Origin of the sequence: Variovorax sp. 160MFSha2.1, from assembly GCF_048305075.1 — a bacterium.
GTDB classification, from domain to species: Bacteria; Pseudomonadota; Gammaproteobacteria; order Burkholderiales; family Burkholderiaceae_C; genus Variovorax; species Variovorax guangxiensis.
The window spans coordinates 6,717,337-6,773,818 of sequence record NZ_CP157624.1; the positions used below are offsets into that span (position 1 = coordinate 6,717,337).

Annotated in this window: 47 protein-coding genes and 1 riboswitch (2 of these 48 running past the window's edge); of the genes, 20 read left to right on the plus strand and 27 right to left on the minus strand. The window is 68.4% G+C overall.

Going from position 1 to position 56,482, the window contains the following annotated elements; genetic code table 11:
- The 3 genes from ABL838_RS31125 to ABL838_RS31135 form a co-directional block, all read left to right on the plus strand.
- On the plus strand, positions 1-275 hold the 3' portion of the coding sequence (locus ABL838_RS31125; RefSeq protein WP_369660301.1) for a putative quinol monooxygenase. The gene continues 34 nt to the left of window position 1, outside the view; 275 of the gene's 309 nt are visible here — the last part of the coding sequence; its start codon lies beyond the left edge, outside the window; it ends in the stop codon at positions 273-275.
- A 207-nt stretch (positions 276-482) separates the two neighbouring features.
- Positions 483-1,043: a hypothetical protein gene (locus ABL838_RS31130; protein ID WP_418123465.1), complete on the plus strand. Its 561-nt coding sequence runs from the start codon at positions 483-485 to the stop codon at positions 1,041-1,043.
- Between the two features lie 25 nt (positions 1,044-1,068).
- Positions 1,069-1,665: a hypothetical protein gene (locus ABL838_RS31135; protein WP_418123466.1), complete on the plus strand. Its 597-nt coding sequence runs from the start codon at positions 1,069-1,071 to the stop codon at positions 1,663-1,665.
- 66 nt (positions 1,666-1,731) lie between these two features.
- Here the strand turns inward: ABL838_RS31135 and gap are convergent, their stop codons facing one another.
- Positions 1,732-2,733, minus strand: coding sequence for a type I glyceraldehyde-3-phosphate dehydrogenase (gene gap, locus ABL838_RS31140; protein ID WP_418123467.1), 1,002 nt, complete (start codon positions 2,731-2,733; stop codon positions 1,732-1,734).
- A 51-nt stretch (positions 2,734-2,784) separates the two neighbouring features.
- Positions 2,785-4,887, minus strand: a complete 2,103-nt coding sequence (locus ABL838_RS31145; RefSeq protein ID WP_418123469.1) for a transketolase family protein — start codon at positions 4,885-4,887, stop codon at positions 2,785-2,787.
- 144 nt (positions 4,888-5,031) lie between these two features.
- On the opposite strand from ABL838_RS31145, the gene speD reads away from it, so the two are divergent.
- Genes speD through ABL838_RS31160 form a run of 3 tightly spaced genes read left to right on the plus strand, consistent with a single transcriptional unit; the run spans position 5,032 to position 7,543 of the window.
- Complete coding sequence (speD, locus tag ABL838_RS31150) at positions 5,032-5,412, plus strand: adenosylmethionine decarboxylase (protein WP_019653741.1); 381 nt, start codon at positions 5,032-5,034, stop codon at positions 5,410-5,412.
- A 20-nt stretch (positions 5,413-5,432) separates the two neighbouring features.
- Complete coding sequence (locus tag ABL838_RS31155) at positions 5,433-6,146, plus strand: nucleotidyltransferase family protein (protein WP_418120540.1); 714 nt, start codon at positions 5,433-5,435, stop codon at positions 6,144-6,146.
- Positions 6,143-7,543 carry an aminopeptidase P N-terminal domain-containing protein gene (locus ABL838_RS31160; protein WP_418118539.1) on the plus strand — a complete coding sequence of 467 codons (1,401 nt, stop codon included), beginning with the start codon at positions 6,143-6,145 and terminating at the stop codon, positions 7,541-7,543. The genes ABL838_RS31155 and ABL838_RS31160 overlap by 4 nt, the downstream gene beginning before the upstream one ends.
- On the opposite strand, the gene ABL838_RS31165 is transcribed toward ABL838_RS31160, so the two are convergent.
- On the minus strand, positions 7,485-8,459 hold the full coding sequence (locus ABL838_RS31165) for a LysR family transcriptional regulator (RefSeq protein ID WP_418123471.1): 975 nt from the start codon (positions 8,457-8,459) through the stop codon (positions 7,485-7,487). The genes ABL838_RS31160 and ABL838_RS31165 overlap by 59 nt on opposite strands.
- Before the next feature lie 150 nt (positions 8,460-8,609).
- On the opposite strand from ABL838_RS31165, the gene ABL838_RS31170 reads away from it, so the two are divergent.
- Positions 8,610-9,677 carry an aldo/keto reductase gene (locus ABL838_RS31170; RefSeq protein ID WP_418123472.1) on the plus strand — a complete coding sequence of 356 codons (1,068 nt, stop codon included), beginning with the start codon at positions 8,610-8,612 and terminating at the stop codon, positions 9,675-9,677.
- 68 nt (positions 9,678-9,745) lie between these two features.
- Here the strand turns inward: ABL838_RS31170 and ABL838_RS31175 are convergent, their stop codons facing one another.
- The 11 genes from ABL838_RS31175 to ABL838_RS31225 all read right to left on the minus strand — a co-directional run bounded on the left by ABL838_RS31175 (position 9,746) and on the right by ABL838_RS31225 (position 28,571).
- On the minus strand, positions 9,746-10,120 hold the full coding sequence (locus ABL838_RS31175; protein WP_418123473.1) for a DUF3325 domain-containing protein: 375 nt from the start codon (positions 10,118-10,120) through the stop codon (positions 9,746-9,748).
- A gap of 5 nt (positions 10,121-10,125) precedes the next feature.
- Positions 10,126-11,805 carry a PepSY-associated TM helix domain-containing protein gene (locus ABL838_RS31180; protein ID WP_418123474.1) on the minus strand — a complete coding sequence of 560 codons (1,680 nt, stop codon included), beginning with the start codon at positions 11,803-11,805 and terminating at the stop codon, positions 10,126-10,128.
- Positions 11,802-12,107 carry a DUF3649 domain-containing protein gene (locus tag ABL838_RS31185; protein WP_418123475.1) on the minus strand — a complete coding sequence of 102 codons (306 nt, stop codon included), beginning with the start codon at positions 12,105-12,107 and terminating at the stop codon, positions 11,802-11,804. Before ABL838_RS31185 ends, ABL838_RS31180 begins: the two co-directional genes overlap by 4 nt.
- 155 nt (positions 12,108-12,262) lie before the next feature.
- Positions 12,263-13,615, minus strand: a complete 1,353-nt coding sequence (locus tag ABL838_RS31190) for an esterase-like activity of phytase family protein (protein ID WP_418123477.1) — start codon at positions 13,613-13,615, stop codon at positions 12,263-12,265.
- 79 nt (positions 13,616-13,694) lie between these two features.
- Complete coding sequence (pbpC, locus tag ABL838_RS31195; RefSeq protein ID WP_418123479.1) at positions 13,695-16,070, minus strand: penicillin-binding protein 1C; 2,376 nt, start codon at positions 16,068-16,070, stop codon at positions 13,695-13,697.
- A gap of 72 nt (positions 16,071-16,142) precedes the next feature.
- Complete coding sequence (locus ABL838_RS31200) at positions 16,143-22,163, minus strand: alpha-2-macroglobulin family protein (protein WP_418123480.1); 6,021 nt, start codon at positions 22,161-22,163, stop codon at positions 16,143-16,145.
- 292 nt (positions 22,164-22,455) lie between these two features.
- The gene (locus ABL838_RS31205) at positions 22,456-24,102 is read right to left on the minus strand and encodes an FAD-dependent oxidoreductase (protein WP_418123481.1); all 1,647 of its coding nucleotides are present in this window, start codon (positions 24,100-24,102) and stop codon (positions 22,456-22,458) included.
- 7 nt (positions 24,103-24,109) lie between these two features.
- Positions 24,110-25,666 (minus strand): polyamine aminopropyltransferase, encoded by a 1,557-nt coding sequence (locus ABL838_RS31210; RefSeq protein ID WP_418123483.1) that lies wholly within the window; start codon positions 25,664-25,666, stop codon positions 24,110-24,112.
- Positions 25,663-25,881, minus strand: a complete 219-nt coding sequence (locus ABL838_RS31215; RefSeq protein ID WP_019653703.1) for a DUF350 domain-containing protein — start codon at positions 25,879-25,881, stop codon at positions 25,663-25,665. The genes ABL838_RS31210 and ABL838_RS31215 overlap by 4 nt, the downstream gene beginning before the upstream one ends.
- Positions 25,882-25,932: 51 nt before the next feature.
- Positions 25,933-27,414: a DUF4178 domain-containing protein gene (locus ABL838_RS31220; RefSeq protein WP_418123485.1), complete on the minus strand. Its 1,482-nt coding sequence runs from the start codon at positions 27,412-27,414 to the stop codon at positions 25,933-25,935.
- A 104-nt stretch (positions 27,415-27,518) separates the two neighbouring features.
- Positions 27,519-28,571 carry an SPFH domain-containing protein gene (locus ABL838_RS31225; RefSeq protein ID WP_418123487.1) on the minus strand — a complete coding sequence of 351 codons (1,053 nt, stop codon included), beginning with the start codon at positions 28,569-28,571 and terminating at the stop codon, positions 27,519-27,521.
- Between the two features lie 176 nt (positions 28,572-28,747).
- Here ABL838_RS31225 and ABL838_RS31230 point away from each other — a divergent pair, with 176 nt between their 5' ends.
- The 4 genes from ABL838_RS31230 to ABL838_RS31245 all read left to right on the plus strand — a co-directional run bounded on the left by ABL838_RS31230 (position 28,748) and on the right by ABL838_RS31245 (position 32,384).
- Positions 28,748-31,096: an NADP-dependent malic enzyme gene (locus ABL838_RS31230; protein ID WP_126020906.1), complete on the plus strand. Its 2,349-nt coding sequence runs from the start codon at positions 28,748-28,750 to the stop codon at positions 31,094-31,096.
- Positions 31,097-31,276: 180 nt separating this feature from the next.
- On the plus strand, positions 31,277-31,690 hold the full coding sequence (locus ABL838_RS31235) for a ribonuclease domain-containing protein (protein ID WP_126020904.1): 414 nt from the start codon (positions 31,277-31,279) through the stop codon (positions 31,688-31,690).
- A 50-nt stretch (positions 31,691-31,740) separates the two neighbouring features.
- Positions 31,741-32,166, plus strand: coding sequence for a barstar family protein (locus tag ABL838_RS31240; protein WP_086011111.1), 426 nt, complete (start codon positions 31,741-31,743; stop codon positions 32,164-32,166).
- Positions 32,167-32,243: 77 nt separating this feature from the next.
- Positions 32,244-32,384 (plus strand): hypothetical protein, encoded by a 141-nt coding sequence (locus ABL838_RS31245; RefSeq protein WP_165909564.1) that lies wholly within the window; start codon positions 32,244-32,246, stop codon positions 32,382-32,384.
- Positions 32,385-32,466: 82 nt separating this feature from the next.
- Here ABL838_RS31245 and rsmA read toward each other — a convergent pair whose 3' ends face one another.
- The 3 genes from rsmA to ABL838_RS31260 are packed head-to-tail and all read right to left on the minus strand — an operon-like array spanning position 32,467 to position 37,278.
- Positions 32,467-33,237 (minus strand): 16S rRNA (adenine(1518)-N(6)/adenine(1519)-N(6))-dimethyltransferase RsmA, encoded by a 771-nt coding sequence (gene rsmA, locus ABL838_RS31250; RefSeq protein WP_418123489.1) that lies wholly within the window; start codon positions 33,235-33,237, stop codon positions 32,467-32,469.
- 4 nt (positions 33,238-33,241) lie between these two features.
- Positions 33,242-34,648, minus strand: a complete 1,407-nt coding sequence (locus ABL838_RS31255) for a peptidylprolyl isomerase (protein ID WP_418123491.1) — start codon at positions 34,646-34,648, stop codon at positions 33,242-33,244.
- Positions 34,649-34,683: 35 nt separating this feature from the next.
- Entirely contained in the window at positions 34,684-37,278 is a 2,595-nt protein-coding gene (locus tag ABL838_RS31260) for an LPS-assembly protein LptD (protein ID WP_418123493.1), read from the minus strand.
- A 234-nt stretch (positions 37,279-37,512) separates the two neighbouring features.
- Here ABL838_RS31260 and ABL838_RS31265 point away from each other — a divergent pair, with 234 nt between their 5' ends.
- From ABL838_RS31265 to ABL838_RS31290, 6 genes are all read left to right on the plus strand, one after another.
- On the plus strand, positions 37,513-38,613 hold the full coding sequence (locus tag ABL838_RS31265) for an aminoglycoside phosphotransferase family protein (RefSeq protein ID WP_418123495.1): 1,101 nt from the start codon (positions 37,513-37,515) through the stop codon (positions 38,611-38,613).
- A gap of 69 nt (positions 38,614-38,682) precedes the next feature.
- Entirely contained in the window at positions 38,683-39,411 is a 729-nt protein-coding gene (locus ABL838_RS31270) for a 16S rRNA (uracil(1498)-N(3))-methyltransferase (RefSeq protein WP_418123496.1), read from the plus strand.
- 120 nt (positions 39,412-39,531) lie between these two features.
- Positions 39,532-40,890: a M20/M25/M40 family metallo-hydrolase gene (locus ABL838_RS31275; RefSeq protein ID WP_418123497.1), complete on the plus strand. Its 1,359-nt coding sequence runs from the start codon at positions 39,532-39,534 to the stop codon at positions 40,888-40,890.
- A 101-nt stretch (positions 40,891-40,991) separates the two neighbouring features.
- Positions 40,992-41,453, plus strand: a complete 462-nt coding sequence (locus ABL838_RS31280; protein WP_206169463.1) for a YidB family protein — start codon at positions 40,992-40,994, stop codon at positions 41,451-41,453.
- A gap of 102 nt (positions 41,454-41,555) precedes the next feature.
- Positions 41,556-44,501 carry a DUF4132 domain-containing protein gene (locus tag ABL838_RS31285; protein ID WP_418123499.1) on the plus strand — a complete coding sequence of 982 codons (2,946 nt, stop codon included), beginning with the start codon at positions 41,556-41,558 and terminating at the stop codon, positions 44,499-44,501.
- Positions 44,498-45,679: an MFS transporter gene (locus ABL838_RS31290; protein ID WP_126020887.1), complete on the plus strand. Its 1,182-nt coding sequence runs from the start codon at positions 44,498-44,500 to the stop codon at positions 45,677-45,679. The genes ABL838_RS31285 and ABL838_RS31290 overlap by 4 nt, the downstream gene beginning before the upstream one ends.
- Here the strand turns inward: ABL838_RS31290 and ABL838_RS31295 are convergent.
- Positions 45,651-46,508 carry a lysophospholipase gene (locus ABL838_RS31295; protein WP_418123501.1) on the minus strand — a complete coding sequence of 286 codons (858 nt, stop codon included), beginning with the start codon at positions 46,506-46,508 and terminating at the stop codon, positions 45,651-45,653. The genes ABL838_RS31290 and ABL838_RS31295 overlap by 29 nt on opposite strands.
- On the minus strand, positions 46,505-48,016 hold the full coding sequence (locus ABL838_RS31300) for a M20 family metallopeptidase (RefSeq protein WP_418123502.1): 1,512 nt from the start codon (positions 48,014-48,016) through the stop codon (positions 46,505-46,507). The genes ABL838_RS31295 and ABL838_RS31300 overlap by 4 nt, the downstream gene beginning before the upstream one ends.
- A gap of 95 nt (positions 48,017-48,111) precedes the next feature.
- Here ABL838_RS31300 and ABL838_RS31305 point away from each other — a divergent pair, with 95 nt between their 5' ends.
- Positions 48,112-48,882: a DUF72 domain-containing protein gene (locus ABL838_RS31305; RefSeq protein WP_418123504.1), complete on the plus strand. Its 771-nt coding sequence runs from the start codon at positions 48,112-48,114 to the stop codon at positions 48,880-48,882.
- 103 nt (positions 48,883-48,985) lie between these two features.
- Here the strand turns inward: ABL838_RS31305 and ABL838_RS31310 are convergent, their stop codons facing one another.
- A complete protein-coding gene (locus ABL838_RS31310) occupies positions 48,986-49,510 on the minus strand; it encodes a bactofilin family protein (protein ID WP_126020878.1) in 525 nt (174 codons plus the stop codon).
- A gap of 115 nt (positions 49,511-49,625) precedes the next feature.
- Between ABL838_RS31310 and ABL838_RS31315 the strand changes: the two genes are divergently transcribed.
- Positions 49,626-50,558, plus strand: coding sequence for an ion transporter (locus ABL838_RS31315; RefSeq protein WP_418123506.1), 933 nt, complete (start codon positions 49,626-49,628; stop codon positions 50,556-50,558).
- On the opposite strand, the gene ABL838_RS31320 is transcribed toward ABL838_RS31315, so the two are convergent.
- The 4 genes from ABL838_RS31320 to ABL838_RS31335 all read right to left on the minus strand — a co-directional run bounded on the left by ABL838_RS31320 (position 50,503) and on the right by ABL838_RS31335 (position 53,661).
- Complete coding sequence (locus ABL838_RS31320) at positions 50,503-51,090, minus strand: IMPACT family protein (protein ID WP_418123508.1); 588 nt, start codon at positions 51,088-51,090, stop codon at positions 50,503-50,505. The genes ABL838_RS31315 and ABL838_RS31320 overlap by 56 nt on opposite strands.
- Before the next feature lie 7 nt (positions 51,091-51,097).
- Entirely contained in the window at positions 51,098-51,688 is a 591-nt protein-coding gene (gene metW / locus ABL838_RS31325) for a methionine biosynthesis protein MetW (RefSeq protein WP_418123509.1), read from the minus strand.
- The gene (metX, locus tag ABL838_RS31330) at positions 51,685-52,860 is read right to left on the minus strand and encodes a homoserine O-succinyltransferase MetX (protein WP_418123510.1); all 1,176 of its coding nucleotides are present in this window, start codon (positions 52,858-52,860) and stop codon (positions 51,685-51,687) included. The genes metW and metX overlap by 4 nt, the downstream gene beginning before the upstream one ends.
- Positions 52,861-53,097: 237 nt before the next feature.
- Positions 53,098-53,661 (minus strand): TMEM165/GDT1 family protein, encoded by a 564-nt coding sequence (locus ABL838_RS31335; protein ID WP_418123511.1) that lies wholly within the window; start codon positions 53,659-53,661, stop codon positions 53,098-53,100.
- Between the two features lie 17 nt (positions 53,662-53,678).
- Positions 53,679-53,856, minus strand: a riboswitch (yybP-ykoY riboswitch).
- Between the two features lie 272 nt (positions 53,857-54,128).
- On the opposite strand from ABL838_RS31335, the gene ABL838_RS31340 reads away from it, so the two are divergent.
- Positions 54,129-54,647 carry an RNA recognition motif domain-containing protein gene (locus tag ABL838_RS31340; protein WP_418123513.1) on the plus strand — a complete coding sequence of 173 codons (519 nt, stop codon included), beginning with the start codon at positions 54,129-54,131 and terminating at the stop codon, positions 54,645-54,647.
- A gap of 91 nt (positions 54,648-54,738) precedes the next feature.
- Here the strand turns inward: ABL838_RS31340 and ABL838_RS31345 are convergent, their stop codons facing one another.
- The 3 genes in view from ABL838_RS31345 to ABL838_RS31355 are tightly spaced (at most 16 nt apart) and all read right to left on the minus strand, a layout consistent with a single transcriptional unit that may run on beyond the window.
- Positions 54,739-55,521, minus strand: a complete 783-nt coding sequence (locus ABL838_RS31345; protein WP_184639141.1) for an SDR family oxidoreductase — start codon at positions 55,519-55,521, stop codon at positions 54,739-54,741.
- Positions 55,522-55,537: 16 nt separating this feature from the next.
- Positions 55,538-56,197, minus strand: coding sequence for an LPS export ABC transporter periplasmic protein LptC (lptC, locus tag ABL838_RS31350; protein ID WP_184639139.1), 660 nt, complete (start codon positions 56,195-56,197; stop codon positions 55,538-55,540).
- Positions 56,194-56,482, minus strand: the 3' portion of a protein-coding gene (locus ABL838_RS31355; protein ID WP_126020863.1) for a KdsC family phosphatase. 260 nt of this gene lie beyond the right edge of the window; only the last 289 of its 549 coding nucleotides appear in the window; its start codon lies beyond the right edge, outside the window — the gene reads right to left on this strand; it ends in the stop codon at positions 56,194-56,196. The genes lptC and ABL838_RS31355 overlap by 4 nt, the downstream gene beginning before the upstream one ends.

Genomic DNA, 56,482 nt, shown 5'->3' on the forward strand with positions numbered 1-56,482 from the left:
CGGGCCAGCGCGCCAGGCTGCTCGAAGCCTTCGCCGAGAACCGCGCGGCCGTGCTGGCCGAGGCAGGCTGCATCGAGTACGGCGCCACGGTCGATGCGCAGGGCATCCCCACGTCGAAGGCCAGCTTCGGCCCCGACACCTTCGTCGTGATCGAGAAGTGGGAAACGCTGGCGCACCTGCAGGCGCACGCGGTCGCGCCGCACATGAAGGCGCACAGCGAGAAGACGAAGGAGCTCACCGCGGGCAAGCTGATCCACGTGCTCGAGCCGGTCTGAGGCCCGTCTTAGTCCGTTCGTCCTTTCCGCTCCCGTCGCGCACCTTCCGGTTTCGCGGCATCACGCATTCGCGCGCCGCGCGATGCGTGCTACCGTCGCGCCGGGAGCACGCGCCACCGATGCACCATGCATGCATCGCGGGCCTCGTGAAGATGCAGAGAGGGGATCGAAGGGATGGCGATCTTTAGTTCGCAGCAGGGTTGGCGTTTGCGCAGCCTGCTCTTGCCCGGCGCGCTGGCAGCCGCCGTTCTGGCCACCGGCTGCGCGCCCTTGCTGGCGCCGCCCTACGCCGCCGACTACGAGACCCTCGACAAGCTGGAAGCCACGCGCCCCGGCCCGGTGGCCCTCGCGAAGGCGCAGCCCACCGGTGCCGAGGACAAGGTCAACACCGTGCGCCTGCGCAGCGCCAGGCTGCTGTCGCCCAGCGGCAGCTTCGCGCAGTACCTGCAGGACGCGATGATGCGCGACCTCAGCGAGATCTCCGTCTACGACCCGAAGGCGCCCACGCGCATCGCGGCACGCGTGCTGGTCAACGAGATCGACCTCGGCGTGATCAACGGCACGGGCCGCATGGACGTGGAGATCACCGTCACGCGCGACACCACGCAGCGCCTGCGCAAGACCTACCGCGCCGAGACCGCCTTCGATTCGAGCTACGCGAGCATCGTCGCCGTGCCCGCCGGGCAGGCCGCGTATCCGCGCCTCGTGCGTGCGCTGCTGCGGCAGGTGTACGCCGACCCGCAGTTCGTGGCGGCCATCGGCCGTTGATCCCCAGAGGTCAGGAGGCGCTTCGATGCAGTTCCCCTTTTCTTCTTCTCTGCCGGTGACCATGGCGCTGTCGGCACTGCTGCTGCTCGCCGGCTGCGTGCACCCGATCACCATGATCACCGAGACCGCGCCGGCTCGCTCCCAGGCGCACCTCATCCCGAAGAAGGTCGCCTACGTGATGACCGATGCGGATCGAGACCTGGAAGTGGTCACCCCGGGCGGCAGCGGCGACCGCGTGAGCTACTACCCGTACCGCGACCTGGAGAAGTCGATACGCGACGCGTTGCGCGCCGTCTACCGCGACGTCGTCGTTCTGCGCACCGCCGGCGACGCGAAGGCCAACGAGGCGGCGGGCGTGTCGCTGGTGTTCTCGCCGCGCATCAGGACCGATTCGAGCTCGTCCTCATGGATCAGCTGGCCGCCGACCTCGTTCACGGCCGAGGTCTCGTGCGTGGTGACCGATGCGGCAGGCGCCGAGGTCACGCGCGTGCGCGCCGTGGGCAACGGCACGGCCGAGTTCGGGGAGTTCAAGGGCGACTTCGGGTTGGCGGCGCGAAGGGCCGCGACGCGGTTGACCTCGCAGCTGAGCAGCGAGGTCCGCAGGAACGAGAAGCTGCGATAACGGCGAGCAGGAGCTCAAATAAAAAAACGCGCCCGAGGGCGCGTTTTTCGTCGAGGCCGTGAAGTCTTACTTAGAGACGACCTTCACCATTTCGAGGCACTTGTTCGAGTAGCCCCATTCGTTGTCGTACCAGCTCACGAGCTTCACGAAGGTGCCGTCGAGCGCGATGCCGGCTTCGGCGTCGAAGATCGAGGTGCGCGGGTCGCCCCGGAAGTCGGTGGCCACCACCTTGTCTTCGGTGTAGCCCAGCACGCCCTTGAGCGCGCCTTCGCTCTGTGCCTTCATCTCGGCGCAGATTTCCTTGTACGTGGCTTCCTTTACCAGCTCGACCGTCAGGTCGACCACCGACACGTCGGAGGTCGGCACGCGGAAGCTCATGCCGGTGAGCTTCTTGTTGAGCTCGGGAATCACCACGCCCACGGCCTTGGCCGCGCCCGTCGACGACGGGATGATGTTTTCCAGGATGCCGCGGCCGCCGCGCCAGTCCTTGTTGCTCGGGCCGTCCACGGTCTTCTGCGTGGCGGTGGCGGCGTGCACGGTGGTCATCAGGCCGCGCTTGATGCCCCACTTGTCGTTCAGCACCTTGGCCAGCGGGGCCAGGCAGTTGGTGGTGCAGCTGGCGTTGCTGATGATGGCTTCGCCGGCGTACTTCTTGTCGTTCACGCCGTAGACGAACATGGGGGTGTCGTCCTTCGACGGTGCCGACAGGATCACCTTCCTGGCGCCCGCATCGATGTGCTTCTGCGCGGTTTCCTTGGTGAGGAAGAGGCCGGTCGACTCGAGCACGATGTCGGCGCCGACTTCGTTCCACTTCAGTTGCGCGGGGTCGCGCTCCTGCGTCAGGCGGATCTTCTTGCCGTTCACGATCAGCGTATTGCCCTCGACCGTCACTTCACCCTTGAAGCGGCCATGCACCGAGTCGTACTGGAGCATGTAGGCCAGGTAGTCGGGCTCGAGCAGGTCGTTGATGGCGACGATTTCGATGTCGTTCTTGAAGTTCTGCACGGCTGCGCGCAGCACGTTGCGACCGATGCGGCCGAAGCCGTTGATACCGAGTTTGATAGCCATCTGACTTGCTCCTAAGGTTGAAAAACTGTTGTCGTGATCCGGCGAAAGGACTCAGTCGCGCAGCGCCGCTTCCACCGTGGCGGCCACGTTCTCCGCCGTGAATCCGAAGTGCTTGAACAGCACCGGCGCCGGCGCCGATTCGCCGTACGTGTCGATGCCGACGACGGCCGCGCAGCCGTACTTCCACCAGCCGCCGGTGCAGCCCATTTCCACGGCGATGCGCGGCAGCTTCTTGGGCAGCACGGCCTTCTTGTAGGCCAGGTCCTGGCGGTCGAAGGTGGTGGTCGAGGGCATCGACACCACGCGCACGGCGATCTTCTTCTCGGCCAGCAGCTTCTGGGCGGCCAGCGCGAGCGGCACTTCGGAGCCGGTGGCGATGATGACGGCCGCCGTCTTCTTGTTCTTGAGGCCGACGTTCTCCGGCTCGGAGAGCACGTAGGCGCCGCGGCTGATGTCGCCGAGCTCGCTCTTGGGGGAGTAGGCGATGTTCTGGCGGCTCAGCAGCAGCGCGGTCGGGCGCGACTGGTTCTGCAGCGCCACGGCCCAGGCCACGGCCGTCTCGGCGGTGTCCGAAGGGCGCCAGACGTCGAGGTTCGGGATCAGGCGCAGCGAGGCGGCGTGCTCGATCGACTGGTGCGTGGGGCCGTCTTCGCCCAGGCCGATGGAGTCGTGCGTGAACACGTGGATCACGCGGCGCTTCATCAGCGCGGCCATGCGGATGGCGTTGCGGCTGTAGTCGCTGAAGGTGAGGAAAGTGCCGCCGTAGGGGATGTAGCCGCCGTGCAGCGCCACGCCGTTCATGATGGCGGCCATGCCGAACTCGCGCACGCCGTAGTTGATGTGGCGGCCGATGGTGCCGTGCGGCGCTTCGGCCGGGGCTTCGGGCTTGGCTTCGTCTTCAGCGCCCAGCTTGGCAGGAACGGCCGGCACGTTCATGACCACCGAGCCGGTCTTCGGATCGAAGCGCAGGGCGGCCGTGCTCTTGGTGTTGGTGAGGTTCGAGCCAGTCAGGTCGGCGCTGCCGCCGAGCATCTCGGGCAGCGCGGCGGTGAAGGCTTCGAGCGCGAGCTGGCTGGCCTTGCGGCTGGCGACGGTCTCGGCCTTGGTGTGGGCGGCAACCACGGTGTCGAACGCGACCTGGTGGAAGTCCTTGGGCAGCTCGCCCTTCATGCGGCGGGTGAACTCCGCGGCCAGCTCGGGGTAGGCGGCGGCGTAGGCGGCGAACCTGTCGTTCCACTCGGCTTCTGTCTTGGCGCCGGCTTCCTTGTGGTCCCAGTCGGCGTACACCTCGGCCGGGATCTCGAAGGCGGGGTAGGGCCAGCCGATGGCTTCGCGGGTGAGCACGATTTCTTCCGCGCCCAGCGCCTCGCCGTGCGCCTTGGCGGTGCCGGCACGGTTCGGGCTGCCCTTGCCGATGACGGTCTTGCAGACGATCAGCGTGGGCTTCGACTCTTCCTTCCTGGCCTTGGCGATGGCCTTGGACACCGCAGCGGCGTCGTTGCCGTCGATCGGGCCGATGACGTTCCAGCCGTAGGCCTTGAAGCGCTCTTCGGTGTTGTCGATGAACCAGGGCTTGACCTGGCCGTCGATGCTAATGCCGTTGTCGTCGTACAGCGCGATCAGCTTGTTCAGGTGCCAGGCGCCGGCCAGCGCGCAGGCTTCGTGGCTGATGCCTTCCATCATGCAGCCGTCGCCCAGGAAGACGTAGGTGTGATGGTCGACCACCGTGTGGTCCTTGCGGTTGAACTCGGCCGACAGCAGCTTCTCCGCCAGCGCGAAGCCCACCGCGTTGGTGATGCCCTGGCCCAGCGGGCCGGTGGTGGTCTCGACGCCCGGGGTCACGTCCACCTCGGGGTGGCCGGCGGTCTTGCTGTGCAGCTGGCGGAAGTTCTTGAGTTCGCCGATGGGCAGGTCGTAGCCGGTCAGGTGCAGCACCGAGTACAGCAGCATCGAGGCGTGGCCGTTCGACAGCACGAAGCGGTCGCGGTCGAACCAGTGCGGGTTGGCGGGGTTGTAGCGCAGGTGATCGCCCCAGAGTGCGACGGCCATGTCGGCCATGCCCATCGGTGCGCCCGGATGTCCGGAATTTGCTTGTTGGACGGCATCCATGGCCAGTGCGCGGATTGCGTTGGCCATCAGGGCGTGGTTTGCCATGTGCGGTGGACTTTCGGAGGGAAAAGAGGGGTTGGGGTGGGGAGAACCCGCGATTTTACCGGGCGAGCCCCGGACGCTCCCGATACGGCCTGAACACCCTTCCGATGTTCTTGTGCGTCAGGCGGACTGCTAGAGTTGCCACCCATGCACGGGCTGCACCTCACCGCCGACCTCCACGACTGCCAATGCGGCCCCCAGTGGCTCACCGACCGCGACGCGCTGGGGGCCGTCTGCCTCAAGGCGGTGGCGGCCGCCGGGCTGCAGGCGGTGGGCAAGCTGATCCACGGCTTCCCGGCCACGCCGCAAGGGCCGGGCGGCGTCACGGCCACGGTGCTGCTGGCCGAATCGCACCTGTGCATCCACACCTGGCCCGAGCAGCGCGGCGTGACGCTGGATGTGTACGTCTGCAACTTCAGCGGCGACCACTCGGCCAAGGCGCATGCGCTGATGGAGTGCCTGGTGTCGCTGTTCCAGCCCCGGCACAGCGAGCGCAACGAACTGCAGCGCGGACGGGTCGCGGCGTGAGCGGCAACGCGGTGCGCGCCATGATCCTGGCCGCCGGGCGCGGCGAGCGCATGCGGCCGCTGACCGACAGCACTCCCAAGCCCCTGCTGGAGGTACACGGCAAGCCCCTGATGCAATGGCCGATGGAAGCGCTGGCCGCCGGCGGATTCACGGAACTGGTCGTCAACACCGACTGGCTGGGCGCGCAGATTTCAGATCGCTTCGGTTTGAATCCCAAGCTGGCCGGGCCTTCTGCGCTATCGATTTCATACTCCGACGAGGGCCGCGACTTCGGCGGCGCGCTGGAGACGGCCGGCGGCATCGTGCGCGCGCTGCCCCTGCTGGGCGACGTGTTCTGGGTCGCGGCCGGCGACGTGTTCGCGCCCGGATTCGCCTTCACGCAGGCCTCGGTCGACCGTTTCATGGCCGGCGGCAGGCTCGCGCATCTCTGGCTGGTGCCGAACCCCGCGCACAACCCGAAGGGCGATTTCGGCCTCTCGCCGGAGGGCCTCGCGCTCAACACCGCCGCCGAGAAGTACACCTTCTCGACCATCGGCCTGTACCGGGCCGCGCTCTTCGCACCGCCCTACTGCGACATCCCGGGCGGCAACCCGGCCGGCCGCAAGGCCCCATTGGCGCCGATCCTGCGCGCCGCGATGGACAATGAACTCGTGAGCGCAGAGCTCTACACCGGCCCCTGGACCGATGTGGGAACCCCCGAACGGCTCGCCCAACTGAACACGCCAACAAGATGACCGCAGCAGACATCGCCACCACGATCTACGCCGAGCGCCGCGCGCGCCTCGCCTCGCAACTCGGCAAGGACGGCATCGCCATCATCCCGACCGCGCCCGAGCGGCCGCGCAACCGCGACACCGACTTCCTCTACCGCCACGACAGCTACTTCTATTACCTGACCGGCTTCACCGAGCCCAATGCCTGGCTGGTGCTGGCGGGCGACGGCCGCGCCACGCTGTTCTGCGCGCCCAAGGACATCGAGCGCGAGATCTGGGACGGCTACCGCCTGGGGCCCGACGCGGCGCCCGCGGCGCTGGGCGTCGACGAGGCGTTCCCGGTCACCGAACTCGACGCGAAGCTGCCCAAGCTGCTGGAGAACCGCGCCACCGTGTGGTTTCCCTTCGCCATCCACAAGGGCCTGGAAAGCCGCGTCGACGGTTGGCTGCAGTCGGTGCGCGCGCGAGTGCGTTATGGCGCGCTGTGCCCCGACGAGCAGCGCGACCTGTGCGGCCCGCTCGACGAGATGCGCCTGGTCAAGGACGCGCACGAGCAGGACATCATGCGCCGCGCCGCGCAGATCAGCGCCCGCGCGCACGTGCGCGCGATGCAGCTGTCGGCCCGCATGCTGCGCGAAGGCAAGGATGCGCGCGAGTACCACCTCGACGCCGAGCTGCTGCATGAATTCCGCCTCGGCGGCTCGCAATATCCGGCGTACTACTCCATCGTCGCGGCAGGCGCCAATGCCTGCGTGCTGCACTACCGTGCCGACGCCGCGCCCGTGCGCAAGGGCGAACTGGTGCTGATCGACGCCGGCTGCGAGCTCGACGGCTACGCCAGCGACATCACCCGCACCTTCCCCGCCGACGGCAAGTTCAGCGGCCCGCAGCGCGCGCTGTACGACCTCGTGCTCGCCAGCCAGGACGCGGCGGCTGCCGCCACCAGGGCCGGCAACCGCTTCAACGACCCGCACGACGCGGCGGTGCGGGTGCTCGCGCAGGGCATGCTCGACTTCGGCCTGCTCGATGCCAACAAGGTCGGCAGCGTCGACGACGTGATCGACAAGCGCGCCTACTTCCAGTTCTACATGCACCGCACCGGCCACTGGCTCGGCATGGACGTGCACGACTGCGGCAGCTACGTCGAGCCCACCCAGGTGGGCGAGGTGAGCGAGCGCAAGGACCCGCTGTCGAACGAAGTCATCAAGAACCGCCCCAGCCGCATCCTGCACCCCGGCATGGTGCTCACGCTGGAGCCCGGCATCTACGTGCGTCCCGCCGAGGGCGTGCCCGAGCAGTTCCACAACATCGGCATTCGCATCGAGGACGACGCGATCGTCACCGCCACCGGCTGCGAACTCATTTCGCGCGGCGTGCCGGTGAAGGCGGACGAGATCGAGGCGCTGATGCGGGCCTGACCGCCCGCTGCGACACCGGCGGCGGCGCGTGCCGCGCCTGCAGGAAGTCGATGAACACCCGCAGCTTGCGCGGCATCTGTGCGCGGCTCGGGTAGTAGAGATAGAAGCCCGGAAAGGTCGGCCACCAGGGCTCCAGCAGCGGCACGAGGCGGCCGCTGGCGAAGTCTTCGCGCACCGCGCCTTCGAACGATGTGGCAATGCCCGCGCCCGAACGCGCGGCCGCGAGCAGCAGGTCTGCGTCGTTGCTGACGAGCGGGCCTGCGAGCTCCACGTCGAGCACGCGCCCATCCTGCGCGTACTCCCAGCGATAGAGGCCGCCCGTGGTGAGGCGGTAGTTCAGGCAGCGGTGCTCGCGCAGGTCCTCGGGCGTGCGCGGCGGCTTGCGCCCCTTCAGGTAGCTCGGCGCCGCGTACGTCACCATGCGCAGCGGCCCGCCCACCGGCACGGCCACCACATCCTGCGCGAGGCTTTCGCCCAGGCGGATGCCGGCGTCGAAGCCGCCTTCCACCAGGTCGACCATGCGGTTGTTGCAGACGAACTCGAGCGTGATGTCCGGGTAGGCATCGGCGAACGCGCCGAAGTGCGGAAAGAAGAGGAGCTCGGCCGCCACGCGCGAGACGTTCAGGCGCAGCAGGCCGGCGGGCTTGTCGCGCGCCTCGTCGATGCCCTCGACCGCCTGCGCGAGCGCGGCCAGGCCCTGTTGCGCACCCGCGAGGAACTGCTGGCCCAGCTCCGTCACGCCGACGCGGCGCGTGGTGCGGTCCAGCAGGCGCACGCCGAGCTTCTGCTCCAGCGTGCGCACGGTCTGCGAAAGGGCCGATGGCGACAGGCCCAGCTCCTGCGCGGCGCGCGTGAAGCTGGCGTGATGCGCCACGCGGGCGAAGGCGGCGATAGCGGGCAGCAGTTCGGGCGACATGGCGGCCATTATGAAGACTGGCTTCATAAAGCATTCGCTCCAACAGGCTTTTTCCAAAGCAATCGCGCAAATACCTTCCAGGTCATGGCGATGCGGCCCTCGCGTCGCCGCCTTCAACCTCGAAACGCACGCACGAAAGGAATCTGAATCATGAAGCTGGACGACTACATCACCCTCGGCCGTTCGGGCCTGCGCGTCAGCCCCATGTCGCTGGGCACCATGACCTTCGGCCAGGAATGGGGCTGGGGCGCCGACGCGGGCGAATCGCGCCGCATGTTCGACCTCTACGTGGAGCGCGGCGGCAACTTCATCGACACCGCCAACTTCTATACCAACGGCAGCTCGGAAAAGCTGCTGGGCCAGTTCATCGCCGACCGACGCGAGTCGGTGGTGGTGGCCACCAAGTACTCGCTGAACATGCAGCCGGGCAACCCCAACGCGGGCGGCAACCACCGCCGCAACATGGTGCGCTCGGTGGAGGCCAGCCTGAAGCGGCTGGGCACCGACTACATCGACCTGCTGTACCTGCACATCTGGGACGGGCTCACGCCCTTCGAGGAAGTGATGCGCGCCTTCGACGACCTCGTGCGCTCGGGCAAGGCGCTGTACGCGGGCATCTCCGACACGCCGGCCTGGCAGATCGCGCGCATGCAGACGCTGGCCGAACTGCGCGGCTGGGCGCCGCTGGTCGCGCTGCAAATCGAGTACAGCCTGATCGAGCGCACGGTTGAGCGCGAGCTGCTGCCGATGGCGCAGGAACTCGGCCTGGGCGTGCTGGCATGGTCGCCGCTGGGCAGCGGCGTGCTCTCGGGCAAGTACACGCGCGCCGACCTCGATCATCGCAACGCCCCGGCCTCGGGCGTGAAGGGTTCGCGCAAGGACGTGGCCGTGGGCAACGCCGCGCTCAGCGCCCGCTCGCTGGAGATCGCCGAAGCGGTGGGGCAGGTCGCACGGGAGCAGGGCCGGCCGAGCGCGCAGATCGCGCTGGCGTGGCTGCTGCAGCGCCGCGCGCCGACGGTGATGCCGATCATCGGCGCGCGCACCTTCGCGCAGTTCGAGGACAACCTCGGCGCGCTCGAGGTTCAGCTCGACGCCGATGCGCTGCAGCGCCTGGAAGCGGCCAGCGCCGTGTCGATGGGCTTCCCGCACGACTTCATGGCGCTCCCGATGACGCAGGGTGTGCTCTCGGGCGGCAGCTCTGTGCGGCGGCCGGCATGAAGCCGCGCGGCTCTATGCTTCGGCGGTGAAAGGCGCGATGAGCGGGCAGGCGCTGCGCACCGCCTCCGTTACGGCGTGAGCGGCGCGGACGACGGCGGCAAGAGGCTCGCCAGCAGGCTGCACAGCGCGACGGCCGTGGCCGTGAACGCGATCCAGTGAAAGCGGCGCGGCGCATAGCTGAGCAGCCCCACGGTCGACCACGCAGCCGCCGTGAGCGCACCCAGCCAGAGCACCCAGCCGATCGCGCTGCCCGCCGCGCGCAAGCTGGCGCCCAGCGACACGCACAGCAGCAGCGCTCCGCCGAACTGCAGCCAGCGTCGCCACGGGCCCGGCGTGCTGCCTCGCCCATAGACGTCCTCGCTGTGGCGGTCCATCGCGAGGCTCAGCGCGCAGAAGCCCGCGAGCGATGCGGCGAACACGAGGGAGAGGAGGGACGAATCCATCACCGTCACGAACCCTGGCCCGACGGGGCGAGCGTCGACGACTGCTGCGGCTGTTGTGGCGATGGCGGCAGTTTCTTCTCCGCCTGTTGCCTTGCAGCCATCGACTTGCGCCGCTTGCGCTCGACGATCCACACCGCGCCCGCGAGCCCCAGGCCCAGCGCGATCGCGACCAGGTCGAAGCCCGCCACCGCGCTCGGTCCGGCGCGCAGGCTGACGGTCAGCGGTGCAGGGCCGGTAAAGGCGTTGAGCACCGGCAGCAGCGCGAAGAGCAGCGCGCCCACCGCGAGCTGTGCCTGCCACATGCGCAGCGTGGGCCGCAGCAGGCCGAGCACTGCGGCCGCGCCCCAGACGATGAAGAACCAGCGGATCTCCGCCTCGCCACGCTCGGCCATACCCACCGGCAACAGGCGGTTGGCCCAGAAGAAGGAAGCCATCGCGACGGGCAGGCCGGCGATGGCGCCGAGGTTCAGGCCGTCGACCAGCCGCAGCCCGATGCTCACGCGCCCACCCTGCTTGAGCGTCTTCGCGAACTTCTGGCGCTCCTTCACGGCCCACAGCAGAAGTCCCGTCGCCACCATCAGGCAGCCCGCGAGCCCCGAGAGGAAGAAAAGCGCGCGCAGCAGCGGATCACCGAAGCGCGCGATGTGCAGGCCATAGAGCACGCCGCGCGTTTCGGCCGCGGGCCTGGGCACGTCGCCGTAGGCGCCGATCAGCGCGCCGGTGGTGCCGTTGAAAAGCATCGATGGCTTGTCGTAGGAGAGCTGCGGCCCCTCGGCGCGGGTGAGCGCGACGACCGCGTTGGCGTCGTTGGGCTGGTGCACGGTGACGCGACCGACGGGAGCGCCGTTCCAGTGCGCGGAGGCCTGCGCCATCATCGGCGCGATGGGCGCGAGCGGGACCCTGTTGCCCGAGGCCTTGACCTGGTCGCGGCCGCCGCCGGGAAAGACCTCGGAGAAGAAGGCCTGCTCGCCGCCGCGATCCTTGTAGGCCGCCTGCGGCGCCCAGGGCATGTACATGAACATCAGCGTGACCAGGCCCGTGTACGTGATCATCAGGTGGTAGGGCAGCGCGAGCACCGCCGTCACGTTGTGCGCGTCGAGCCAGGAGCGCTGGCCCTTCTTCGGGCGGAAGGTGAAGAAGTCCTTGAAGATGCGCTTGTGCGTGACGATGCCGCTGAAGATCGCCACCAGCATGAACATCGCGCAGAAGCCGACGATCCATCGCGCCCACAGCGCGGGCATGTAGTGCAGGTCGAAATGCAGGCGGTAGAAGAACTCGCCGCCGCGCGTGGCGCGAGCGGCGGTGAGTGCCTCGCCGGTGGCGGGGTCGAGCGAGACACGGTCGAAGCGGCGGCGCGGCTTGTCGCCGGGGGCAGCAGTCGAGGCGGGCGTGGCGAGAAACAGCACGTCGGTCGACGGCTGGCGCTCGGTCGGCAGGTTGATGAACCAGCGCGGGCTGCCGGCGCCGTGCTTCTGGAGATAGGCCACCGCGCCCTCGGCCGCCTGTACCGGCGGAACCTCCGTGCGTGCGGCTGCCGCGTGCAGCTCCGGCTTCATCCAGAAGGTGATCTCGTCCTTGAAATACGAGGCAGTGCCGGCCGCGAACACCATGAACAGCACCCAGCCGACCAGCAGGCCCGACCAAGTGTGAAGCCATGCCATCGACTGGCGGAAGCCCTCCTTCACGCGGCGCCTCCGGTGGCATGCATGAGCCACGCGAGCAGGCCCAGCACGGCCGCGGCAGCGGTAAGGCCCGACCACGCACGCGATGCCGTACGCGCCGCGAAGACCCACATCACCGCGAACGCGAAGACGGCGAAGGAAGCGAGCAGGCCGGTCATCGTGGCCTCGCTGCGGGCCATGCCGAAGATGGCGGGCAGGCACAGCGCGAGCACGACGGAAGACAGCGCGGCGACGCCGTAGCCGCCTGCGATAGCGGCTACGGCGCGCGAACCCACGCTCAGGCGGTAACGAACGCCAGCGGTCACGACACGCGCCGGACGGCGTGCGAGGTCGTTCGGAGATTCATGGAAAAGGGGAGGAGAGATCCTGGAAGATGAGAATGATACTCATCTGGAAAGAACTTTTCTCTACCGCCCCGCCTGCGATCCGGGACATTGCCGCCCGGACGCGTCCGCGCCGCCTACTTCGCCTGCAGCAGCGCTCCCGCCTCCAGCAGCACCAACTCGTTGTCGTCCACCTTGTTCGGCTCGCGGCTGCTCGAGAACGGCAGGTTGTTGTCGTTGCCGACCACGATGTGGGTGGCGTCGACCACGTCGACGTTCTCGATGGTGAAGAAGGGGAACTTCAGCACGCCGTCGTTCAGGGGCTTGCGTGCGAGCTTGTCCGGGTCGGCGATGTTCAGCAGGTCGATGTAGCCGATCTTGCGCACCGGGCCGCCCGCGTTCGCGTCGCTCAGCTCGACCTTGTAGACGCGCTTGAACCTGGCGATGTCGTGGAAGCAGTCGGTGCGCTTCTGGCCTTCGGGGCAGGCCTTGTCGCTGGTGCCTTCGCCGTTGTCGCGCTCGATGATGAGGCCCGTGCTGCCGTCGATCATGTTGAAGTCGCCGATGGCGTTGCCGTTGGCCTCGAGCACGTATTTCCAATGCCGGCCCGTCCACTTCTCGGTGGCGACGTCGAATTCCAAGACGCGCAAGGCCTCCTTGCCTTCGACCTTCTCGTAGTCCTTGGCCTCGGCGTTCCACACCGGGCCTTCGAGCAGCGCATACAGCTTGCTGCCGTCCTTCGACGAGGCCATGCCCTCGAAGCCCTTGGAGCGCTTGATCTGGAAGTCGACCGCGCCGCCCGGGGCGCCCGGCGTGGTCACGGCCGGATGGTCGGGCGAGCGCACGGCCTTGCCGTCGACCAGCGTGTCGTACACGGCGAGCACCTTGCCCTTGAGGTCGGCCTTGATGAGGAAGGGGCCGAACTCCTCGCCGATCCACAGTGCGCCGCCGGCGAACTGGAAGCTCTCGGGGTCGAAGTCCGAGCCCGTCAGGTAGCGCTGCTTCGTGCCTTCATGGACGATGCGGAAGGGCACCTTCCTGTCGGGGTCGTGCAGGAAGACGGTCTCGATGCGGTTGAACTTGCCGCTCCTGAAGTCCACCTTGTAGTGGTTCAGGTAGAGCATGAAGTCGGGCGAGTTGGCCTTGGCGCCGGCGCCGTTGTCGGTGAGGATCCAGAAGCTGCCGTCGTCCATCTTCTTGATGCCGGAGTGGCCCTGCAGCGGCTGGCCCTTGAAGGGCAGCGACACGCCGGTGCCGCGGCCGCCCGAGAGGCCTTCGACCGTGCCCACGGCCTCGACGCGCTTGCCCGTGGTGAACTTGCCGCTGACCTGCAGGTCGGCCGGTGCATCCTTGGGCGCCGCGACGAAGCTCTGCACTGGCAGCACCGCGTGGCCGGCGAGCGTGGCGGGAAAGGCGGTCTGCGCCTGGACTGCGGTGCATGCGAGGGCGGCAGCAAGGGCGACGAAGGACAGGGGAGCGAAACGCGTCATGAGCGGGAAAGGTTCCAAGTCGAAAACGCGTGACCATGCCGGCAAGGAGTGACGCGGCCATGACATGCCCCGCGCGACTTCAGGGCGCGATGTCGACCGTCACCTCGCGAGACTCGGCGCGCCCCTGGTCGTCGACCGCGCGCAGCAGGTAGCGCCGGCCGGATGACGCGAGATCGGGCATCCACGTGATGCCTTCGCCCGGCGCGGCGCGGCCGATGAGCGCGTCGTCCGCGAACCAGTAGATCGCCTGCGTGCCGGCCCCGGCCTCGGCGCGCAGCACCAGCGGCTCGGGCTTCTTCGCGCGCAGTGTGTGGCGCACGCCGCGCAGCGGCGAGGTGATGAGCGGCGCGCTGTCCGACGAGGCATCGCCTTCGCCGCCCTGCGACTTCTCGCAGCCGTCGGACGGCGCGCTCGCGCGCGGCAGCCCCGCCTGGCGGAACAGCCGGCGCATGTCGCTGCCCCATTGCTCCACCACCTGCTGCCGCGCATTCGGCTGCGGGCCGCAGACGACCTTGCCCGTGGTCTCGTCGACCCACACCGCGCGATGCAGGTTGCTGACCTGGATCGGCGACTTGCCCGCGATGAACCAGGTCATGGTGCGCACCGGGCACAGCGCATCGGGCAGACCGCCCGTCGCCGCGCAAACCTCCACCTGGCGCAGGTCGGGCGGCCGGCGCGATGCCATCTCGCCCGGGTCCAGCCGCTCGGCGCGCAGCGCGTCGACCATGCGAAGGAAAAGCGGCGCCGCGGCATCCACGCCCACCAGCGCCGGATTGCTGCTGCCGTCGAAATTGCCGACCCACACCACCAGCACGTGGCGGCCGAACACGCCGGCCGTCCATGCATCGCGAAAGCCCCAGGAGGTGCCCGTCTTCCATGCGATGGCCGGGCGCGCGGGCAGCGTGGTGTCGGGGCGCGGCGTGTGGCGCAGCATGTCGAGAGTGATGAACGAAGCCTCTTCGCTCAGCAGGCGCAGCGGCTGCACGGGCTTCTCGCCGGGCTGGGGCTGCGTGTAGCGGATGGGCTGCGAGATGCCGCCGTTGGCGAGCGTCGCGTACATGCCGGCCAGCTCCTCGGGCGTGACCTCGCCGCCGCCGAGCACCAGCGCGAGGCCGTAGTGCTGTTCGCTCTGCAGCTTCTGCACGCCCGCCAGCCGCATGAAGTCGTAGAGGCCGGGCTTCGAGAGCTTCGCGGCCACGGCCACCGCGGGCACGTTGCGGCTGCGGATCAGCGCCTCCTGCGCCGGCAGCGGTCCGGCGAAACGGTGGTCGAAGTTCTCGGGCGTGTAGGGGCCGAACGAGGTGGGCGCGTCCTTCAGCATCGTCTTCTGGTGCAGCAGCCCCTGGTCGAGCGCCAGCGCGTAGATGAAGGGCTTGAGCGTGGAGCCCGGCGAGCGCTTGGCCAGCACGCCGTTGACCTGGCCCGAGATGGCGTCGTTGCGGAAGTCGGCCGAGCCGATCATCGCGCGCACCTGCATCGTCGACGCGTCGAGCAGCAGCGCGCTCGCGTTGTTCATGCCCACGTCGGCGTGCGCGCGCAGGTACTGCGCCATCACGCGCTCGAGCGTGGCCTGCATGCGCAGGTCGATGGTGGTGCGCACCTCCTGCACGCCACGCTCCTGGGCGAGCAGCATGTCGGTGGCGTGAGGCGCGAGAAAAGGCAGGCTGCCGCGCGACTGGGCCGACAGCGCGAGCTGCGCGTCGGGCGCATGCTGCTTCGCCGTGGGATCGCGCTCCGCCCACAATGCAGAGAGGCGCTCGCGCGCAGCCTGCAGCTCCGCATTGCGCCCGCGCTCGGCGATGCGCTTGACGGGGTTCTGCGGAATCACCGCGAGCGTCAGCGCCTCGGGCAGGCTCAGCCTGGCGGCATCCTTGCGGAAGTAGATGAGGCTCGCGGCCTGCACGCCCTCGATGTTGCCGCCGTAGGGCGCGGTGTTGAGATACGCCTCCAGGATGTCGTGCTTGCTGAAGCGGGCCTCCAGCCACAGCGCCGCGAAGATCTGCGCGATCTTGCCGGTGGCCGAGCGGCTGTCGATGCCGTAGACGCGGCGCGCGAGCTGCATGGTGAGCGTGGAGCCGCCCTGCCTGCGCTCGCCGCTGGCGATGCGCCATGCGCTGCGCACCAGCGCGGCAGGATTGACGCCGGGGTGCGCGTAGAAGCGGCGGTCTTCGTACAGCAGCACGGCATCGACCAGCGTGGGCGAGATGCGCTCCAGCGGCACCCAGAGGCGGTACTGCTCGTCGTCGGCGAGCGTGAGGCGCATCAGCTCGCCGCCTTGCGCATAGACGGCGCGCGAGCTGCCGACGGTTTCGCTCAGCGGGGCGTGGGGCCACAGGCGCAGCAGCGCGAGCAGGAAGACTACGGCTGCGAAAGCGATGACTGCTCTCTTCCTCCCTCTCCCCCTGGGAGAGGGCTGGGGTGAGGGCATCGGCGACGGATCGAGCGCGGAGGTCATAGGAAGCGCCGCACCCTCACCCTAGCCCTCTCCCGCAAGCGGGAGAGGGGACAAGGCAGGGGCGCGTCACGATCAATTCGCCACCACCTGGAAGCGCGCACCCGCCGAGCGCGAGAACACGCGACGGTCGTACATCGCCTCGCCGTACGCCGCCGGCACCACGTAGTCGCCCACGTTGGTGGCGCGGGCCTTGTAGGTCACCTCGAGCAGGTCCTTGCCGACGCCGCCGTAGAACACGACGCGGTCTTCGCGGATATCGGCGTACTGCACCTTCCACGATCCGCCGCCGCCCAGGCGCTTCTTCCAGATCGGTGCGTCGGCGTTGGCATCGTCGTCGTCGCCCACTGCTTGCAGCACAGGCTCCAGGCCGCCGGGCAGCACGTCGACCAGCGCGACGTCGTTGATCTGCGCGCGCTCCAGGCTGCGCACGCGCACCCGCACCGTGACCTCCTCGCCGAGCTTGGCCTTTGTGACGGAATTGCCCTTGGCATCGAGCACCTCGTGGAAGATCTCCAGGCCCTTGTTCACCGGCGTGGCGGGCAGGTTGCGCTCGAAGCCCTGCTCGGCCCAGCTGTAGTAGAGGTTGAAGTCGCTGTCGTTCGACAGCTTCAGCTTCGCGGTGCCGGCCGGCACCGAGGCACGTGTGATCGGATTCACCGCACCCAGCACGAGCGCCGCGGCCTGGCCCTGGGCATTGACGGTGCTTGCCGAGAGCTTGCCTTCCACGTTCTGCCCCACGGCCTCGAAGTAGGAGTCGACCGCCAGCAGCATCGACGCCGACGACAGGCTGTTGTACCAACCCTCCCGCACCATCTGGGCCATGCCCTCCCACACCGCGGGCTTCAGCGTCTTCAGGCGCGAGGGGAAGTGGCGGCCCACCAGATGCAGCGTCATGCTGTCGTGCACCAGCGGGTCGTAATAGGCGCCCCAGGCGTTGCGGCGCTGCTTCTTCTCGGTGCGCGCGAGCAGATCGGACCACACCGGGTCGAGCAGCTCGTTGGCCACCTGCTCCTGCTTCACGAGCTGGTAGCTCGCGGCGAGGTACACGGCGCCGAGGTCGTCGCCCCAGCCCACGGCCTGCCGCGTCAGCTGGTTGCGGCGGGCCTCGCGCAGGTTGGCGAGCGCGGCCGGCGCGACGATGCCCTGGCGCGTCAGCAGGTAGGCGGCCTGCGTGCGCTGGCGCCAGCCGTCGAGCGTGTTGTCGCCGCTGCCGAGCCAGCCCTGCAGGTAGGTATTGGCCTTCTGCAACAGGTCCTGCGGCACGGGCAGCTTGTGGTCCTTCGCTTCAACGAGCAGCTGCACCGCGTAGAGCGTGGCGAAGGGGTCGGTGCCGGCACCGGGCCACAGCGAGAAACCGCCGTCGGCCGTCTGCCGCGCACGCAGCTGCACCAGGTAGCGCTCGAAGGTCTTGCGCGCCTCGGGCAATGGACCCTGCTCAGCGGTACGGCCGCGCGACATCTCCTTCACCAGTTCCGGGCGGCCCGACAGCAGCACGGCCGGGAAGGTCTGGCTGGTGATCTGCTCGGTGCACCCGTGCGGGTACGCCTCCAGGTACTGCATGAGGCCGGTCGCAAAGGCCCAGGGCGCGGCCGACACGGCCACGTCGCTCTGGCGGAAGTTCGGATACAGGTCGGCCTGGCTCGAGATCTCTCCGGCGCGCTGGAAGCTGCCGGCCTGCACCAGCGTGACGAAGGGCGACGCGGGCCGCACGCTCACCTCGGTGGAAAGCCGCGCGCTGTAGTTCTTGTGCGTCGATGTGAACACCAGCGCGGAAGAGCCCAGCACCGCCTGCTCGCCCGGCTTGGCGCGCACGTTGAACTTGGTGCTGGCTTCGCCGCGCTCGTTGACCTTGAGCGTCTGCGTGGCGTCGCCCACCACTTCGAGCCCGCCCGAAGCGGTGAGCGTGAGCGCGATGGGCGCCTCCTTGCCCGAGCCGACGATGTTGTTCGCCAGCCCCACGCCCACCTCGACGGTGTCGCCGGGCGCCATCGCGAGCGGCGCGTTCGGCAGGATCACCATGTCGCCGCGCACCACGGTGCGGGTACTCTTGGCACCGGTGGTCTCGTCGTTCACCGCCACGGCCATCACGCGCAGGCTGCCGTTGAAGCTCTCGGGCACGGTGTAGCTGAACTCACGGCTGCCGTTCACGTCGACCAGGCCCGACCAGTAGGCCACCGGCTTGTCGCGCTTGCGCTTGAACGGGTTCAGGTGCTTGCCCAGTTCGCCTTCGCCATCGCCGCCGGGTGCGGCGCCCTGCATGAGCTTCTTGAACTCCGGCAGGATCAGGTCGAGCGTCTGCAGCGTGCCCACTTCGAGCGCACGCTTCTGGAAGAAGTGCTTCAGCGGGTCGGGCGTCTTGTAGCGCGCCACCTGCAGGATGCCTTCGTCCACCGCGAACACCACGGCGCGCGTGGGCTTGTCGCTGGTGAGCTTCATCTTCACCGTCTGCCCCGGCTTCACCAGCTCGCTGCTGGTGAGCTGCAGGTTGGCGGTGCGCTTCGTCAGCGCGGTGGCGAAGGGCACCACGCCGTACGACAGGGGGCTCATGTAGACCTCGTCCGAGGCCGGGTCGCGCACGAAGTGCACGTTGATGTAGCCGGTGCCCTCGAAGTCCTTGGGCACGGTGATCTTCTGCACCGAGGCGGTCTTGTCGGTCTTGAACCACGCATGGGCGTAGACCTTGTCGCGCTCGATGGTGATAAGGCCCGCGCCCACGTATGGCGCGCGAATGCTCACCGAGATCTCCTGGCCCGGCTCGTAGTCCTTGCGGTCGAGCGTGAGCTGCAGCTCGGCGTTGCGGTCGAGCGAGCGCGACACGTTGGCGTTGCCGGCCACGCTGTATTCCACGCGGTTGAGCTCCAGCCCCTGCGCGTTGCGCACCACGTAGGCAAAGTTGCCGGGCGCGGCGGTGTCCAGCACCACGTTGTTGCCCGCGGCCGTAATGGCGAAGGGCTTCTCGTCGAGCACGATCTCCTTGCGGCGCGACTCGTAGCGGTACAGGCCGTTGTCCTGCTTGATGAGCACCGACAGCACCTTGCGCTCCACGCGCTCGATCTTCAGGTCGGTCACGGCCGTCTTCTTGGCGCGCGGGTCGATGGCGATCACGGTGGCGTTGCGCGTGGCGCCCTTGCTCACGTAGCTGGTGTCGCCGTCGACCTTCACGCCGACGAGGTAGGGCAGGTCGCTCACCAGCGTCTGCGCCTCGGCCGACACGCTGCGTCCACCCTCTGGCTCGAAGGCCTTGGCGAGCACGTGCACCTGGTAGGTGGCGGCGTCGAAGCGCGAGAGGCGCAGGTCGAACTCGGCCTTGCCGTCTGCGCTGGTCTGCACGCTGCCCAGGTCGTCCACCTGCTTCTCGGTGGCGCGCTGCGGGTCGAAGAAGGCGTAGTCGGTGAAGGCGCGGAACACCGGGTAGCCGGGGCTCAGCGTGAGCGTGCCTTCCACCTTGCGGTCGGGCGCGGGCGTGCCGAAGAGGTTCTGCACGTCGATCTGCGCCTTCAGGTCCTTGGGGCTCACCCAGCCTTCGGCGACTTCGCTGCTGAGCTTCGCCGTGACCTTGGTTCGGTCGGGCAGGAACTCCTGCACCTTCACCGTCGTGCTGCCGATCAGCAGGCTCTCCACCTCGGGCGCGCCCGGCGACGACTGCCGCGGCAGGTAGAGGTTGACGGCGTAGTTGCCGGTGGGCGAGGTGTCCTGCGTGGTGTGGGCGATCTCGGCCGCGCCGCCGGGGCCGAGCCTGAGCTTCTCGCGCCGCACGCTGAGGCCGCGTGCGTCGATGATCTCGGCCTCCAGCGGCAGGTCGCGCAGCGAGGTGGCCCAGTTGCCGGCCTTCACCATCATCGCGATGTGCATGGTGTCGCCGGGGCGGTAGATGCCGCGGTCGCTGAAGAGGTAGGCCGTCATCTGGTTCGGCACGCCGGCCGCGCGCAGGCCGCCGACGTCGAAGCGCGAGATGTCCAGCGTGCGGTCGCTGCGGTTGAAGGGCAGGAAGCTCAGGTCGCCGTCCTTGCGCACCACCAGCACCACGGGCGCCTTCTCGCGCTGGTAGCCGGCCAGGTTGGGCAGCTTGGCCGCGCCGGTGGCGTCGGTGGACTGCGACGCGACGATCATCCCGTTGCGGCCCCACACCTCCACCAGCGCGCCCGCCACCGGCTGGCCGCTGGCGATGCTCTGCACGAACACGTCGCGCGTGCCGTCGAGCGACTTCTTGGCGACGATGCCCAGGTCGGTGACCAGCACCAGGCGCTGGTCGATCTGCTGCTCGGGGCTGCCGCCTTCGCCGTTGTCGCCGCTACCTTCCTCTTTGGAAGACTGCTCTTCCTGCTGCTGTGCTTCCTCGGGTCGAGCCTCGCCCTCGGGCTTCTTCTTCGCCTTCGGGTCGTAGCCTTGCACCTTGAGCAGGAACACGCCGCGGCGATCGGTCGCGTCGCTGCGCAGGTACTCGGCGAAGTCGACGGTCTCGTAGTGCGCCTTGCCGGCGGGAATGCTCAGCGGAATCTCCTTCTGGAAGCGGTCGACGAGGTTGTCCGACTGCAGGCCGCCGTAGAACTGCGGATGCGCGAAGTCGCCGCTGGTCTGCGTCACCAGGTGCTGCAGCTGCTGCGGCAGCAGGCGGCCGATTTCCAGGCGAATGCCGGGCAGGTCGCGCACCAGGATCGGCAGCTTGCGTTCGCCAGAGAGCGCGAGCAGCGAGCCCTGGCTCATGATGCTGAGCTCGGGCGCGAAGGTCTTGAGCAGGCGCACGTCCTGGAACGCGGCGCCCAGCTGGTAGCCGCCGGGCGTTTTCAGGCCCTTGGCCACGCGCACCAGCAGGTAGCGGCCGCCCTCGGCCTGCGGCATGCGGAAGCTGACCATCTCGGTCACCTCGCGCTCGCTGGCGATGGGCTGCAGGTTGAGCTTCTTCGCGCGTCGCAGCACGGCGTCGGTGATCTTGGCCGGGTCCGCGGACCAGTCGAACTTGTCGTCGGGGTCGCCCTTGGCTTCCTCCGTGGCGGGCAGCAGCCAGGCCTGCACTACGCGTGCCATCTCGCGCTCGTGCACCGGCATGGACGCGCTGACCTGCATCACGTGCTCGGGCTCGCCGTTCTCGCCAGTGACGATGGTGGGCTCGATGCCGGAGATGGAAAGGCTGTAGAGGCCGGGGATGTCGACTGCGCGAGACAGGTCGTTGCGCAGTGCCGGCCCGCCCTTCTGGGCGACCGCGCCGGCCGTGAGGCTGAGGATCGCGGGCCGGTTCTTCTCCGGAATGGGCAGCGGCTCCGACTGCAGCGTGGCGATGAGGCGCAGCTTGTCGTAGCTGACGGTGAACTTCTCGCTCGCGCACTTGCCCACGCTGAAGAAGGAGCTGCTGCAGGGCTGGTCGTAGGTCAGCACCAGGCGCTTCTCGAACTCCGCCGTGTTGACGGGGTGAGAGAAGCGCACCTGGAAGAGCGCTCGGCGCACGTTGGCCTGGACCGGGTCCTGGTAGAACTCGGCGCCGATGAATTGCGCGGTGAACTCGGGAGAGGTGAACTCGTACTTGCGCTGCGCCAGTTCGATGTGCGGCGCGAGGGCGCTGTCGGCGATCTGCACCTTGTACGGCTGGCCGATGGGCCAGTCCTGCGCGGGCAGGAATTCGAGGCGGTTCTGCTTTGTCCACGTCCAGCGCCCGGCAATGGCGGGCTCGATGCTGACGCCGATGGCTTCCTGGCCGATGCGCGCGATGGGCGCGACCGAGGCCGAGAAGTTGATGACGAAGGGATTCGCCCCCCTGTCGAGCTCGATCTGCGTGCGCTGCGGCGGCTCGGACTTCGCGGTGGCGACCACGGGTTCGACGCGGTCAGGCGTGAGGCCGTGCCACCACTTCATGACATGAGGATGGGCAACCCAGCCGGCCAGTGCAAGCAGCACGAGCAGCACCAGCCATGCAAGCCGCTGCTGCAGCCACTGCAGCCCGAGAAGAAGGAAGGCGCCCAGGATGCGCAGCCAGCCCGGTGGTCGCCAGGAACCGATGAGTCCGCGGGCCAGCGGACGCAGGAAGCCGAGCGCGCGGCCCAGCCCGGTGAAGAACACGTCGCTGATCGACGCGAGTTTTCTGTTGGCGACTTGAAGCATGGAGGCTCCCACTGTGTTTTTGTTGGCGCCCGCGAGTCTGCGAGCCATCTGTGAAGCAATCGCGCTGTGTGTGAAGTCTTGGTGAAAACCGCACAGGCCCGCGCCGGGCCTTCTTTCATCGGTTCATTTCAACGGCTCATAGCTGGGGCTTGTTCACATCAGATAGAGCACTACCACCATTGCCGCGAAAGCCGGGGAGCCCCGCGGCTCCCCCCCAGCGCTGGAGCGCGCGTAGAGCGGTGGCAGGCGCGGTGTCTCGATGCGCCTGCGCCACGACCGCGGCCGTGCATCTTCATGCTGCCGCCGCCGCTTCCGTTCCCGCGACATGCCCCCGCGTGAACGCCTCTTCGAAGATCGAATAGCCCGACCAGTCCGCGTGCGCGAACGACAGCCGGCCCGCCACCACGCTGCCGCGATGCCCGGCGTCGGGCGCGCTGCGCTGCGGGCCTATCTGCGCCAGCAGGCCGGGCCTGGGGATCGACATGGCGTGCCCGTAGCGGGTGATCTCGACGCGCGAAACCAGCGAAGGCAGGTCGGGGTGCGGCACCGACAGTTCGGCGAGCAGGTCGTCGCGCCACCCGGTCCAGGGGCGCTCCAGCAGCAGTTTGCGGCCGTCGTCGGCGTCGTAGCCGCTCGGGCCCAGCGGGCGGTACCAGCTCAGCACGGTGCCGCGCGGCGTGGGGTCCAGCGCCTGGTGGCGCGCGTCCACGTAGCCCAGGCCCCTGGTGCCGTAGATCACGTTGTCCCAGCTCGGCGCGGCGCCGGGCCGGTCGGCCAGCGGGCCGCGCAGGTGGATGTTGGCCACCAGCCAGGGGGCGTAGTGCACGTGCGCGGCAGCGTTCTTCAACACCTCGGGCGGGTTCTCGACCACGCGTGCGGCGATGAACACGGGCAGCGCGACGATGCAGTGTTCGGCCTGCCAGCGCACCATGGATTTCGATGCGGCATCCCACGCATCGACCTCGACGCCGTCGCGCACTTGCGCGATGCGCGTGACGACGCTGCCGGTGCGCAGCCGCTCGCCGAGCGGCCTGGCGAGCTGCTTCGTGAGCCAGCCGTTGCCCTCGGGCCAGGTCAGGATGCCGTCGCGCTCGGGGCTCGAATCGTTGACGCTGCCCGTCGGATCGCCGGGCGCGTGGAAGCCGTGCCGGCTCGCGAAGTAATGGATGCCGGCCCAGGCCGACACCTGCCCGATGCCGGCGCCGTAGTCGTCGCGGCAGCAGTAGTCGAGGTACCAGCGCAGCTGCGCATCGCTGAAGCCTTCGCTGTCGAGCCAGCTCTGGAAGCTGATGGCATCGAGCGCCAGCAGCTCGGGCGTGATGCCGACCTTGAGCGTCGGAATCGCGAAGTGCGCGGCATGCTGCAGCGCGTCGATGCGTTGGGCGAACTTGCGGTACTGCGCGAGGGTCGCGTCGTTCACGCCGTGCATGGGCAGCAGGCCGTCCTGCCACTCGCCGTGAAGGAACAGGCGCTCCTGCGGGCTGTGGCAGAGCGTGACCTCGTCGTACTCCCAGCGGCCCGCCACGCGGCGGCGCAGGCCGAGCTCCTCCAGCAGATCCTGCACCTCGCGCGCGTCGTCTCCGGGCACGGGCAGGTAATGCGCACCCAGCGGGCAGGCGATGCCGTTGACGATGCCGCCGCGCGCGTTGCCGCCGGCGGTGTCTTCCAGCTCGAGCAGCGCGAAGTCGTCGACGCCCGCAAGCCGCAGCGCGCGGGCCGCCGCAAGGCCCGCCACGCCGCCGCCGGCGATGACCACGCGCGTGCGCTTCACCGCGGCAGGCGCGGCGCTCTTCAGGGAGCCATCCCGCATCGCATGGCCGCGCGTGACGTCGATGCCGGTGAAGCCGCCTTCGATGGGCGGTGGCGGGGCCTCGCAGCCTGGGAGCGCCAGAGCACCCGCCGCGCCCGCCGCCACGCCGAGGAATTCGCGCCTTTGCATGACGGGGCTAGTGAGCCATGACCTTGCCCCACTCTTGCTCGTAAGTGGTGACCAGGATCTGGTTCGACAGCCGGTTCACTTCCGCCGGCACACGCGCCATGTCGAGCGGAAAGTCGAACATCAGCGGCAGGGTGGTCGGCGAGAGAAAGCGCAGACCTGGCGGCAGCGCATCGGGCAGGCGGTAGGGCCTGCGGCTGGCGATGATGTAGCCCCATTCGCCGAAGCTGGGCACATGCGCGTGGTACGGCGTGGCGCGCAGGCCCACCGATTCGATGGTGGTCGCCACGGTCCAGTAGCTCTTGCGCGCCACCAGCGGCGAGGTGGTCTGGATCACCGCGTAACCGCTGGCCGACAGGCGCTTCTCGAGCAGCGCGTAGAAGCTGTTGGTGTAGAGCTTGCCGATGGCGAAGTTCGTGGGATCGGGAAAGTCGACCACGATCACGTCGAACATGTCGCCCGGCTGCTGCAGCCACTGGAAGGCATCGGTGTTGACGATCTTCACCTTCGGCGAAGACAGCGAATGCCCGTTGAGCGCGGCCAGCGTCTCGTGCTCGGTGAAGAGCTTGGTCATGTTCGGATCGAGCTCCACCAGCGTGACCGACTCGACCGAGGGGTACTTGAGGATCTCGCGCACCGCCATGCCGTCGCCGCCGCCGAGCACCGCCACCTTCTTCGGCGCGCCCTGGGCGGCCATCACCGGATGCACCAGCGCCTCGTGGTAGCGGTATTCGTCGCGCTCGGCGAACTGCAGGTTGCCGTTGAGAAAGAGCCGGTGCCCCAGCAGCCCGCGCGTGACCACGATGCGCTGGTAGGGCGAGGTGGCGCTGAAGACGATGCGGTCCTGGTAGAACTTGTCCTCAGCCAGCGTGGTGATGTGGTTGGCCCCGGCGAATGCGCCCACCAGCGCGGCCAGCGCGAGAAAGCAGGCGACGGCGTGCGCGCCCACTCGACGCAGTTCATGGCGGAAGAGCCACAGCGCCCACACCGCCACCGCCGCGTTCATGAAGCCGAACAGCAGGCCGGTGCGGATCATTCCGAGCTGCGGCACCAGGATGAGCGGAAAGGCCACCGACACCGCCAGCGCACCGAGGTAGTCGAAGGTGAGAACCTGCGACACCAGGTTCTTGAGCACGATGTTGCGCTTGAGGATGCGCATCACCAGCGGGATCTCGAGCCCCACCAGCGTGCCCACCACCATCACCAGGCCGTACAGCAGCAGCCTGAAGGCGCCGGGCACGTAGGCATTGGCCAGGAACAGGATCGCCGGCAGCGCGCCGCCGATCAGCGCCACCAGCAGTTCGATGCGAAGGAAGTGCGCCGGCAGCTGCCGCTCGAAGTAGCGCGAGAGCCACGAGCCCACGCCCATCGCGAACAGGTAGGTGCCGATGATGGTGCTGAACTGCAGCACCGAGTCGCCCAGCAGGTAGGAGCTGAGCGCGGCCGCGGTGAGCTCGTAGACCAGCCCGCAGGCGGCGACCACGAACACGCTGGCGAGCAGCGCGATCTCCACGGGCTGCGGCCCCCGCGCGTCCGGGGTGCGCGCGGGCAGGGCCGCGTCGTTCAATGGATTGCTGCTGCGACGATGATGCTGATGCCGAGGCTCATCGCGGCAACCACCAGCCCGAGCGCCACGTTCTGCTTCTCGACGATCTCGCCCCACAGGTCGTAGGGCGTGATCTTGTCGATGATCAGGAAGCACAGCCAGAAGATCACGACGCCGATCAGCGCGTACACGAGCGATCCGAGGACCACGCCCGGTTTCAGCCATTCAAATCCCATGGGGACCTCCAGTCGTAGTAATGATGAGAGACATCGCGTGCATCTTCGCCGTCATTTGTGGCCGCCGCCACTCGAATAGCCGCCGTAGGAGCCGCCCGAGCTGCGGTAGCCCGAGCCGCCGCTGCTGGAGCAGGTGCTCAGGATGATCAGCAGGATGATGATCACGACGATGATGAGGATGATGGTGCCGCAGCCCAGCCCCGAGGCGGCGCTCACAGGCAGCGCGTCGGCACGCTTGAACATGTCCTTGCGCGCGTCGAGCTTGAAGGCGGTGGCCACGGCGCCGCTGTCGATCTTGCTGCCCGAGGACCAGGTGAGCTCGTTGGTCGAGCGCTCCATCGACAGCAGCGCGCCGCCGTTGGCGAAGTCGCGGTTGAAGGTCTTCTGGCCGCGCTCGACCTGCCAGTAGAACTCGCCCGCCACATAGGTGGTCTCGGCGTTGTAGGCGTACTGCTGCTGGTAGCGCTTGCCGAGGTAGGTGGCGCTGCTGCCGCTCTCGGCCATCACCGGCGCGCCGGTGGTCGGCTTGACCATGCTCCAGCCGTCCTCGGCGTCCACCAGGAAGCTGAATCCGCGCTTCTTGTTGTAGAGCAGGTATTCGTCCCAGCCGAACTGCTCGTCGTCGCCGGGCTCGCTGCCCATGCGGTGCTGGAAACCCACCACCTGCCACTGCGCACCCTGCAGCTGGCCCATGCTGCCCAGCGCGATGAGCGGGCGCACGGGCTCGTCCTGCGTGGCGTGCTTCAGCTCGCCGCCGATGCCCTGCGACAGGTCGATGATGCTGTTGCACGAGCCGCAGGTGATGCTCTTGCTGTCCGCCAGGTTGACGGTGACGGGCGAGCCGCAGTTGGGGCAGTTGAAGCTGCGGCCCTTTTCGTCCTTGGCGGATTCGGCCCGCAGGCCGGTGAGCTGCAGGTCCTCGAGCTGCACCGAGCGGCCGAGATAGGCGCTGGGCGTGGCGGTGCCGTAGTCGATGCTCAGCACCAGGCCACGGTCGTTGCGCAGCTCGACCATCGCGAAGGAGCGGCCGAGCTCGGGCAGGTGCGGCAGCTCGCCCTGCGCCGAGGTCAGCGCCACCTGCTCGTTCGAGGTGACGGTGTAGCTCTGGCCAGCGAAGGCGCTGGTGGCGCCCACGCGCAGGTCGACCGGCGGCGGCGCGGTGCGCTGCAGATCGAAGGGCAGCGCGAAGACGTAGGCGCCGTTGTCCTCGCTGAGGATGCCGGTGCGGTCGCCGTCGAGCGCGGCGATCCATTCGGTCCAGCGCCCGCCGGGGTAGGTGTACTGCAGGCGGCCGATCAGCGTGAAGGGCTTGTCCTGGATGCGGCCGGCGGCGAACAGCTGCAGCGGGCTGAAGTCGTCGAACAGCTCCGCCATCTTGCCGGTGCGCGCGAGCGTCTCGCCCTGGCGCACGACGGTGCTCTGGCAGTAGGGGCAGACCGCGTGCGTCGATTGCGCCGAGCGGAATTCGACCGGCGCGCCGCAGCCGGGGCAGGGCGCCCGGTAGTAGCGTTGGTTGCCGTTTTCCTCAGCCATGGCACCCGCGCCATGGCTTGGACGGCCATGCTTTCTTCAAGCCAATGAGGCTTCTGACGCCCATCGAAGGGGCGTCAGGTGCTATCGAGAACATAGCGGTCGGGTCAGACCAGCTTCTTGAGCAGTTCGGCCTTCTTGGCGTCGAACTCTTCCTGGGTGAGGATGCCCTTGGTCTTGAGTTCGCCGAGCTTCTCGAGCGTGGTCATCACGTCGGCGGCGCTCACCACGGCCACCGCCGGTTGCTGCTGCTGTGCCGCGGCGGCAGCCGCCGCGTTGGGGCTCAGGCCCTGCGCGAGGTTCTGGGCCAGCACCTGGCCGAGCGCCACGCCGGCACCCAGGCCCATCGCGTCGCCCGCGATGCCGCTGCCGCCGGCGGCAGCGCCTTCGGCGAACTTCGGAATGGCCTGCGCCGTCTGGTACTGCATGAACTTGCCCATGTCGTTGCCGACCATGCCCATGCCGATCTTCTGGTCGAGGATCTTCTGGAGCTCTTCGGGCAGCGAGACGTTCTGGACGGTGATGTTCTCGAGCTTGATGCCGATCTTCTCGAACTCGGGCACCAGCTGGGCGGCGAGCGCCTGCGCGAACTGGATCTGGTTGGCCGCGAGGTCGAGGAAGGGCACGCCGCTTGAGGCGATGGCATTGCTGATGTTCTGCAGCACCAGGCCGCGCAGCTGGCCGTCGAGGTCGGCCACGGTGTAGGTGTCGCGCGTGCCGGAGATCTCGGTGTGGAAGGCCTTGGCGTCGCCGATGCGGAACGAGTAGTTGCCGAAAGCGCGCAGGCGCACGGCGCCGAAGTCCTTGTCGCGGATGGTGATCGGCTGGGGCGTGCCCCACTTCTGGTCGACCTGCTGGCGGGTGCTGAAGAAGTAGACGTCGCTCTTGAAGGGCGACTCGAAGAGCTTGTCCCAGTTCTTCAGGTACGTGAGCACGGGCAGCGTCTGCGTCGTGAGCTTGTACATGCCGGGGCCGAACACGTCGGCCACCTTGCCCTCGTTGACGAAGACGGCAACCTGCGACTCGCGAACGGTGAGCGAGGCGCCGTTCTGGATTTCCATCTCCGCCATCGGGAAGCGCCAGGCCAGCGTGCCGTCGCCGGTCTCGGTCCACTGGATGATGTCGATGAACTGCTTCTTGATGAAATCCATCAGGGCCATGGTCGCTCCTCGTCAGGTTTTTTCAGGTTTTGTCCGAACCGTGCATATTGCCACAGCGATCTGAAGAAACACCCGTGCTATTGGTCATGGGAGCCCCTGGCCATGCGGCCTAGGGCGTCATGCGCGAGGTCTACAATCGGCGCCCCCAGAAGAAGCGCCACCAGGAGCTACGGCACATGTCAGATTCGACCCCCTCGACCTCATCGACTCCCACGCCCGAAGACAAACGCGCAGAACTGCGCCGTGCCGCCCTCGAGTACCACGAGTTTCCCGTTCCCGGCAAGATCGCCATCGCGGCGACGAAGCAGATGGTCAACCAGCGCGACCTGTCGCTGGCCTACTCGCCCGGCGTGGCGGCTCCCTGCGAGGAGATCGTCAAGGACCCGGCCAACGCATTCAAGTACACCTCCCGGGGCAACCTCGTGGCCGTCATCAGCAACGGCACCGCCGTGCTGGGCCTGGGCGACATCGGCCCGCTGGCTTCCAAGCCGGTGATGGAAGGCAAGGGCGTCCTCTTCAAGAAATTCGCGGGCGTCGACGTGTTCGACATCGAGATCGACGAGAAGGACCCGGCCAAGCTGGTGGACATCATCGCTTCGCTGGAGCCCACCTTCGGCGCGGTCAACCTGGAAGACATCAAGGCGCCCGACTGCTTCTACGTCGAGCGCGAGCTGCGCAAGCGCATGAAGATCCCGGTCTTCCACGACGACCAGCACGGCACGGCCATCACCGTGGCGGCGGCCATGGTCAACGGCCTGAAGGTGGCGGGCAAGAAGATCGAAGAGGTCAAGCTGGTGGCCTCGGGCGCGGGCGCCGCGGCGCTGGCCTGCCTGAACCTGCTGCTCAAGGTGGGCCTGAAGCGCGAGAACGTGTTCGTCACCGACCTGGCCGGCGTGGTCTACGAGGGCCGCACCGAGCTGATGGACGACGACAAGCGCCAGTTCATGCAGAAGACCGACGCGCGCACGCTCGGCGAGGTGATCGAGGGCGCGGACGTGTTCCTGGGCCTGTCGGCCGGCGGCGTGCTCAAGCCCGCCATGGTGGCCAAGATGGCCAGGCGCCCGGTGATCTTCGCGCTGGCCAATCCCAACCCCGAGATCTCGCCCGAGGACGCCCACGCGGTGCGCGACGACGTGATCATGGCCACCGGCCGCACCGACTACCCGAACCAGGTCAACAACGTCCTGTGCTTCCCGTACATCTTCCGCGGCGCGCTGGACTGCGGCGCGACGACGATCACCGACGAGATGGAGATCGCCGCGGTGCACGCCATCGCCGACTTGGCGCAGGCCGAGCAGAGCGAGCGCGTTGCCGCCGCCTACGTCGGTGAAAAGCTCAGCTTCGGCCCCGAATACCTGATTCCGAAGCCCTTCGACCCGCGCCTGATGATGAAGATCGCGCCGGCCGTGGCAAAGGCGGCCGAGGAAAGCGGCGTGGCGCAGCGCCCCATCAAGGACATGGACGCCTACCGCGACAAGCTGCAGAGCTTCGTCTACGCCTCGGGCACGACGATGAAGCCCATCTTCGACGCCGCCCGTCGCGCGAGCAAGAAGCGCGTGGCCTACTCGGAAGGCGAGGAAGAGCGCGTGCTGCGTGCAGCCCAGATCGTGGTGGACGAAGGCGTGGCGCGCCCGACGCTGATCGGCCGGCCGGCCATCATCGCCCAGCGCATCGAGAAATTCGGCCTGCGCCTGAAGGAAGAGCTGGACTACGACGTGGTCAACGTCGAGCAGGACCACCGCTACCGCGAGTTCTGGCAGACCTACCACCGCATGACCGAGCGCAAGGGCGTGACGGTGCAGGTCGCCAAGATCGAGATGCGCCGGCGCCTGACGCTGATCGGCTCGATGCTGCTGCACAAGGGCGAGGTCGACGGCCTGATCTGCGGCACCTGGGGCACCACCGCCAACCACCTGCACTACATCGACCAGGTGATCGGCAAGCGCCCCGGCGGCTGCGAAAGCACCCCGCAGGACGTGCCGGTGTACGCCTGCATGAACGGCCTGCTGCTGCCCGACCGCCAGGTGTTCCTGGTCGACACGCACGTCAACTACGACCCCTCGCCCGAGGAGCTGGCCGAGATCACCACCATGGCGGCCGAGGAAATGATGCGCTTCGGCCTGAAGCCGAAGGCTGCGCTGCTGTCGCACTCCAACTTCGGCACCAGCAACGGCCCCAGCGCCATCAAGATGCGCAAGACGCTCGACCTGCTGCGCGTGCAGGCGCCCTGGCTCGAGGTGGACGGCGAAATGCACGGCGACGTGGCGCTCGACAGCAAGCAGCGCGCGGTCGTCATGCCGCACAGCGCGCTCGCGGGCGACGCCAATCTGCTGGTTTTCCCGAACATCGACGCGGCCAACATTTCCTACAACCTGCTCAAGACGGCGGCAGGCGGCAACATCGCGATCGGCCCGGTTCTGCTCGGGGCGGCCAAACCTGTGCACATTCTCACGGCCAGCGCGACTGTTCGGCGCATCGTGAACATGACAGCCTTGACAGTGGCAGACGCAAACGCCGAGAGATAAGCTCTCTGGCGAGAGTGGCCGCCAACTTGAAAAGCCATTCGATACCCTCGCGACTGCTCAAACTTTGGGCAGTCGCTTGCTATTTTCGCCAGCGTGGTGCACACTCGCGGGCTTGAATTTGCGGGTTAACCCCGACGTTGATCGCCGATTCGACCCCCCGCTCTTTTCTTGTGGTGCCCCATGGCGGCTTACGCCTCGATCACGTCCTCTGTCACAAAGTTTGCGCTCACCAGTCTGATGCTGGTGGCGTTGACGACGGGGGCCGAGGCCCGCGGATGGTTCGGCGCCGGAAAGGCCTCCGCCGAGGAAACCATCGCACTGGCCGACCTGCCGGCGCAGGGCCAGCGGACCTACCAGGCCATCCTCAATGGCGGTCCCTTCCGGTATGACAAGGACGGCACGGTGTTCGGCAATCGCGAACGTCTGTTGCCGCCCGCCCGCCGAGGCCACTACCGTGAATACACGGTCACGACGCCCGGTTCGCGCGACCGCGGAGCACGGCGGATCGTCTGCGGCGGCGAACAGCGCACCGCGCCCGAGGCCTGCTGGTACACCGCGGACCACTACGCGAGTTTCAGACGGATTGCGCCATGAGCGATGAAAACGACCTGAGCGGCGCCTCGAAGCGCCCCGACGAAATGATGATGACTATGGAAAGACCAGCGGAGATGACCTTATCCCTTCGTGCCGTACGCCCGAACATCGTGCAATCGATCCGCGCGTTCCGCGTGAACGACCTGCAGGACGCAGCCAATGCGGCCGGCCAGCACTTCCTGTACGCCAACCTGGGCAACGCCCAGACCAAGCAGGACGTGCTCGACCTGATCGCCCAGCAGTTCACGTTCCCGGCCCACTTCGGGAAGAACTTCGACGCGCTGTATGACTGCATGACCGACCCGTTGCATAAATCGGGCCCGCAGCCGGGTTTCGTCATCGTGCTGGAACAGATCCCGGCCAACGCCAAGTTCGACAAGGAAGCCCGCGAGCAGCTGCTCGACATCTTCCGCGACGCCTCGGACTACTGGGGCGACCGCAAGGTCCCGTTCCGGTGCTTCTATTCTTTTCTGTAGCCCGTTCTGCATCCACCAGCCAAGCAGAACGGGCGAACGAGGCTCAACCGAACGTTGAAACCCTCGATGGCATCGAAGTGAACACCGCGGCGGCAGCAGCAGCTGCCACCGAGCCGGCCGGCGAAAAGATGCCGACCGACAAGCTGGTCGACGTGTCGCCGCTGGCGCTGCGCATGAGCAGCCCCTTCAACGCGGGTTACTGGCTCGCCGCCGCCTGATCGGAAAAAGTCGGCCGAGCATGCCGGCTGACGAAAGGCGATCGAGCAAGTGAAGAAAAAGCGCGCCATCGGCGCGCTTTTTTCATTGGGGCACTGCCTGGGCCAGCGCCACGTAATCGGCCACCGGCACTTCCTCGGCCCGCCGCTGGGTGTCGAAGTCGCCGGAAAAGCCATGCTCCTGGAGCCATTTGCCCAAGGTATGGCGCAGCAGCTTGCGGCGCTGGCTGAAGGCGACCTGCACGATCTCGCCCAGGCGCCTCTCGTCGACGGCCGGCGGCGTCGCCAGCGGCACCATCCGCACCACGGCGCTGTCCACGCGCGGCGGCGGATCGAAGCTCTCGGGCGGTACGAACAGCACGTTTTCCATTTCGTAGCGCCATTGCAGCATCACGCTCAGGCGGCTGTAGTCGGAGGTGGCGGGGCTGGCCACCATGCGGTCGATCACTTCCTTCTGCAGCATGAAATGCTGGTCGGCGACCAGACCGGCGCAGCCCAGCAGATGGAACAGGATGGGCGTGGAGATGTTGTAGGGCAGGTTGCCCACCACACGCAGCGGCTTGCCGGCAGGGAACTTCGCGGCGAGCTCGGCGAAGTCGACCTTGAGCACGTCCGACTCGATCACGTCCAGTTGCGGATGCTCTCGCAGTCGCTTCGCCAGGTCGCGGTCGAGCTCGATCACGGTGAGCCGGCCCAGCCGCTCCACCAGCGGCTGCGTCAGCGCGGCGAGCCCCGGACCGATCTCGACCATGGCATCGCCGGGCTGCGGCGCGATCTCGCGCACGATCGAATCGATGATCCCGCCGTCGGACAGGAAGTGCTGCCCGAACCGCTTCCTCGCGATGTGCTGCGCCATCAGCTCAGGACTGGGGCGGGTCGCGGTATTCGACGTAGGCGCGCGCGCGCACTTCCTGCACCCAGGTGGTGAAGGCTTCTTCCACGCGCTGTTCGCGCAGCGCGGCGCGCGCGGCTTCGCGCTGCTCCGACTGGCTGAGCTTGGAATCGCGGCGGGCCACCACCTGGATCAGGTGCACGCCGAAGCGCGAGACCACCGGGTCGCTGATCTGGCCGGGCGAGAGCCGGTCCATGGCTTCCTCGAATTCGGGCACGAACTGGCCGGGACGAGACCAGCCGAGGTCGCCACCCTGCTTGGCGCTGCCGTCCTGCGAGTTGTCGCGGGCCAGGCCCGCGAAGTCGGCCGAGCCGGCCTGGATGCGGCGCTTGAATTCGGCCAGCTGCGCGACCGCCTGCGCCGTGGTGCGCTTGGGATCGTTGAGCAGCAGGATGTGGCGCACCTGCGTCTGTGTGACGGTGGCGTCGCCGGAGCCGATCTGGGCCTTGGCCAGCACCTTGAGCACGTGGAAACCGGCGCTGGAGCGCACGGGGCCGGCGATACCGTTCACGGCGGTCGATTGCGTGGCCTCGACGAACAGCGACGGGTAGCGGTCGGCGCTGCGCATGCCGATGGCGCCGCCGTTGGCGCGGTCGGGCGAGTCGGAGTTCTCGCGCACCAGCTTGGCGAAGTCTTCGCCGGCGCGGGCGCGCTGGGCGATGTCCTGGGCCTTCTTCTGGGCGGCGGCGATCTGCGCATCGGTGGCGTTCTCGGGAACGGCCACCAGCACCTGCGCGAGGTTGAGGTTTTCCAGCGCCACGTTCTTCACGGACTGGTTGCGCTGGTCGCGCAGGTACTCGTCGGCCTCGGCGTCGCTGACCTTGACCTTCGACTCGACCTCGCGGTCACGCAGGCGCGTGAGCAGCAGCTGGTCGCGCAGGTCGTTGCGGAAATCCTGCTGCGCGATGCCTTCGGCGGCCACGCGGCGGCGCAGCTCGACCAGGCTGATCTCGTTCTGGCGAGCCACGGTCTGCTCGGCCTGGTCGATGGCCACTTCGTCGACCTTGATGCCGTTTTCCTTCGCGAGCTGCAGCTGCGCACGCTCCGTGATCAGGCGCTCCAGCACGAGGCGCGTGAGCTCGCCGCGGGGCACGCGCTCGGCGTCGGGGTTCTCCTTGATGAGCCGCGTCACGCGCGACTGCACGTCGGTGTTGGTGATCGGCTCCGAGTTGACCAGCGCGACGATGAATTCGGCCGAACGCTGCACCGGCGCCGCCGGGGGCGTGGTGGACGGACGCGCGGCCGGCGGGCCCAGGCGCGGGCCGGCGCGCATGATGTCCGTGATGCCGGTACCGGGGCGATAGCCCTGCGCGCCCGCCGTGGCGGCGATTGCCGCGAGGCAGCCCAGGGTGATGATGGAACGGAGGTTTTTCATGGCGTCGCTCGCTCGCTCAGTCAGAGTCAGTCGTCTCAGTCGTAGTTGGTGAAGCGGCTCGGCGCTTCGCCCGGTTGGCGCAGGGGTTCGTAGCGCTGGATGTTCTGCCGCAGGGTCTGCATGGGGCTCGAGCCGATGCTGGAGAAGCCCACGAATTCGAGCTGGAACATGATGCGGGTGTTCGCCGTCACCTGGCCGGTGGTGATGCGCTGCATCACCACGCGACCGATCCAGCAGCAGCCGTCGTATTCGAAGCCGAGCACGCCGTCGGTGAGCTTCTTGTCCTGCAGGCTGTAGTTGAGCCGGCCGACCGCATACCAGCGTCCGCCGCCCTGGCCCTTGCCGGGGCCGAGGTTCTTGCCCTTGTCGCCCCACAGGTCGTTCAGCGGCCACTGCCAGCCCACGTCGATCGACTTGTTGCCGTCGGTCGCGGTCGGGGTGGTGGGCGCCTGGTAGCGGAAGGCCGCGCTCAGGTTGTGGTACGGCTCGGGGTTGTAGCGGGCGCTGATGGCCGAGCGCTCCGACCTGCGGGTGTCGGGGTTGTACTGGACCAGCGTGTCCAGGCTCCACTTGGGCGTCCAGTTGATGGTGGCGCCCAGCAGCAGGTCGCTCGCGCGGTCGGTCACCGGCGTGCCGCCCGGCAGCGTGACCTTCTGGTCGCTGAAACGCAGGCGCTGCGCGATGCCGAAACGCGCGGCCTCGGCGCCGGTGTCGGGGTCGATCAGGCGGGAGGTCACGCCCAGCGTGAGCGCGTTGGTGTCGGAGATGCGGTCGCCGCCCGAGAACGCGTTCTCGGTGTAGATGGTCGCGAAGCTGAAGTCGTTGGCCGCCGAGTCGTAGTTCGGCAGCATGCTCTGGTTGCGGTACGGCGTGTAGACGTAGTAGGCGCGCGGCTCCAGCGTCTGGCGGAAGGCGCGGCCGAAATAGCTGGCGTCACGCTCGAAGGTCAGGCCGCTGTCGAGGCTGAAGGTGGGCACCACGCGGTTGCTGGACGTCGGGAAGAAATACAGCGAGCTGGGGTTGTAGACCTGGCCGTTGACGTACTGGACGCCGTTGACCGTGAGCTTCGGGATGTCAGCCTGCGGCAGGTAGTAGTTGTACGAGGCCGCGTTCAGGATCAGCTTCGGAATGACGTACGTGCTCGGCGTGATGAACGGCCGGCTGATCGTGGCCACGGCCATGGCGCGGTCGCCGTCGGGCTGCGACTGCTGGTTGACGTCGTAGCCGAGCTGGGTCGAGGAGAGCCTGTTCACGCGGAAGCGCGTGTAATCCAGGTTCAGCGCGACGTCGAAGCCGTGCCAGTCGTACTTGTTGTAGTTGGCCGTGATCTGCGGCATCCGGTCGTACGCGGGCACGATCGGCGACAGGTTGTACTGCAGGTTCTGGTACTTGAGCGTGCGGATCATGCCGCTCCAGTCGCCCTTGCTCCAGTTCAGCGAGGCGTCGTTCGGCAGCTGGCGCTGCGCGAGCGAGGGCGTGCGGGTGAAGTCGCGCCAGTAGTCGTCGTCGCTCACCCGGTTGATGGTGACGTTGGCCGAGAGCGAATCCAGGCCCAGCGCCTTGGCGTCGAAGTCCTGGTGGTGCGTGAGCCACAGGCCCCAGCGCCGGGTGTTCTTCGGCGGGTTGGTCAGGCTGCTGGCGGTGATCTGCCCGTTGGCCAGCTGCTGGAGCTGGCTGGCGCGCAGTTCGTTGTAACGGTCGCCCACGAGCCGGTCGCTGCCCATCAGGTCGAAGCGGATCTCGCCCTTGTATTGCTTCTCGAGGTAGCGGAACTCGTTGCTGAAGTTGACGCCGCGCTTGCTCATGATCGTCGGCGTGAACGTGGCGTCGCGGTTGGGCGCGATGTTCCAGTAGTACGGCTGTGCGATCTCCAGGCCGTTGGTGTTGTCCAGGCCGATGGTGGGCGGCAGCAGTCCGCTCTTGCGTTCGTTCGACAGCGGGAAGCTCACGCTCGGGATGGGCGGCGTGGTGATGCCCATGAAGCTCAGGCGCGCGTTCTTCGCCACGCCTTCGTTTTCCTCGGTGTCGGTGGTGATCGAGGCCGCGGTCAGCAGCCAGGCGGGCATCCAGCCGGGGAAGTCCTCGCGGCGGCAGGTGGTGTAGGTGGCCTCGCGGGCGATCGATACGTTGGCGTCGACGAAGTCGATGCGCTTGGCCTCGCCGTGCGCCTCGTTCGCGAGGAACTTGTAGCGCACGTTGTTGAAGAAGCCCTCGAAGGTCTCGAGCTTGAGCTGCAGCTCGGGGCCTTCGTAGACGTTGCCGGCCTGGTTGACCCGCACGTTGCCAGTGGCCTTGGCGCGGTCGTCGGGCTGGTAGTACTCGAGCCGGTCGGCGGTGATGGACACCGCGCCGCGGCGCAGCGTGGCATTGCCCTCGACCACGGTCTCGAGGTCGGGCCGGCCGGAGATGCGGTCGCCGGTGACCAGGCTGGGCATCTGGCTGCGGTCGGCGGGCGTCAGGATTTCGGTGAGCTGGGGCGTGCGCTTCAGCGTGAGCGGGGCGTCAAAGCTGCCAGCCGTCTGGGCCGAGGCGCCGTGCGCATGGATCAGCGCCAGCGACAGGACGGCCAGTGGCAGCGGCGGCGGGCCCGGGCGCCGCGGACGCGGGGCGGCGGCACGACGTCGGCTCATCAGGCCTCCCGCCCGGCCGTTCCGAGGAAAGCCGGCGACTCTCCCGTGGAGAGCAGCGAGCGCACAAGGTGCCAAGCGTGAGGGCTTTGGGTCGTAGGCATCGGTTCGGAACGAAATGTCGTCGGGGAAGGCGCGGCAGGCCGGCAGGTTGCAGGGGCCTGTGGCGATCCGCATCGGCCGGAGGCCGGCCAAGGGGGATTGCCGCGCCAGGCGGATTTGTAGAATCGATTATCCATGACAGCACCCCCGCCCCCGGCCGCATTGGCCCCAAGCCGCCCCGCCGAAACCCTTGCCTGGACGAATCCGCAGCGGGCCGAAGCGTTCCGCAGCTGGCTGGCCGCCGTCGCGCCCCGGCACCGGCTGCTGCCCGAAACCGTGAGGCTCGCCTCGGCCGACGCGAGCTTCCGCCGCTACTTCCGGCTCGACACCGCCGACGCCGCCGCCCCCTCGCGCATCGTCATGGACGCCCCGCCCGACAAGGAGAACAGCGCCCCCTTCGTGCAGGTGGCCGGGCTGATGGCCGCGGCCGGCGTGCTGGCCCCCACGGTCCTCGAATGGGACGAGCCCAACGGCTTCCTGCTGCTGGACGACCTGGGCCGCCAGACCATGCTGGACGTGATCGACCCGGCGCGCCCCGAGGCCGCCCGCCCGCTCTACGACCAGGCCATCGACGCGCTGGTGCGCTGGCAGCTCTCTTCCAGGCCCGGCGTGCTGCCGCCCTACGACCGCGCGCTGCTGGAGCGCGAACTGGCCCTCTTCCCCGAGTGGTACATCGGCCGCCACCGCGGCATCGCCGTCGAGGGCAAGCTGAAGGAGCGGCTGGAGCGCAGCTTCAAGCTGATCGTCGAGAGCAACCTCGCGTCGCCCGGCGTCTACGTGCACCGCGACTTCATGCCGCGCAACCTGATGGTGGGCGAGACTCCCACGCTCGGCGTGCTCGACTTCCAGGACGCGGTGTACGGCCCCATCACCTACGACATCGCCAGCCTGATGCGCGACGCCTTCCTGAGCTGGGACGAGGAGTTCGTGCTCGACGTCACCATCCGCTACTGGCAGGCGGCGCGCAAGGCCGGCCTGCCGGTCGACGAGGACTTCGGCGCCTTCTACCGCGCGGTCGAGTGGATGGGCCTGCAGCGCCATCTCAAGGTGGCCGGCATCTTCGCGCGCCTCACGCTGCGCGACGGCAAGCCCCGCTACCTGGCGGACACGCCGCGCTTCATCGCCTACATCCGCGCCACCGCGAGCCGCTACTCCGAGCTGACGCCGCTGTCGCGCGTGATCGACGAGATCGAGGGCACTTCGGCCATCACGGGCTACGCCTACGGCCGTGTCTGAAGACAAACTGAAAAAGCACCAGCCTGCGGCGCCCGCGCAACGGCCGTTCGCAGCCATCGACTGCAGAGCATGCCGCGTTTCCACTGTTCCGTGCCGCTGAGCGCCGGCGCCAGCCTGGCGCTGCCGGCCGGTGCCGCGCGCCACGTGCAGGTGCTGCGGATGCAGCCCGGGGACGCGCTCACGCTGTTCGACGGCGCGGGCGGCGAGTACGCGGCCACGGTCGAGCGCATGGGCCGCAGCGACGTTTCGGTAACGGTCGGCGCGCATCTTCCGGTGGAGCGCGAGGCGCCCCGGGCGGTGCATCTCGCGGTCGGAATGCCGGCCAACGAGCGCATGGACTGGCTGGTCGAGAAGGCCACCGAGCTCGGCGTGGCGAGCATCCAGCCGCTGGCCACGGCCCACGGCGTGCTGCGCCTGGCGGGCGAGCGCGCCGAGAAGAAGCGGGCGCACTGGGAAGCCATCGCGGTCGCGGCCTGCGAGCAGTGCGGGCGCAACCGCGTGCCGGTGATCCACCCGGTGCAGCCTTTCGCCGGCTGGCTCGAGACCCAGGGCGGGCCCGCCGTGCGCCTTGTGCTGAGCCTCGCCGGGGGCACGCGCAGCCTCGCCGACATGGCAACGGGCGAGCAGCAACAGGGCGTGACCGTGCTGAGCGGCCCCGAAGGCGGGCTGAGCGCCGGCGAAGAGCAGCAGGCCATCGCCCGGGGCTTCGCGCCCGTCACCCTCGGCACGCGCGTGCTGCGCGCCGAAACGGCGGCGCTGGCCGCGCTGGTTTCGCTGGTTTCGCTGGCAGGCGTCTAGATAGACAAGGCTCCGGCCTCAGGCCCGACGCCATCAGGTGGGTGTTTTCCGCGACGCGCGCGTGGAAAGCCTGCGAAACAATCGTTACTTCTTTAAGACAAAAGAAGGACTTTTGCGCCCATGTCCAAGCTGCCCGGTCCGCTGCGCCTCGCCCCTTTGGTCCTCGCCGCACTGTTTTGCACTACCCAGGGCGCGCTTGCCCAACCCCAGGCCGTCGCCCCGACACCCGCGCAGGTCGGCCCCGAGGTCGACCGGGCATTCACCCAGCTGATGGCATCGCCCGCCGTCCAGAAGCTGCTGGACGCGCTCAGGGCCGACCACGAGCGCTCGCTCGAGGAGCTGAAGGCGCTCACGGAGATCGAGGCCCCGCCCTTCAAGGAGCACAAGCGCGCCGAGGCTTTTCTCGCCCGCATGAAGGCTTTCGGGCTGACGAACGCGAAGATCGACGCCGAAGGCAACGTGATCGGGCTGCGCAAGGGCACGGGCAATGGGCCGAAGCTGCTGATCTCGGCCCACCTCGACACCGTCTTCCCCGCCGGCACCGACGTGAAGGTCAAGGAGCGCGATGGCCGGCTCCATGCACCGGGCATCGCCGACGACACGCGCGGCCTGGCGGTGCTGCTGTCGTGGCTCAAGGTGCTGAACGACAACAAGGTGCAGACGGTGGGCGACCTGATGTTCGTCGCCAATGTGGGCGAGGAAGAGCTCGGCAACCTGCGCGGCATGAAGGCGATCTTCCGCGACCACCTCGACATCGACGGCATGGTGGGGCTGGAGCCTTCGGCACCGGGCTCGGTGCTGGTGCTGGGCACCGCGAGCCATCGCTACGAGGTCAGCTTCCAGGGACCGGGCGGGCACAGCTTCGGCGCATTCGGCCAAGTGCCGAGCGCGATCCACGGCATGGGCCGCGCGATCGCGAAGATCGCCGACATCCGCACGCCGAGCTTTCCGAAGACGACGTTCACCGTCGGCACCGTGGGCGGCGGCACCTCGGTCAACACCATCGCGCCCGATGCGCGCATGGCCATCGACATCCGCTCGGACGACATGGCCTCGCTGCTGGAAACCGAGAAGAAGATCCTGGCCGCCATCGACGAAGCCGTGGTCGAGGAGAACAGGCGCTGGAACGTCAGCACCCTGAGCGTGAGCACCCGGCTCATCGGCGAGCGGCCCGGCGGGCGCACGCCGCCCGACTCGGTGATCGTGGAGGCCGCGATCCGCTCGAACGCCGCCTTCGGCAACCGGACGCTGCTGCGCGGCGGCAGCACCGATGCCAATGTGCCGATCTCGATGGGCATCCCGGCCATCGTCGTGGGCGGCGGCGGCAAGGCCTCCGGATTCCATTCGCTGAGCGAGTCCATCGACATGACAGATGCGTGGAAAGGCGCGCAGAATTCGCTTGTCACCGTGCTCGGGCTGGTGGGCGTTCAGGGGGTCGCTCCCGCGCTGCTCCCCAAACGGGCGGCACGTATCAAGTAATTTGTCACGTTGCCAATTCGAAAGTGGGCGTGCCACTTTCGGCTTAAGGTCCGCGGCATTTAACAATGTTGGCGGTTCTGTCACACACCAAGGAAACAGTCATGGGATTGCTCGATTCGGTACTCGGTCAGGTGCTCGGAGGCGCTGCGCAACAGCAGCAACCGCAAGGCGGAGGCCTTGGCGGGCTGGGCGATCTGGGAGGCCTGGCCGGCGCGCTGGGCGGCCTGCTCGCCAACAACGGCAGCGTGGGTGGCCTGGGCGGCCTGGTCTCGAAGTTCGAGCAGGCCGGCATGGGCGACGTCATCGGCTCGTGGATCGGCAAGGGTGAAAACCAGCCCGTCTCGGGCGACCAGCTGCAGAACGCGCTGGGCAGCGACACCATCGCGAGCATCGCGTCCAAGCTCGGCATCAACGCGCAGACGCTGCTGCCCATGCTGGCCACCATGCTGCCGGCGCTCATCGACCAGCTCACGCCGCACGGCAAGATCCCCGACCAGGGGCTGGGCAACCACGACGACCTGCTGGGCTCGCTCAGCGGTCTGCTGCAAGGCAAGCAGTCCTGAACCGGACTGCCTTCTCCAGTGTTCGAGCGCCCGCGAGGGCGCTTTTTTTTGGTCCGCGCGTGTTGGCCGACAATCCCTGCGGCATCAATGGAGAGCAATGGCATGGCGGGCAATCGCAAGTCGAAGGAGGAAACAGAGAAGAACGAGGAGAAGAAGGAGGGCGGCCTCGACGCGCGCCCCGACGGCAAGGTGCGGTGGACCAAGAACATGCGCGAGGCGCTCGCGAAGTTCAACGACCGGCCCTGCGGCCGGTGCGGCGGTTCGCTCTCGGAGGAGCGCAGCCTGGCCGACAGCCTCGACTTCTTCCGCCGCCATCGCTCCAGCTTCTATCCGCCGCGCGCAGCGCGGCTGCGCATGCTCGAGATGCACGGCGCCGCGGCGGCCGAGCTGCTCTTCGAGCCCTCGCCGCACAAGGAAGCCGTCACCGACCTGCTGGCCATCCATGACGCGGAAGTGGTGCGCTTCTTCGTCGCGCAGGTCAAGCAGATCGACTGCAAGAACGCGCTGATGAAGCAGGCGGCGCGCTGGCCGCTCTTCGTGCTGCGCGAGCTGCTTTCGGCGAACCCGGCGCGGCACCAGGCCGGCGCGGCGCTCATCCTGGAGCTGCTCGCGGCGAATCCCGAGTGGCAGGAGCCGCTCGAAGCCTCGTGCGACGAAGCCCAGCGCAAGACGCTCGCGCGCCTGCAGGAAGACGGCTCCGCCGGCGTGGCCGACGCCCTCGCCGCCGACTGGCCCGCGCTGCTGCGCCGCCCACCGTGGAAGAACCGGCAGGCGCTGCCCGTCATCCCGGTACTGGCGCTGCAGCCGTTGCCGCCGACGGCCCGGCTCCATTGGGCCGACCTGAAGCCGCCGCAGTACCTGCAGGCCACGGGCGACCTGTCCGACTGGCTGGCGCGCGAGGTCCGGGTTTCGCGCGATCGCTCGAACCAGTGGATGACCGAGTTCACGCGCCACCAGCCCGATGCGCCGGACGCCATCCGCGAAGGCGGCAACCTGCACAAGGCGCTGTGGATGCTGGGCCTGCGCCCCGAACTCATCGACGACGTCATCGCCGGCCGCAACGAGATCACCAGCCCCGAGGACTTCGGCCAACTGCCCGGCTCGCGCTGGGGCGTCGCCGAATACATCTGGCAACTGCCCCCGCCGCTGGCCGTGGCGGCGTTCACGCACGGGCCGGCCGTCGATCACTTCATGGGCGACGTGGCCCGCGTGCGGCCCATCCTCCACGCCCTCGGCACGGATGCGCTGCCGGGACTGCCGCGCTTCCTCAAGCAGGGCTCGCGGGCGATGTTCGAGCTGGCCTCGGTCATCGAATGGGACCCGCTCGCCAGCTGGATCGCCAAGGGCTTCCACACCAACCGCTGGGTGCGGCGCGAGGCGGCCGCATGGCTGGAGCGCTATCCCGACACGGCCGCGCGCGGCCTCGTCCCCGTCGCGCTGGGCGAGCCCGGCCCCGCGCACGAATCGGCGCAGGCCGCGCTGCGCTGGCTGCACGACAACGGCCATGCCGATGCGGTGCGCGCCCAGGCACAGGCCTATGGCGCCGAAGCCGCCGGCGCGGTGGCGCAGCTGCTGTCCATCGCGCCCGAAGACGTTCTGCCCGACAGCCTGCCCGTGGTGCCGAAGACGCTGCCCCTGCCGTCGCTGCCCCGCCTGATCCTCAAGGAAGGCGGCCTTGCGCTGCCGCAGGCCGTGGTGCCCGACGTGCTGATGGCGATGATGCTCGGCAAGCCCGACGCGCCATACCCGGGGCTCGCCCCGCTGCTGGACGCGCTCGCGCCCGACTCCCTCGCGCGCTTCGGCCGCGCGCTGCTGGCCTGGTGGATCGGCAACGGCCGGCCGGCCAGGGAGCGCTGGATGTTCGCGCTGCAGGGCCGCCTCGGCGACGGCGAAACCGCACGCCAGCTCTACAGCCTGCTGCGCCAGTGGCGCGCCGGGCTCGACCGCGTGCGCGCCTACGACGCCATGGCCATGCTCGGCGAGATCGGCAGCGACGCCGCGCTGATGCACCTGGCCGAACTCGCGCGCCAGACCCGCTACGACGACCTGCGCACCCGCGCCGACCGCATGCTCGGCGAGGTGGCCGAGCAGCGCGGCCTGAGCCTCGACCAGCTGGCCGACCGCACCGTGCCCGACCTCGGCCTGGACGCCCGCGCGCGCCTCACGCTGGACTTCGGCCCACGCAGCTTCGAGGTGCGCATGGACGACAGCTTCCAGCCCGTGGTGCACGATGCCCGCGGCAAGGCACTCAAGACACTGCCCAAGGCCGGCGCGAACGATGACGCCGGCAAGGCCGCCGCCGCGGCCACGCAGCTCAAGGAACTGCGCAAGCTCGCGAAGACAGTCGCCACCACGCAGATCCGGCGGCTGGAGGCCGCGATGTGCGCGCAGCGCCGCTGGGGCCCCGACGAGTTCATGCCTTTCTTCGCGAACCACCCGGTGCTGCGGGTGTTCAGCCGGCCGCTGGTCTGGGGCCTGTTCGATGCCGCCGACAAGCTGCAGGGCACCTTCCGCGTCACCGCCGAAGGCGAGCTGGCCGACCTGCACGACGACCCGGTGAAGCTGCCGGAGAACGCGCTCATCGGCCTGCCGCATCCGCTGGACTTCGCGGCGCTCGATGCGTCGCTCGTCACCGCATGGGCGCCGGTGCTCGCCGACTACGAGATCCTGCAGCCCTTCGAGCAGCTGGCGCGCCAGTCCTTCGTGCTCGATCCGGCGTTGCGCGCGGGCCGCGAGTTGCCGCAGTGGGCCGGCCGCGCGGTGTCGAACGCCGCGCTCATGGGCCTGGAGACGCGCGGCTGGGTGCGCGAGATCGGCGACGGCGGCATGGTCAACAGCTTCAACAAGGGCGTGCCCGGCGAAGGCCAGGTCTGCCTGCGGCTGGAAGAGGGCTGGTTCGTGCAGGACAGCCCCGACGGCAAGGTGCTGCAGACGGTGCACGGCGTGGCGCTCACCGGCACCGAGCGCACGCTGGGCGACCTGCCCGCCATCGCATTCAGCGAGATCGAGCGCGACCTGCAGCGCGCGGTAAGGGAGACAAGCGCATGAACCGCAATCTGTGGCTGCTGGCCATCTGCCAGGGCCTGCTGCTGACGAACAACGTGACCTTCATCGCCATCAACGGGCTGGTGGGCCTGGCCATCGCGCCGCGCGGCTGGATGGCGACGCTGCCGGTCATGAGCTACGTGATCGGCGGCGCGCTCTCCACCGGGCTGGTGGCGCGCACGCAGCAGCGCTTCGGCCGACGCGGCTCGTTCCAGACCGGGCTGGCGGTGGCGCTGGTGTCGGCGCTGCTGTGCTGCTTCGCGGCGGTCACGAAGAACTTCTGGCTGCTGTGCTTCGCCACCGTCATCGCGGGCTACTACAACGCAAACGCCGGCCTCTACCGCTTCGCGGCTGCCGAGCTGGCGGCGCCGCAGTGGCGCGAGAAGGCGGTGTCGATGGTGATGGCCGGCGGACTGATCGGTGCCGTGGCCGGGCCCAACCTCGCCAAGGCCACGCGCGAAGCCTTCGCCGTGCCCTTCGCCGGCGCCTACATCGCGCTGGCGGCGGTGGCGCTGCTGTCGATGGCGGTGATGCACTTCATCCAGTTCCCGCCCGCGCCCGCGCGCAAGGAGGCGGCGGGCGGACGGCCGCTTTCGGAGATCGCGCGCCAGCCGGTGTTCATCGTCGCGGCGGCAGCCGGCGCGCTGGGCTACGGCGTGATGAACCTGCTGATGGCCGCGACGCCCATCGCTATGCAGATCTGCAGCCTGCCGTTCTCCGACGCCGCGCTGGTGCTCGAGTGGCACGTGATCGGCATGTTCGCGCCGGGCTTCTTCACCGGCCACCTGATCCGCCGCTTCGGCGCGCTGCCGGTGATGGGCGCGGGGCTGCTGCTGAACCTCGGCTGCATCGCCATCGCGCTCTCGGGCGTGGAGCTGCATCACTTCATCGTGGCGCTGTTCCTGCTGGGCGTGGGCTGGAATTTCCTTTTCACCGGAAGCACCACGCTGTCGCTCACCGCCTACACGCCCGAGGAGCGCGACCGCGCGCAGGGCGCGCTCAACTTCTGCGTGTTCGCCACGCTGGCGCTGACGTCGTTCGCCTCGGGCGTGCTGGTGACCACCCAGGGCTGGCGGTTGCTGAACTTCGGCTCGCTGGTGCCGGTGGTGCTGACGGGCGCGGCGCTGCTCTGGCTGGCGCGCAAGCGCGCTGTCAGGCCCGCTGCGGAAAGCGCCGGTTGAGCCAGCGCTGAAGGGCTTCGAAGACCGGATCGGCTTCGAGCTCGTTGAAGATCTCGTGGTACAGCGTGTCGAAGCATTGCGCCTCGACCTTGCCACTGGGCGCAGCGGCGGCAGCGAAAGCGCGGCTCGCGGCGGGCCGCACGAGGCGGTCGTCGCCCGCGTAGAGCAGCAGCGTGGGCACCGGCCAGTTCGCGGCGCGCTGCTGCACGGCTTCTCCTTCGTAGGCCAGGAAGCGCGCGAGCCGGCCGCCGATGCGGTCGTGCGTGAGCGGATCGTCACGATAGGCCTGCACCACCGCCGGGTCGTGCGATAGGTAGTTGTCGTCGAGGCCGTTGCCCACGCGAAGGTCGGGCGCGATGCGCGGCAGCACCGCGAGCAGCAGCTTCTGGAAACCGTTCAGGCCGGGATCGAGCCCCGGCGAGGACAGCACTGCGGCGTTGACGTGCCGCACGCCGCGCGCAATCAGGCTCGCCACGACAAGCCCGCCGAGGCTGTGGCCCAGCAGCACCACCGGCAGGCCGGGGTTCTCGCGGCGCGCGTCGTCGACGACCAGCGCGAGATCGTCCACCAGCCGCAGCTCGCTCGGCAGGCCGCCGCGCGGGCCGCTGGATTCGCCGTGCCCGTAGTGGTCGTGCGCCCAGACCGCGAAGCCCCATTCGTGCAGGCACTCGGCCAGGCCGTGGTAGCGGCCGGCGTGCTCGCCCAGCCCGTGGACCACGACGACCACGGCACGCGCCGGCCCGGGCGCCGGCAGCCGCCGCAATGCGAGCGTCTGGCCGTCCGGCGCGGACAGCGACACGCGCTGCGGCAGGGGCAGGACCGCGCTCAAGCCGCCGCCGGCTCCGACGACGCCGCGCGGTGCGCGGCCGGCAGCGCGGCGATCACCTCGGCCACGGCCGCGGTGAGCTTCTTGGCGTAGGGCACGTGCAGGAACTCGTTGGGGCCGTGCGCGTTGCTCTTCGGGCCGAGCACGCCGCAGACCATCATCTGCGCCTTCGGGAAGCCGGCGCTGAGCATGTTCATCAGCGGGATGGTTCCGCCCTGGCCGATGTAACCGCAGGAAGCGCCGAAGTGCGCCTGCGAGGCCTTGTTGAGCGCGTCCTCGAACCACGGCGTGATGGCGGGCGCGTTCCAGCCGGTGGCGCCGCCGTTGCTCTCGAAAGTCACGCGGGCCTGGTAGGGCGCGTTGTCCTCCAGCAGCGTCTTGAGGTTCTGCACCGCCTCGGCCGCGTCGACCAGCGGGGGCAGGCGCAGCGACAGCTTGAAGGCGGTGTAGGGGCGCAGCACGTTGCCCGCGTCCTTCAGCGCCGGGAAGCCTTCGGCACCGGTCACCGACAGCGTGGGCTTCCATGTGCGGTTGAGCAGGGCCTCGACCGGGTCTGTGGTGGTGGGCAGAGCGAACACGGTCGAGCCGCCGCAGTCGTAGTGCGCCCACGGGAAGCGCTTGTAGACCTCGTCGCCGAGGATCGCGGCGGTGGCCTTGGCCTGCGCGAGGCGGTCGGCCGGCACTTCGCAGTGGAAGCTCGCGGGCAGCAGGCGGCCGGTGGCGCTGTCTTCGAGCCGGTCGAGCACCTGCCGCATGATGCGGAAGCTCGAGGGCACGAGGCCCGAGGCGTCGCCCGAGTGGATGCCCTCGGTCAGCACCTCGACCTTGAGCGTGCCGCTGGCCATGCCGCGCAGCGACGTGGTGAGCCAGAGCTGGTCGTAGTTGCCGGCGCCGGAGTCGAGGCAGATCACCAGCTCGACGTTGCCCAGGCGCGGGCGCAGCGCGTCGACGTACGGCAGCAGGTCGTAGGAGCCGCTTTCCTCGCAGGTCTCGATCAGGCCCACGATGCGCGGGTGCGCCGCGCCCTGGTTCTTGAGCGCCTGCAGCGCGGCGATGCTGGCGTACACCGCGTAGCCGTCGTCGGCACCGCCGCGGCCGTAGAGCAGGCCGTTCTCGTACTTGGGCGTCCAGGGGCCGAGGTCGTTGCGCCAGCCGGTGAACTCGGGCTGCTTGTCGAGGTGGCCGTACATCAGCACGGTCTCGCCCATGTCGGTGCCGGTGGCCGGCACTTCGAAGAACAGCACCGGGGTGCGCCCTTCGAGCCGCACGATCTCCAGCTTCAGGCCCTCGACCTTCTGCGCCTCGACCCAGGCGGCGGCATTGCGCAGCACGGTCTCGAGATAGCCGTTGGCCGACCAGTCCTTGTCGAAGCCGGGCGACTTGGCCGGGATGCCGATGTAGTCGGTGAGTTGCTTGACGATGTCGCCGTCCCATTGGGCGGTGACATCGGACAGGGCGCGCTCGGCGTCGAGCGTGCCGGCGGGCATTTCGCGGTGCAGGGGGGCGTTCATCGGTGGGTTCTCCGCGGGTGACGAAAGAAAGGACGCATTTTGCGCCCAGCAGCGTCCGCGCGTAGAGTGCGGGCGATCTCAACCCGGAGGGTCACGTGAGCAAGGCAAACATCAAGGTGGGCATCGGCGGCTGGACCTACGAGCCCTGGCGCGACAACTTCTACCCCAAGGGACTCGCGCACGCGAAGGAACTCAACTACGCGAGCCGCAAGGTCAGCGCCATCGAGATCAACGGCACCTACTACAGCACCTTCAAGCCCGAGACCTTCCGCAAGTGGCACGACGACACGCCCGACGACTTCGTGTTCTCGATGAAGGCCTCGCGCTTCGCGACCAACCGCAAGCTGCTGTCGGGCGCGGGAGACTCCATCAAGCGCTTCATCGACAGCGGCGTGGCCGAGCTGGGGGACAAGCTCGGGCCCATCGTGTGGCAGTTCATGCCGACCAAGCAGTTCGACGCGGAGGACTTCGAGGCCTTCCTGGCTCTGCTGCCGAAGAAGGAGGGCAGCCGCGTGCTGCGGCACGTGATGGACGTGCGGCACCAGAGCTTCATCGTGCCCGCCTACAAGGCGCTCGCGAAGAAGTACAAGGTGTCGACGGTGTTCACCGACGCCGAGAAGTTTCCGTCCTTCGAGGAGCCCGAAGGCGACATCGCCTACGCGCGGCTGATGATGGCCGATGGCAAGCTGAAAGCGGGCTATGCGCCCAAGGCCCTCGACACATGGGCCGAGCGCGCGCAGGGGTGGGGCGCGTCGTCGAAGAAGCGTGACGTGTTCGTCTACTTCATCAACGGCGCCAAGGAAAAGGCACCGGCGGCTGCCGGTGCCTTGCTGGAGCGTCTTGGCTGGACCGCACCTACCGCGTGAAAGACGCCTGCGGGCGCCGCCGGGCCGCTCCCAAGGCGGCACGCGCCCCCTCGGGGGTGGAGTTATACGCAGCGAAGCGGAGTGAAAAGCCGGGGGGCCTGTTTCAGGCAGCGGCCTGAAGCGAGGGCTTGGCGGCGCCGAAGCTGATCTCGCCGGAGATCTGGCCACCTTCCTCGATCACGATCTTGCCGTAGCGGATCTTGCCGGTGACCTTGCCGGTCGAGTGGATGACGAGCTTCTCGCGCACGGTGAGGCTGCCGTCGAACACGCCGCGGATCTCGGCGATGTCGATCTCGGCCGAGCCCTTGAACGCGCCCTGCTCGGCGATCTGCATCAGGCGCGAGTCCATGGTGGCTTCGACCAAGCCTTCGACCACGAGCGTGTCGCAGTCGGTGATCTCCACGCCCTTGAGCTTGATGTTGGGGCCGACGGTGAGCTTGCTGCCGCCTTCCTTGGCCACGGGCGCGGCCGCTGCGGCGTTCAGGCCGCCTTGCTGTGCGGTGAGCGAGGAGGGATTGACGGGGGTTCCGGAGAGGTTGGTGCCCGAACCGACGAGCGGCGCGGGGCGCGATGTCAACGAATCGGTGTCACGATCACGCTTGCCGAAGAAGGGGGACTGTGTAGCCAAAGGGGAGCTCCTCAAGAAAGGGGACTATCGTAAGAACGCACTCACGGCCTGCGGCACTTCATTGCGCAAGAAGCGTAACTGAATAAATCGATCGGGCGCATGACAATGTGGCGCCATGAGCTCTCCAAACGTCGAACGGAACACCACATCGCGCGCGATGTCGTCCAGCACCGACTCGCGCTTCGACAAGCCCGCGCACGGCTGGCGGCGCACTCTCTTCACCGTGATCTTCGAGGCCGACACGCGCGCGGGCCTGATGTTCGACCTCGCGCTGATCGCGGTGATCGTGGCCAGCGTGCTGGTGGTGATCCTCGACAGCGTGCAGTCCATCCGCGAGCAGTGGCGCCCGGTGTTCAACGTCCTCGAGTGGATGTTCACCATCCTCTTCACGCTGGAGTACATCGCTCGGCTGAGCTGCGTGAACAAGCCGCTGCGCTACGCGACGAGCTTCTACGGCGTGATCGACCTGCTGGCGCTGCTGCCGACCTTCCTCGTGGTCTTCGCGCCGCAGATGGGCCTGGGCTACCTGATCGACGTGCGCATCCTGCGCCTGCTGCGCGTGTTCAGGATCTTCAAACTATCGCGTTACTCCGTGGAGTACCGCGCGCTGGTCTCAGCGGTGGCAGCGAGCCGGCGCAAGATCACCGTGTTCGTGGGCTTCGTGATGCTGGTGGTGCTGGTGATGGGAACGCTGATGTACGTGGTCGAAGGGCCGCAGCATGGCTTCACCAGCATCCCGGTGGCGGTCTACTGGGCGATCTCGACGATGGCCACCGTGGGCTTCGGCGACCTCGTGCCCAAGACCGACCTGGGCCGCGCGATCGCGTCGGTGATGATGCTGGTGGGCTGGGGCGTGCTCGCGGTGCCGACCGGCATCGTGACCGCCGAGATGGCGCGGCGCGGCGGCGACGACGAATCGTTCGCGGTGCCGGTGGCGCAGCGCGGCGTTCTCGCGATGGTCGAACCGGCACCGGCGGTCCCGGCCAAGAGGCTCACTCCCGCGGCCAGGCGACGCGCCCTTGCGCAGCATCGCCGAGGCGCGCGATGAAGGCATCGGCCTCGGGCTCCGGCAGCGAGAAGGCGAAAGCCACGTCGTCGCCGTGCTGCACGCCTTCGAGCACCGCGCCGGCTGCAGCGAGCTCGCGCCGCACCAGCCCTTCGAGCGCATACGGCACCGAGCAGCGCAGGCTTCGCTGGCGCAAGAGCGGCACCAGCGTGGCGCCGAGCAGGGCCTGCGCGACCGTATCGGTGTAGGCCCGCACGAGGCCGCCCGCGCCCAGCTTCACGCCGCCGAAATAGCGCACCACGGTCGCGAGCGCGCCCTCGACCTGCTGGTGGCGAAGCACTTCCAGCATCGGACGTCCTGCAGTGCCGCCGGGCTCGCCGTCGTCGTTCGCGGCCGACTGCCCGCCCGCCATGAGGGCCCAGCACACGTGCGCCGCCGCGGGATGCTCGGCGCGCAGCGAGGCGACCACCGCCAGTGCCGCCGCCCGATCGGCCACCGGCTGCACGCAGCCGATGAAGCGGCTCTTCTTGATGACGAGTTCGCTGTGGACCGGCTGTGCGAGCGTGAAGCTCATTGCGCCGTCAACCGCCGCCGCGCTCGAACTTGAACACCGCCGTGCTGGCGCGCGCATTGGGCAGCCAGCGCACGTCGCGGCCGTCCTGCAGGCCGAAGGCGTCGAGGATGCGCAGGTTGTTCTTGCCGGCCAGCACCTCGAAGTCCTTGAAGGTGCCGACGCGGATGTTGGGCGTGTCGTACCACTGGTAGGGCAGGCGGCGCGTGACGGGCATGCGCCCGCGCGCCACGCTCAGGCGGTTGGGCCAGTGCGCGAAGTTGGGGAAGGCGACGATGCCGATGCGGCCCACGCGCGCGGTCTCGCGCAGCATGACTTCTGCATTGCGCAGGTGCTGCAGCGTGTCGATCTGCAGCACCACGTCGAAGGAAGCGTCGTCGAACATCGCGAGGCCTTCGTCGAGGTTGAGCTGGATCACGTCGACGCCGCGGCGGATGCACTGCAGCACGTTGCCGTCGGCGATCTCCACGCCGTAGCCGGTGCAGCCGCGCTCGCGCTGAAGCAGGTCCAGCAGGGCGCCGTCGCCGCAGCCGAGGTCGAGCACGCGCGAGCCCTGGGGCACGAGCTGGGCGATGAGCCGTTGGTGTTCGAGGTCGCTCATTGCTGGAACTCCTTGGCGACGCGCTCGAAGTAGGAGCGCACCACGCCCATGTAGCGCACGTCGTCGAGCAGGAAGGCGTCGTGGCCATGCGGCGCGTCGATCTCGGCGTAGCTCACGTTGCGGCTGTTGTCGAGCAGCGCCTTCACGATCTCGCGGCTGCGCGCGGGCGAGAAGCGCCAGTCGGTCTTGAAGCTCACGAGCAGGAACTTGGCGCGCGCCTGTGCGAGCGCGGCGCTGAGCTTGCCGCCGTGGTTGCGCGCGGGGTCGAAGTAGTCGAGCGCGCGGGTGATCAGCAGGTAGGTGTTGGCGTCGAAGTACTCGCTGAACTTGTCGCCCTGGTAGCGCAGGTAGCTCTCGATCTGGAACTCGACGTCCTGCGTGGAATAGCGGTAGTCGGCGCCCGCCGCCTCGCCATTGTTCTCACCCTCCACGGCGCTGCGCAGGATGCGGCCGAACTTGGCGTTCATCACGTCGTCGCTGAGGTAGGTGATGTGGCCGATCATCCGCGCGATGCGCAGGCCGCGCTTGGGCACCACGCCGTGCTCGTAGAAGTGGCCGCCGTGGAAGTCGGGGTCGGTCACGATGGCGCGGCGCGCCACCTCGTTGAAGGCGATGTTCTCGGCCGTGAGGTTGGGTGCACTGGCCACCACCACCGCGTGGCGCACGCGCTCGGGGTACTGCAGTGTCCAGGAGAGGGCCTGCATGCCGCCGAGGCTGCCGCCCATCACGGCGGCGAGCGTCTCGATGCCGAGCGCGTCGAGCAGCGCGGCCTGGGCGTCGACCCAGTCTTCGACCGTCACCACCGGGAAGTCGGCGCCGTAGACGCGGCCGGTGGCGGGGTTGACGTGCATCGGGCCGGTCGAGCCGAAGCAGGAGCCGAGATTGTTGACGCCGATCACGAAGAAGCGGTCGGTGTCGAGCGGCTTGCCCGGGCCCACCATGTTGTCCCACCAGCCCTCGGAGCGGGCCTGCCCCTGATAGACGCCGGCGACGTGGTGCGATGCGTTGAGCGCATGGCACACGAGCACGGCATTGCTGCGATCGGCGTTCAGGGTGCCGTAGGTTTCGTAGGCGAGCGTGTAGTCGCTGATCGATGCGCCGCTGCGCAGTGCCAGCGGGCCTGCGAACTGCATCGACTGCGGAGTGACGACCAGAGGTGGTGACGACGACATGAATGAAAAAACCCGGCCTCGCCAAAAACGAGCCGGGTCTGCCGCGCCTGTCTTTAGCTGAATTTATAAAGCGCCCGCAAGCTGAAGCAAATCGGCGCAAGGCAAAGTATATCCCCCAGGCTGCGCGCACTGCGTGTCGCCTCGCCAACCCCCTTGGGAAGGGGGCAACACCGGCGGCCCGGCAAAGCCGGTTCCGCGGTGTTCCTGGAAGGGGCCGGGCTCCGCCTTTTTCTTTTCTTACCAGCCGACGATCATCACGATGCCGAGCACAAGGAAGATCGCGGCGGAGATGCCGTGCACGAGCTTGATCGGCACGCGGCGCACGATCTTCTCGCCGAGCCACACCACTGGCGCGTTGGCCAGCATCATGCCCAGCGTGGTGCCCATGACCACCCAGAGGTAGTCGTGCGTGAAGCGGGCGGCGAGCATGACGGTGGCGATCTGGGTCTTGTCGCCCATCTCGGCGAGGAAGAAGGCGACGACCGTGGTGCCGAAGACGCCGAACTTCGATGTGCCGGGGGCATCGTCGTCGTCGAGCTTGTCGGGGATGAGCATCCAGACGGCCATGGCGATGAAGGAGCCGCCCAGTATCCACCGCAGCACCTCGGGCCCGAGCCAGCGCGTGAGGTAGTTGCCGACCGCGCCCGCGAGCGCATGGTTGATGACGGTGGCGGCGAAGATGCCGAGGACGATGGGCCAGGGTTTCCTGAAACGCGCGGCCAGAAGAAGGGCCAGGAGCTGGGTCTTGTCGCCCATTTCCGCGAGCGCGACGACGCCCGTTGCTACGAGAAAAGCTTCCATGATGACGTGGGGTTCCTTGGGCCGAAGGACGCAATTGACCGTGCAACACCTTCGGCCATATTCCCGAAGTTGCACGGTCAAAGGTCTCGCCAGGTGTGTTCACTGCACGCGCCATATCCTGGTGGGACAGGACAAGTCTGTTGACGCGGGCCCTTCTCGCAGATCGGAAGGCGGCTACTCCCCAATGACGGGCGGAATTCTACATGCACGCACGGATGTAGGGCGAAGGACCTCGCTCAATCATGCAAGTAGGCGCTAGCTTTCGAATAGTTTTGACAGGTGCTACCTCAAGAAGCAAATTCCCGCTTGCAATTCGGATATTTCACCCATAATGCACGAGCCTCCCTCTTCACTTTGGTCGGGGGGCAGTTCGGTGATCGGTCAGTTTCGCGCGACTCGACGCTCTCGTTTGAGTGATGCTTTCGGGACTCCATCGCTTTTCTTGATGTGTTTATAGGAGTCCCTTGATGGGCAACAAACTGTACGTCGGCAACCTGCCTTACTCGGTGCGCGACGGAGATCTCGAACAGGCCTTCGGGCAGTTCGGCGCCGTGACCAGCGCCAAGGTCATGATGGAACGTGACACCGGCCGCTCGAAGGGCTTCGGCTTCGTCGAGATGGGCAGTGACGCGGAAGCACAGGCCGCAATCAACGGCATGAACGGCCAGCCCCTGGGCGGCCGCAGCGTCGTCGTCAACGAGGCACGTCCGATGGAAGCGCGTCCCCCGCGCAGCGGCGGCTACGGCGGCGGCGGTGGTGGTTATGGCGGCGGTGGTGGCGGTGGCTACGGCGGCGGCGGTGGTGGCGGCTACGGTGGTGGCGGTCGCTCCGGTGGTGGTGGCGGCTACGGCGGCGGTGGCCGCAGTGGTGGCGGCGGTGGTGGTGGCGACGGCGGTTTCCGCAGCCCCTACGGCGCTGGTCCCCGTGGCGGCGGCCGCTCGGGCGGTGGCGGCGGTGGTTACGGCGGCGGCAACAGCGGCTACTGAACCCTGCGACTCTCCGAACGAATCACACTCAGACAGACAAAAGGCTCCCTTGGGAGCCTTTTTCTTTGGGCGGTCGGCGAAGCTGGCCCGATCAGGCTTCGCCGCTGCGCTTCTTCCGTTCGCGCCCCTGCACCGCCCGGTCGAGCACGGCGTTCGGCAGCATGCGCATGATCTTGGCGACCACGCCCATCTGCCAGGGAATCACGCGATAGCTGGTGCCCGCCTCGATGGCGCGCAGCGCCTGGTTGGCGAAGTCTTCCGCCTTCATGAGGAAGGGCATGCCATAGCGGTTGCCCTGCGTGAGGGGCGTGTCGATGTAGCCCGGGCACAAGGTGACGACTTTCACGCCGCTCCCGTGCAGCTCGCCGCGCAGGCTCTCGCAGTACGCCACCACGCCAGCCTTGCTCGCGCAGTACGCGCCGTGCCCCGGCAGCCCGCGGATGGAGGCCACGCTGCCGATGCCGACGAGCCGCCCGCTGCCGCGCCGGACCATCGCCCGCACGAAGGGATGAAAAGTGGCCATCAGGCCCACGTTGTTGGTGGCGAATGTGCGCGCCATCACGTCGATGTCCTCGCGCTCCCCCGTGTCGATGCCAACGCTGATGCCCGCGTTCGCGATCACCACGTCGGGCAGTCCCTGCTGCTCGATGCAGGCATTGCCGGCGGCGACGATGCTGTCGGTCTGCGCCACGTCGGCGCCGTAGACCCGGTAGCGGTCGGCGCCCAGCTGGCGGGCGCTCGCCCACGATTCGATTTCCCCCGTGCGCCGCGCGACCAGCGCCAGCCGGTAGCCGGCGTCGTAGAAGCTCGCGGCCAGCGCCTGGCCGATGCCGCTGGAAGCGCCGGTGATGAAGACAAGCGGGGAGGTCGTCATGCGGGAGATGCCTTCCTCAGCGCTTCCTGGCGGGAGCAGGAGCTGCCGCCGCCGACGGAATCAGCACGCCGCGCACCCGGCCGTTGAGATTGGCCACGCCGCTCAGGTTGTCGTAGTCGAGCGTGTCGCCGGTGAACTGGTCGGTGCCACGGATGAGCGTGACCGGCTTGTTCGAGGTGACGCGCTCCGTGTCGACATAGGCATGCAGGAAGTCGCCGCGGAACTCCAGGCGCGGCGTGGGCTTGCCGTTCGGTCCCACCGACGGGTCGCGGATGACGATCGCGTTGCCGAAGAGCTGGATTTCGCTGCCGTCGGAATTCGACAGCCCCCGGTCGGCGCTGCCGCGCGTCACGAGCCCCTCGGGGGACACCGAGCGCATGCGCACCTTGTCGATCTCGATGGTGTCGGTGTCGGGGTAGTGCCGGCCTTCGACGCCGTGCAGTTCGCTGCGCAGGTCGCCATTGGGCAGGAAGTTCTTGATGACGAAGTCGCGCATGAAGTAGTCGGGCTCGTGCGTGGGCGCGACCTTGGGAGCGGGCTCCAGCAGCTTGGGCGCGTTGCGCACCAGCCAGTAGGTGCCGAGCGCGACTGCCGCCGTCAGGATGATCGGCAGGTAGATCGTGGCGCGGTCGAGGACATCGCGCGCCATGCCCCATGCGCGTTTCACGCCGCTCATGCGCCAGGCCCCCGCGCCGCGTCGAGCATGACGCGGTACTGGCCGCAGGCGGTGAGCAGCAGGTCGCACAACTCGCGCGCAGCGCCCTCGCCGCCGCGGGCCCTGGTCACGTAGCGCGCGATGCCGCGCACTTCCGCATGGGCATTGGCCGGCGCCGCCGGGAAGCCGACGCGCGAGAGCACCGGCAGGTCGGGCCAGTCGTCGCCGATGGCCGCGGCCTGTGCCCAGCCGAAGCCGAGCTGGTCGAGCATGGCCTGGGCGGCCGGCAACTTGTCCTCGGTGCCA

Excerpts from the sequence above, each read along its gene's own strand:
- ABL838_RS31135 (WP_418123466.1), top strand. The coding sequence starts at position 1,069 with ATGCAGTTCCCCTTTTCTTCTTCTCTGCCGGTGACCATGGCGCTGTCG.
- gap (WP_418123467.1), bottom strand. The coding sequence starts at position 2,733 with ATGGCTATCAAACTCGGTATCAACGGCTTCGGCCGCATCGGTCGCAAC.
- ABL838_RS31145 (WP_418123469.1), bottom strand. The coding sequence starts at position 4,887 with ATGGCAAACCACGCCCTGATGGCCAACGCAATCCGCGCACTGGCCATG.
- speD (WP_019653741.1), top strand. The coding sequence starts at position 5,032 with ATGCACGGGCTGCACCTCACCGCCGACCTCCACGACTGCCAATGCGGC.
- ABL838_RS31155 (WP_418120540.1), top strand. The coding sequence starts at position 5,433 with ATGATCCTGGCCGCCGGGCGCGGCGAGCGCATGCGGCCGCTGACCGAC.
- ABL838_RS31160 (WP_418118539.1), top strand. The coding sequence starts at position 6,143 with ATGACCGCAGCAGACATCGCCACCACGATCTACGCCGAGCGCCGCGCG.
- ABL838_RS31165 (WP_418123471.1), bottom strand. The coding sequence starts at position 8,459 with ATGTCGCCCGAACTGCTGCCCGCTATCGCCGCCTTCGCCCGCGTGGCG.
- ABL838_RS31170 (WP_418123472.1), top strand. The coding sequence starts at position 8,610 with ATGAAGCTGGACGACTACATCACCCTCGGCCGTTCGGGCCTGCGCGTC.
- ABL838_RS31175 (WP_418123473.1), bottom strand. The coding sequence starts at position 10,120 with ATGGATTCGTCCCTCCTCTCCCTCGTGTTCGCCGCATCGCTCGCGGGC.
- ABL838_RS31190 (WP_418123477.1), bottom strand. The coding sequence starts at position 13,615 with ATGACGCGTTTCGCTCCCCTGTCCTTCGTCGCCCTTGCTGCCGCCCTC.
- pbpC (WP_418123479.1), bottom strand. The coding sequence starts at position 16,070 with ATGACCTCCGCGCTCGATCCGTCGCCGATGCCCTCACCCCAGCCCTCT.
- ABL838_RS31200 (WP_418123480.1), bottom strand. The coding sequence starts at position 22,163 with ATGCTTCAAGTCGCCAACAGAAAACTCGCGTCGATCAGCGACGTGTTC.
- ABL838_RS31205 (WP_418123481.1), bottom strand. The coding sequence starts at position 24,102 with ATGCAAAGGCGCGAATTCCTCGGCGTGGCGGCGGGCGCGGCGGGTGCT.
- ABL838_RS31215 (WP_019653703.1), bottom strand. The coding sequence starts at position 25,881 with ATGGGATTTGAATGGCTGAAACCGGGCGTGGTCCTCGGATCGCTCGTG.
- ABL838_RS31220 (WP_418123485.1), bottom strand. The coding sequence starts at position 27,414 with ATGGCTGAGGAAAACGGCAACCAACGCTACTACCGGGCGCCCTGCCCC.
- ABL838_RS31225 (WP_418123487.1), bottom strand. The coding sequence starts at position 28,571 with ATGGCCCTGATGGATTTCATCAAGAAGCAGTTCATCGACATCATCCAG.
- ABL838_RS31230 (WP_126020906.1), top strand. The coding sequence starts at position 28,748 with ATGTCAGATTCGACCCCCTCGACCTCATCGACTCCCACGCCCGAAGAC.
- ABL838_RS31235 (WP_126020904.1), top strand. The coding sequence starts at position 31,277 with ATGGCGGCTTACGCCTCGATCACGTCCTCTGTCACAAAGTTTGCGCTC.
- ABL838_RS31240 (WP_086011111.1), top strand. The coding sequence starts at position 31,741 with ATGACTATGGAAAGACCAGCGGAGATGACCTTATCCCTTCGTGCCGTA.
- rsmA (WP_418123489.1), bottom strand. The coding sequence starts at position 33,237 with ATGGCGCAGCACATCGCGAGGAAGCGGTTCGGGCAGCACTTCCTGTCC.
- ABL838_RS31255 (WP_418123491.1), bottom strand. The coding sequence starts at position 34,648 with ATGAAAAACCTCCGTTCCATCATCACCCTGGGCTGCCTCGCGGCAATC.
- ABL838_RS31260 (WP_418123493.1), bottom strand. The coding sequence starts at position 37,278 with ATGAGCCGACGTCGTGCCGCCGCCCCGCGTCCGCGGCGCCCGGGCCCG.
- ABL838_RS31265 (WP_418123495.1), top strand. The coding sequence starts at position 37,513 with ATGACAGCACCCCCGCCCCCGGCCGCATTGGCCCCAAGCCGCCCCGCC.
- ABL838_RS31270 (WP_418123496.1), top strand. The coding sequence starts at position 38,683 with ATGCCGCGTTTCCACTGTTCCGTGCCGCTGAGCGCCGGCGCCAGCCTG.
- ABL838_RS31275 (WP_418123497.1), top strand. The coding sequence starts at position 39,532 with ATGTCCAAGCTGCCCGGTCCGCTGCGCCTCGCCCCTTTGGTCCTCGCC.
- ABL838_RS31280 (WP_206169463.1), top strand. The coding sequence starts at position 40,992 with ATGGGATTGCTCGATTCGGTACTCGGTCAGGTGCTCGGAGGCGCTGCG.
- ABL838_RS31285 (WP_418123499.1), top strand. The coding sequence starts at position 41,556 with ATGGCGGGCAATCGCAAGTCGAAGGAGGAAACAGAGAAGAACGAGGAG.
- ABL838_RS31290 (WP_126020887.1), top strand. The coding sequence starts at position 44,498 with ATGAACCGCAATCTGTGGCTGCTGGCCATCTGCCAGGGCCTGCTGCTG.
- ABL838_RS31300 (WP_418123502.1), bottom strand. The coding sequence starts at position 48,016 with ATGAACGCCCCCCTGCACCGCGAAATGCCCGCCGGCACGCTCGACGCC.
- ABL838_RS31315 (WP_418123506.1), top strand. The coding sequence starts at position 49,626 with ATGAGCTCTCCAAACGTCGAACGGAACACCACATCGCGCGCGATGTCG.
- ABL838_RS31320 (WP_418123508.1), bottom strand. The coding sequence starts at position 51,090 with ATGAGCTTCACGCTCGCACAGCCGGTCCACAGCGAACTCGTCATCAAG.
- metW (WP_418123509.1), bottom strand. The coding sequence starts at position 51,688 with ATGAGCGACCTCGAACACCAACGGCTCATCGCCCAGCTCGTGCCCCAG.
- metX (WP_418123510.1), bottom strand. The coding sequence starts at position 52,860 with ATGTCGTCGTCACCACCTCTGGTCGTCACTCCGCAGTCGATGCAGTTC.
- ABL838_RS31335 (WP_418123511.1), bottom strand. The coding sequence starts at position 53,661 with ATGGAAGCTTTTCTCGTAGCAACGGGCGTCGTCGCGCTCGCGGAAATG.
- ABL838_RS31340 (WP_418123513.1), top strand. The coding sequence starts at position 54,129 with ATGGGCAACAAACTGTACGTCGGCAACCTGCCTTACTCGGTGCGCGAC.
- ABL838_RS31345 (WP_184639141.1), bottom strand. The coding sequence starts at position 55,521 with ATGACGACCTCCCCGCTTGTCTTCATCACCGGCGCTTCCAGCGGCATC.
- lptC (WP_184639139.1), bottom strand. The coding sequence starts at position 56,197 with ATGAGCGGCGTGAAACGCGCATGGGGCATGGCGCGCGATGTCCTCGAC.